General features: G+C 72.0%; 52 protein-coding genes, 1 tRNA gene and 1 riboswitch (1 of these 54 only partly in view). Of the genes, 30 read left to right on the top strand and 23 right to left on the bottom strand.

What is annotated here, in order from left to right:
* Positions 1 to 49: the 5' portion of an ABC-F family ATP-binding cassette domain-containing protein gene (locus ACWCP0_RS06210; protein ID WP_451077680.1), read on the bottom strand. It extends 1550 nt beyond the left edge of the window; 49 of the gene's 1599 nt are visible here — the first part of the coding sequence; its start codon is at positions 47 to 49; its stop codon lies off the left edge, out of view.
* 217 nt (positions 50 to 266) lie between these two features.
* On the opposite strand from ACWCP0_RS06210, the gene ypfJ reads away from it, so the two are divergent.
* Positions 267 to 1157 (top strand): KPN_02809 family neutral zinc metallopeptidase, encoded by an 891-nt coding sequence (ypfJ, locus tag ACWCP0_RS06205; RefSeq protein WP_451077753.1) that lies wholly within the window; start codon positions 267 to 269, stop codon positions 1155 to 1157.
* Positions 1158 to 1256: 99 nt separating this feature from the next.
* The gene (locus ACWCP0_RS06200; RefSeq protein ID WP_451077752.1) at positions 1257 to 1661 is read left to right on the top strand and encodes a VOC family protein; all 405 of its coding nucleotides are present in this window, start codon (positions 1257 to 1259) and stop codon (positions 1659 to 1661) included.
* Between the two features lie 55 nt (positions 1662 to 1716).
* On the opposite strand, the gene ACWCP0_RS06195 is transcribed toward ACWCP0_RS06200, so the two are convergent.
* The 3 genes from ACWCP0_RS06195 to ACWCP0_RS06185 all read right to left on the bottom strand — a co-directional run bounded on the left by ACWCP0_RS06195 (position 1717) and on the right by ACWCP0_RS06185 (position 5271).
* A complete protein-coding gene (locus tag ACWCP0_RS06195; protein WP_451077679.1) occupies positions 1717 to 3090 on the bottom strand; it encodes a hypothetical protein in 1374 nt (457 codons plus the stop codon).
* Positions 3091 to 3224: 134 nt separating this feature from the next.
* Entirely contained in the window at positions 3225 to 4352 is a 1128-nt protein-coding gene (locus tag ACWCP0_RS06190) for an alpha/beta hydrolase (protein WP_451077678.1), read from the bottom strand.
* Between the two features lie 184 nt (positions 4353 to 4536).
* Positions 4537 to 5271 carry a class II aldolase/adducin family protein gene (locus ACWCP0_RS06185; protein ID WP_451077677.1) on the bottom strand — a complete coding sequence of 245 codons (735 nt, stop codon included), beginning with the start codon at positions 5269 to 5271 and terminating at the stop codon, positions 4537 to 4539.
* A gap of 265 nt (positions 5272 to 5536) precedes the next feature.
* On the opposite strand from ACWCP0_RS06185, the gene ACWCP0_RS06180 reads away from it, so the two are divergent.
* The 7 genes from ACWCP0_RS06180 to ACWCP0_RS06150 all read left to right on the top strand — a co-directional run bounded on the left by ACWCP0_RS06180 (position 5537) and on the right by ACWCP0_RS06150 (position 14069).
* Positions 5537 to 6772, top strand: coding sequence for an anion permease (locus ACWCP0_RS06180; RefSeq protein ID WP_451077676.1), 1236 nt, complete (start codon positions 5537 to 5539; stop codon positions 6770 to 6772).
* Positions 6773 to 6788: 16 nt separating this feature from the next.
* The gene (locus ACWCP0_RS06175) at positions 6789 to 7019 is read left to right on the top strand and encodes a hypothetical protein (protein WP_451077675.1); all 231 of its coding nucleotides are present in this window, start codon (positions 6789 to 6791) and stop codon (positions 7017 to 7019) included.
* Between the two features lie 136 nt (positions 7020 to 7155).
* Positions 7156 to 7295, top strand: a riboswitch (cobalamin riboswitch).
* A gap of 31 nt (positions 7296 to 7326) precedes the next feature.
* Positions 7327 to 8286 carry a cobalamin biosynthesis protein gene (locus tag ACWCP0_RS06170; protein WP_451077674.1) on the top strand — a complete coding sequence of 320 codons (960 nt, stop codon included), beginning with the start codon at positions 7327 to 7329 and terminating at the stop codon, positions 8284 to 8286.
* The gene (locus ACWCP0_RS06165) at positions 8283 to 9815 is read left to right on the top strand and encodes a cobyric acid synthase (protein ID WP_451077673.1); all 1533 of its coding nucleotides are present in this window, start codon (positions 8283 to 8285) and stop codon (positions 9813 to 9815) included. Before ACWCP0_RS06170 ends, ACWCP0_RS06165 begins: the two co-directional genes overlap by 4 nt.
* 229 nt (positions 9816 to 10044) lie before the next feature.
* Complete coding sequence (locus ACWCP0_RS06160; protein WP_451077672.1) at positions 10045 to 12084, top strand: putative cobaltochelatase; 2040 nt, start codon at positions 10045 to 10047, stop codon at positions 12082 to 12084.
* The gene (gene cobO / locus ACWCP0_RS06155) at positions 12084 to 12692 is read left to right on the top strand and encodes a cob(I)yrinic acid a,c-diamide adenosyltransferase (RefSeq protein ID WP_451077671.1); all 609 of its coding nucleotides are present in this window, start codon (positions 12084 to 12086) and stop codon (positions 12690 to 12692) included. Before ACWCP0_RS06160 ends, cobO begins: the two co-directional genes overlap by 1 nt.
* A 21-nt stretch (positions 12693 to 12713) precedes the next feature.
* Positions 12714 to 14069 carry a cobyrinate a,c-diamide synthase gene (locus tag ACWCP0_RS06150; protein WP_451077670.1) on the top strand — a complete coding sequence of 452 codons (1356 nt, stop codon included), beginning with the start codon at positions 12714 to 12716 and terminating at the stop codon, positions 14067 to 14069.
* Between the two features lie 14 nt (positions 14070 to 14083).
* On the opposite strand, the gene ACWCP0_RS06145 is transcribed toward ACWCP0_RS06150, so the two are convergent.
* Positions 14084 to 14821 carry a ZIP family metal transporter gene (locus ACWCP0_RS06145; protein WP_451077669.1) on the bottom strand — a complete coding sequence of 246 codons (738 nt, stop codon included), beginning with the start codon at positions 14819 to 14821 and terminating at the stop codon, positions 14084 to 14086.
* Positions 14822 to 14868: 47 nt separating this feature from the next.
* On the opposite strand from ACWCP0_RS06145, the gene ACWCP0_RS06140 reads away from it, so the two are divergent.
* The 3 genes from ACWCP0_RS06140 to cobC all read left to right on the top strand — a co-directional run bounded on the left by ACWCP0_RS06140 (position 14869) and on the right by cobC (position 17301).
* On the top strand, positions 14869 to 15309 hold the full coding sequence (locus ACWCP0_RS06140) for a cobalamin biosynthesis protein (protein WP_451077668.1): 441 nt from the start codon (positions 14869 to 14871) through the stop codon (positions 15307 to 15309).
* A 113-nt stretch (positions 15310 to 15422) separates the two neighbouring features.
* Positions 15423 to 16259, top strand: a complete 837-nt coding sequence (locus tag ACWCP0_RS06135; RefSeq protein WP_451077667.1) for a sirohydrochlorin chelatase — start codon at positions 15423 to 15425, stop codon at positions 16257 to 16259.
* Positions 16243 to 17301, top strand: coding sequence for an Rv2231c family pyridoxal phosphate-dependent protein CobC (gene cobC, locus ACWCP0_RS06130; protein ID WP_451077666.1), 1059 nt, complete (start codon positions 16243 to 16245; stop codon positions 17299 to 17301). Before ACWCP0_RS06135 ends, cobC begins: the two co-directional genes overlap by 17 nt.
* 464 nt (positions 17302 to 17765) lie before the next feature.
* Here the strand turns inward: cobC and ACWCP0_RS06125 are convergent, their stop codons facing one another.
* Positions 17766 to 18701 (bottom strand): SCO1860 family LAETG-anchored protein, encoded by a 936-nt coding sequence (locus tag ACWCP0_RS06125; RefSeq protein ID WP_451077665.1) that lies wholly within the window; start codon positions 18699 to 18701, stop codon positions 17766 to 17768.
* A gap of 290 nt (positions 18702 to 18991) precedes the next feature.
* A complete protein-coding gene (locus tag ACWCP0_RS06120) occupies positions 18992 to 20083 on the bottom strand; it encodes an amidohydrolase family protein (protein WP_451077664.1) in 1092 nt (363 codons plus the stop codon).
* 86 nt (positions 20084 to 20169) lie between these two features.
* Between ACWCP0_RS06120 and ACWCP0_RS06115 the strand changes: the two genes are divergently transcribed.
* The 5 genes from ACWCP0_RS06115 to thpD all read left to right on the top strand — a co-directional run bounded on the left by ACWCP0_RS06115 (position 20170) and on the right by thpD (position 24831).
* A complete protein-coding gene (locus ACWCP0_RS06115; RefSeq protein WP_451077663.1) occupies positions 20170 to 21294 on the top strand; it encodes a pyridoxal-phosphate-dependent aminotransferase family protein in 1125 nt (374 codons plus the stop codon).
* A gap of 343 nt (positions 21295 to 21637) precedes the next feature.
* On the top strand, positions 21638 to 22150 hold the full coding sequence (gene ectA / locus ACWCP0_RS06110) for a diaminobutyrate acetyltransferase (protein ID WP_451077662.1): 513 nt from the start codon (positions 21638 to 21640) through the stop codon (positions 22148 to 22150).
* A gap of 98 nt (positions 22151 to 22248) precedes the next feature.
* Complete coding sequence (gene ectB, locus ACWCP0_RS06105) at positions 22249 to 23499, top strand: diaminobutyrate--2-oxoglutarate transaminase (protein WP_451077751.1); 1251 nt, start codon at positions 22249 to 22251, stop codon at positions 23497 to 23499.
* Positions 23500 to 23533: 34 nt separating this feature from the next.
* Positions 23534 to 23938 carry an ectoine synthase gene (locus ACWCP0_RS06100; RefSeq protein WP_451077661.1) on the top strand — a complete coding sequence of 135 codons (405 nt, stop codon included), beginning with the start codon at positions 23534 to 23536 and terminating at the stop codon, positions 23936 to 23938.
* A 2-nt stretch (positions 23939 to 23940) separates the two neighbouring features.
* Entirely contained in the window at positions 23941 to 24831 is an 891-nt protein-coding gene (gene thpD, locus ACWCP0_RS06095) for an ectoine hydroxylase (protein WP_451077660.1), read from the top strand.
* Between the two features lie 141 nt (positions 24832 to 24972).
* Here the strand turns inward: thpD and ACWCP0_RS06090 are convergent, their stop codons facing one another.
* The gene (locus tag ACWCP0_RS06090) at positions 24973 to 26049 is read right to left on the bottom strand and encodes an alkene reductase (protein WP_451077659.1); all 1077 of its coding nucleotides are present in this window, start codon (positions 26047 to 26049) and stop codon (positions 24973 to 24975) included.
* 153 nt (positions 26050 to 26202) lie between these two features.
* Between ACWCP0_RS06090 and ACWCP0_RS06085 the strand changes: the two genes are divergently transcribed.
* On the top strand, positions 26203 to 26730 hold the full coding sequence (locus ACWCP0_RS06085) for a MarR family winged helix-turn-helix transcriptional regulator (protein WP_451077658.1): 528 nt from the start codon (positions 26203 to 26205) through the stop codon (positions 26728 to 26730).
* Here ACWCP0_RS06085 and ACWCP0_RS06080 read toward each other — a convergent pair.
* From ACWCP0_RS06080 to ACWCP0_RS06065, 4 genes are all read right to left on the bottom strand, one after another.
* Entirely contained in the window at positions 26712 to 27758 is a 1047-nt protein-coding gene (locus tag ACWCP0_RS06080; RefSeq protein ID WP_451077657.1) for an aminotransferase class V-fold PLP-dependent enzyme, read from the bottom strand. The genes ACWCP0_RS06085 and ACWCP0_RS06080 overlap by 19 nt on opposite strands.
* A gap of 69 nt (positions 27759 to 27827) precedes the next feature.
* Positions 27828 to 28553: a DsbA family oxidoreductase gene (locus ACWCP0_RS06075; protein WP_451077656.1), complete on the bottom strand. Its 726-nt coding sequence runs from the start codon at positions 28551 to 28553 to the stop codon at positions 27828 to 27830.
* Between the two features lie 176 nt (positions 28554 to 28729).
* Positions 28730 to 29344 (bottom strand): DUF1349 domain-containing protein, encoded by a 615-nt coding sequence (locus ACWCP0_RS06070; RefSeq protein WP_451077655.1) that lies wholly within the window; start codon positions 29342 to 29344, stop codon positions 28730 to 28732.
* Positions 29345 to 29348: 4 nt separating this feature from the next.
* Positions 29349 to 30875, bottom strand: a complete 1527-nt coding sequence (locus tag ACWCP0_RS06065) for an aldehyde dehydrogenase (NADP(+)) (protein ID WP_451077654.1) — start codon at positions 30873 to 30875, stop codon at positions 29349 to 29351.
* Positions 30876 to 30984: 109 nt separating this feature from the next.
* Here ACWCP0_RS06065 and ACWCP0_RS06060 point away from each other — a divergent pair, with 109 nt between their 5' ends.
* The 4 genes from ACWCP0_RS06060 to ACWCP0_RS06045 all read left to right on the top strand — a co-directional run bounded on the left by ACWCP0_RS06060 (position 30985) and on the right by ACWCP0_RS06045 (position 34649).
* Entirely contained in the window at positions 30985 to 31755 is a 771-nt protein-coding gene (locus ACWCP0_RS06060; RefSeq protein WP_351225252.1) for an IclR family transcriptional regulator, read from the top strand.
* 137 nt (positions 31756 to 31892) lie between these two features.
* Entirely contained in the window at positions 31893 to 33353 is a 1461-nt protein-coding gene (locus ACWCP0_RS06055) for a peptidoglycan D,D-transpeptidase FtsI family protein (protein WP_451077653.1), read from the top strand.
* Between the two features lie 128 nt (positions 33354 to 33481).
* Complete coding sequence (locus tag ACWCP0_RS06050; RefSeq protein ID WP_451077750.1) at positions 33482 to 33868, top strand: hypothetical protein; 387 nt, start codon at positions 33482 to 33484, stop codon at positions 33866 to 33868.
* 34 nt (positions 33869 to 33902) lie between these two features.
* On the top strand, positions 33903 to 34649 hold the full coding sequence (locus ACWCP0_RS06045) for a hypothetical protein (RefSeq protein ID WP_451077652.1): 747 nt from the start codon (positions 33903 to 33905) through the stop codon (positions 34647 to 34649).
* A gap of 151 nt (positions 34650 to 34800) precedes the next feature.
* Here the strand turns inward: ACWCP0_RS06045 and ACWCP0_RS06040 are convergent, their stop codons facing one another.
* The gene (locus tag ACWCP0_RS06040) at positions 34801 to 36213 is read right to left on the bottom strand and encodes an NCS2 family permease (protein ID WP_451077651.1); all 1413 of its coding nucleotides are present in this window, start codon (positions 36211 to 36213) and stop codon (positions 34801 to 34803) included.
* 251 nt (positions 36214 to 36464) lie between these two features.
* On the opposite strand from ACWCP0_RS06040, the gene ACWCP0_RS06035 reads away from it, so the two are divergent.
* A complete protein-coding gene (locus ACWCP0_RS06035; RefSeq protein WP_451077650.1) occupies positions 36465 to 37655 on the top strand; it encodes an MFS transporter in 1191 nt (396 codons plus the stop codon).
* On the opposite strand, the gene ACWCP0_RS06030 is transcribed toward ACWCP0_RS06035, so the two are convergent.
* Together ACWCP0_RS06030 and ACWCP0_RS06025 are read right to left on the bottom strand one after the other, a co-directional pair.
* Complete coding sequence (locus ACWCP0_RS06030; RefSeq protein WP_451077649.1) at positions 37627 to 38790, bottom strand: hypothetical protein; 1164 nt, start codon at positions 38788 to 38790, stop codon at positions 37627 to 37629. The two genes, ACWCP0_RS06035 and ACWCP0_RS06030, sit on opposite strands and share 29 nt — an antisense overlap.
* Positions 38787 to 39752 (bottom strand): 5-dehydro-4-deoxyglucarate dehydratase, encoded by a 966-nt coding sequence (locus ACWCP0_RS06025; RefSeq protein WP_451077648.1) that lies wholly within the window; start codon positions 39750 to 39752, stop codon positions 38787 to 38789. Before ACWCP0_RS06025 ends, ACWCP0_RS06030 begins: the two co-directional genes overlap by 4 nt.
* Before the next feature lie 286 nt (positions 39753 to 40038).
* Between ACWCP0_RS06025 and ACWCP0_RS06020 the strand changes: the two genes are divergently transcribed.
* From ACWCP0_RS06020 to ACWCP0_RS06010, 3 genes are read left to right on the top strand one after another with little or no spacing between them, the layout of a single operon-like run.
* Positions 40039 to 40863 (top strand): NAD-dependent epimerase/dehydratase family protein, encoded by an 825-nt coding sequence (locus tag ACWCP0_RS06020; protein ID WP_451077647.1) that lies wholly within the window; start codon positions 40039 to 40041, stop codon positions 40861 to 40863.
* Positions 40864 to 40911: 48 nt separating this feature from the next.
* On the top strand, positions 40912 to 41148 hold the full coding sequence (locus ACWCP0_RS06015; RefSeq protein ID WP_451077646.1) for a hypothetical protein: 237 nt from the start codon (positions 40912 to 40914) through the stop codon (positions 41146 to 41148).
* A 36-nt stretch (positions 41149 to 41184) separates the two neighbouring features.
* Positions 41185 to 42342 (top strand): TerD family protein, encoded by a 1158-nt coding sequence (locus ACWCP0_RS06010; RefSeq protein ID WP_451077645.1) that lies wholly within the window; start codon positions 41185 to 41187, stop codon positions 42340 to 42342.
* 78 nt (positions 42343 to 42420) lie between these two features.
* Here ACWCP0_RS06010 and ACWCP0_RS06005 read toward each other — a convergent pair whose 3' ends face one another.
* From ACWCP0_RS06005 to ACWCP0_RS05985, 5 genes are all read right to left on the bottom strand, one after another.
* The gene (locus ACWCP0_RS06005) at positions 42421 to 42648 is read right to left on the bottom strand and encodes a hypothetical protein (protein ID WP_451077644.1); all 228 of its coding nucleotides are present in this window, start codon (positions 42646 to 42648) and stop codon (positions 42421 to 42423) included.
* 34 nt (positions 42649 to 42682) lie between these two features.
* Positions 42683 to 44266 (bottom strand): TROVE domain-containing protein, encoded by a 1584-nt coding sequence (locus ACWCP0_RS06000; protein ID WP_451077643.1) that lies wholly within the window; start codon positions 44264 to 44266, stop codon positions 42683 to 42685.
* A gap of 360 nt (positions 44267 to 44626) precedes the next feature.
* Positions 44627 to 44722 (bottom strand) — tRNA-Met (locus ACWCP0_RS05995).
* Positions 44723 to 44743: 21 nt separating this feature from the next.
* Positions 44744 to 46219: an alkaline phosphatase PhoX gene (locus ACWCP0_RS05990; RefSeq protein ID WP_451077749.1), complete on the bottom strand. Its 1476-nt coding sequence runs from the start codon at positions 46217 to 46219 to the stop codon at positions 44744 to 44746.
* A gap of 624 nt (positions 46220 to 46843) precedes the next feature.
* Complete coding sequence (locus tag ACWCP0_RS05985; RefSeq protein ID WP_451077642.1) at positions 46844 to 48337, bottom strand: hypothetical protein; 1494 nt, start codon at positions 48335 to 48337, stop codon at positions 46844 to 46846.
* A 196-nt stretch (positions 48338 to 48533) separates the two neighbouring features.
* Here ACWCP0_RS05985 and ACWCP0_RS05980 point away from each other — a divergent pair, with 196 nt between their 5' ends.
* The gene (locus ACWCP0_RS05980) at positions 48534 to 50384 is read left to right on the top strand and encodes an endonuclease/exonuclease/phosphatase family protein (RefSeq protein WP_451077641.1); all 1851 of its coding nucleotides are present in this window, start codon (positions 48534 to 48536) and stop codon (positions 50382 to 50384) included.
* A gap of 17 nt (positions 50385 to 50401) precedes the next feature.
* Here ACWCP0_RS05980 and ACWCP0_RS05975 read toward each other — a convergent pair whose 3' ends face one another.
* Together ACWCP0_RS05975 and ACWCP0_RS05970 are read right to left on the bottom strand one after the other, a co-directional pair.
* Positions 50402 to 51118 carry an antibiotic biosynthesis monooxygenase gene (locus tag ACWCP0_RS05975; RefSeq protein ID WP_451077640.1) on the bottom strand — a complete coding sequence of 239 codons (717 nt, stop codon included), beginning with the start codon at positions 51116 to 51118 and terminating at the stop codon, positions 50402 to 50404.
* Positions 51119 to 51206: 88 nt separating this feature from the next.
* Positions 51207 to 51878, bottom strand: coding sequence for a hypothetical protein (locus tag ACWCP0_RS05970; protein ID WP_451077639.1), 672 nt, complete (start codon positions 51876 to 51878; stop codon positions 51207 to 51209).
* A gap of 40 nt (positions 51879 to 51918) precedes the next feature.
* Here ACWCP0_RS05970 and ACWCP0_RS05965 point away from each other — a divergent pair, with 40 nt between their 5' ends.
* On the top strand, positions 51919 to 52410 hold the full coding sequence (locus tag ACWCP0_RS05965) for an N-acetyltransferase family protein (protein ID WP_451077638.1): 492 nt from the start codon (positions 51919 to 51921) through the stop codon (positions 52408 to 52410).
* Between the two features lie 92 nt (positions 52411 to 52502).
* Complete coding sequence (dapA, locus tag ACWCP0_RS05960) at positions 52503 to 53471, top strand: 4-hydroxy-tetrahydrodipicolinate synthase (RefSeq protein WP_451077637.1); 969 nt, start codon at positions 52503 to 52505, stop codon at positions 53469 to 53471.
* Here the strand turns inward: dapA and ACWCP0_RS05955 are convergent.
* Complete coding sequence (locus ACWCP0_RS05955) at positions 53374 to 53844, bottom strand: site-specific integrase (RefSeq protein ID WP_451077636.1); 471 nt, start codon at positions 53842 to 53844, stop codon at positions 53374 to 53376. The genes dapA and ACWCP0_RS05955 overlap by 98 nt on opposite strands.
* A 556-nt stretch (positions 53845 to 54400) precedes the next feature.
* On the opposite strand from ACWCP0_RS05955, the gene ACWCP0_RS05950 reads away from it, so the two are divergent.
* Positions 54401 to 55648: a zinc-dependent alcohol dehydrogenase family protein gene (locus tag ACWCP0_RS05950; RefSeq protein WP_451077635.1), complete on the top strand. Its 1248-nt coding sequence runs from the start codon at positions 54401 to 54403 to the stop codon at positions 55646 to 55648.
* Positions 55649 to 55767 lie beyond the last annotated feature (119 nt).

Raw genomic sequence — 55767 nt, 5'->3', positions numbered from 1 at the left:
TGAGGATGCGGGCGCCGGCACGCAGCTCGATGCCGGAAGCGGTGATCACGGTAAGACTCCAGAACGGGACGGACGGCGGAAGGACGACGGGGCGTGCGGCAGCTTCGACGCCGTCTAATCCACGAGGAGAATTGCCATACGGGTCAGTCTACCGGGCGCATGCAACCGGTTTCCTGTGGTTCTCCCCACGGTGGAGCGGCCTCCGCAGTGATGAATAAGTCATGACAAAACAGGCAGAACGCGTGGCGCTGATCGATACTCGGGGAATGCAGTTCGACGACAACGCCGACCTGGACACGTCGGAGGTCCAGGATGTGCGCGGTCGGCGCATCCCCGGCGGGAAGGCCACGGTCGGCGGCGGGATCGTCGGCTTCATCGCGCTGATCCTGGGCCTGCTCTTCGGGGTCGGCCCCGAACAGCTCGGGCTCACGGAGGGCGGAACGCAGCCGGACGTGAGCGCCTCCTCGGCGGCGGAGGTGGGCCAGACCTGCAGGAAGGGCGCGGACGCGAACATCCGGGAGGACTGCCGGACCGTCGCGGTGGTCAACAGCGTGCAGGACTTCTGGCGGTCGGAGTACACGAGGCGCGGAGGGCGCTACACGGATGCACCGACCGTGCTCTTCACGGGCCGGGTCGGCACGGCCTGCGGCTCGGCGACCTCGGCGGTCGGGCCGTTCTACTGCCCGGCGGACCGCAAGGTCTATCTGGACCTCGACTTCTTCCACGATCTGCGGACCACGTTCGGGGCGTCCGGCGGCCCCTTCGCCCAGGCGTACGTCGTCGCGCACGAGTACGGCCACCACATCCAGAACCAGATGGGCACGCTGGCCCGGGCGCAGGACCGGCAGGCCGGCCCTGCCAGCAACGCGGTGCGCGTGGAGCTGCAGGCCGACTGCTACGCGGGAGTGTGGGCGCGCCACGCCACGACCACCCCGGACGAGAGGACCGGCAGGCCGCTGCTGACCCGGCTGACGGATGCGGACATCCGGGACGGCCTGAACGCGGCCGCCGCGGTGGGCGACGACCGGATCCAGCAGAAGATCCAGGGCCGGGTGACCCCCGAGTCCTGGACGCACGGTTCGGCTGCGCAGCGCCAGGAGTGGTTCTACCAGGGCTTCCGCACAGGCGACATGGCCCAGTGCAACACCTTCCGGTGACCGGCTCCCGCTCGGGTGCCGGGCATTGTCAGTACCCCCTGCCAGACTGAGAGTCAGATCACATTCCTGTCGTCGAGCGAGGAGTTAGGGGTGATCGAGATGGCGGAGGGACCGAGCATCTGTCCGACGCTGCTGTATGCGGACGCCAAGGCCGCGATCAAGCAGCTCACCGAGGCCTTCGGCTTCGCGGAGAGCGCCGTGTACGAGGGCGAGGACGGCAAGGTCGTCCACGCCGAACTGTCGTACGGGAACGGAATGGTGATGCTCGGCAGCAAGGGCACGGGGAGCCAGTTCGACAAGCTGATGGAGGGCGCCGGCCCGGCCGGGGTCTTCGTCCATGTCGACGACGTGGACGCACACCACAGCAGGGCCGTGGAGCACGGGGCGGAGGTCGTGATGCCGCCCACCGACCAGGACTACGGCTCCCGGGACTACACGACGCGTGATCTCGAGGGCAACCTCTGGAGCTTCGGGACGTACCGGCCGGGGGCGGCGGAGGGCTAGGGGCATCCCTCCGGATCCGGAGGGCCGGCCCGCACGCCGTCCCTGCCCGACCGGTCTACACGCCTCCCGTGTGGACCTGGAAGGCCGCCCGGCGGACGGCTTTGGCGAGGGCGGGGTCGGGGTGGGCGGCCGCGAGGGCGACCAGGACCTGCACGGTGCGCGGGTGACCGACGGCCCTGACCTCGTCCAGCAGTGCGGGGACGGTGCCCTGGACCGCCGAGTCGAGGTGGCGGACGAGCAGCGCGGTGTCGCCGTGGTCGGCGACGGCGGCCGCGGTGTCGACCCAGAGCCAGGTCGCCTCCTCGCGGGTGAGCACGTCCGCGGTGTCCTCGGGGTCCGCTCCCTCGTACTCGGCGAGCCAGAGCAGGGCGTACGGCCGCAGGGAGGACTCTTCGGCCGCGGCGCGCACTCCGGCCTCGGCGGGGGCGCCGACCACCCGGAGCGCCTCGAAGGCGAGGCCGCGGAGCAGGGCGTCCTCGCCACGGGCGGCGGCGAGGAGTTCGCTGACGGCGCTGGAGACCGTACGGGCGGCGAGCCAGGCACGGTACTCGTCACGGGCGGGCCCGGGGGTGAGCCCGGCGCAGGCGCGGAGCATGTCCTCGGCGGAGTGCTCGATATGGCCTGCGGGGCTCTGGGCGGCGACACAGATCTGTTCGAGCTTGACCCAGACCGCCCAGTTCCCGAGCGGGGTGAGGGCGGCCTGGCCCGGGCCGAGCGTGAGCGCGCCCACGGCGGCGAGGCCCTCCAGGGCCCAGTCGAGCAGGGCGGAGAGGGGAACGTCGGACCGGACCGTCCCGGGCCCGGTCATGGCGGGGTCGGGCTGGGCCCCGTAGGGCACTTCGCAGCGCTCCTCGCGGAGTTCCACGACGCGCTGCTGCAGCAGGTCGAGCAGAGCCGGTACGAGCACGGGGCCGGCGGAGAGCTGGAGCAGGGAGAGCACCTGGGGGACGGCTTCGACGACCTCGGCGACCGCCGCGGGGGCGACGTCGGCGGGCGCGGGGTGGACGAGGGACCAGGCGTCGAAGAGCGCGACCCAGCCCCGCAGCACGGCGGTGTCGTCGCGGTCCCAGGCGTTCAGCCGCCAGCCGGGGCGTGCGGTGGCGCCGTGGAGCTCGACGAGTCCGGCGAGCCGGGCGCGGTCCCAGCCCGCGCTCACCTGGTCCGGCGTCAGCTCCAGCGCGTCCGCGGCACGTTCCAGCGCGGCCGGGCCGACGGCCGCGTCGCGCACGGCCGCGGCCCAGCGGGCGACACGGACCGCGTCGGCGAGGACCTCGCGCGCCTGGCGGGCCAGTTCCGCGGCGGGCGGGGTGCCCTCGGGCGGGCGCGGAGCGGGGCGCGTACGCCGGTTCGACACGGCGCGGCGGGCCGTGACGGTGGGACGAGGGCGGACAAGACGGAGTCTGGAGTCGCGCAGGTTACGGGACGTCACGGGAGCAGTCTTCCCGTTGACGGCCCGAAAGCCCAAACGGAATCCGTGATCTCGCGGAACGGGCTTGCCGCGGGGCGGCTCCGGAGTCGCTCCGCCGCTGCTCGGAAGGTGCCGCGGGGCTGCGGGAATGGTTGCTAGACAAGGGGGGTGAGGAAGCGGCGGAGGGCCTCCTCGTAGCGGGCCGGGTCCACGTTCCACATGGCGCCGTGCGGAGCGTCGGGCACGGTCTGGAGGCTGACCAGGTCCGGGCGGCGGGCAGCGAGCTCCCGGGAAGGACCCCAGGGCGCGAGCCTGTCGTCGGGGCCGTGGAAGATCAGCGTGGGGACGCGCAGGGCGTCCGGGTCGGCGGCCTCCCGCAGCCGGTCGCCGTGCAGCCCGGTGCGGCCCTGGGCCGCGCGCACGGCGAGCGGCAGCAGGAAGGACGGGGTGCGCCGGGCGGTGGCGAGAGCGCGCAGGGTGGCCTGCCAGTCGAGCACCGGGGAGTCGAGGACGAGCCCGGCGATACGGTCGCGGTAGGAGGAATTGGCGGCGGCGTGCAAAGCCATTGCGGCGCCGGTGGACCAGCCGTGCACGATCACGCGCTCGGCGCCGCTGCGCACGGCGTACCGGACGGCGGCGTCGAGGTCGCGCCACTCGGAGTCGCCGAGGTGGCCGAGGCCGTCCGGGGAGCCGGGCGCGCCGGGGTCCCCGCGGTAGGCGACGGCCAGCACGGGCAGCTGCCGGCCGACGAGGAAGGGCATGAGGTTCAGGGCGTGCTGCCGCGTGGCACCCAGACCGTGCACGGCGATGATCCACGTGCTGCGGGGGCCGCGGACGAACCAGGCGGGCAGCGAGCCCAGTTCACCGGGGATGTCCACGTCCTCGTGGTCGATGCCGAGGGCGCTGCTCGGGGTGCCGCTGTGCACCTGCGGGGTGAGCCGCACCTTGGTGCCGATGTCGAGGCTGCCGTGCCCGACGCTCTCCAGCCGGCGCACGACGGTGTCCGCGGCGTGCGGTACGTCCTCGAGGACGGGGCCGACGATCGCGTGCACATCGGTGCCGGTGAGTCCGTACGTACCGGGCCGAAGGGAGACGAGGCTGCGGGTGAGGGTGATACGGCCCGGCCCCGTGGCGTGGACGGTGAGCCGGGGCTCGCCTGGGAAGGGCCGTCCGGGCGGCACCTTGAGCGCGGCGTCGCTGGCGTAACGGCCGGCCGCGAAGGTGGCCGCACCGAGACCTATGAGAGTGGTGACGGCCGCTGCCGTCGCTGTAACCGGGCGCACTGCTCCAGTGTCGGCGCGTCACCGCAGTGCTGCCAGTGGACAGGGCACGGCGGGTGACGCCGCCGTGCGATCGGCGTGATCCACGCGCCCGGCCGGAGTGGTGTGCACAGCGCGGTCAGAGGCGCGGCGCGGCCAGAGGCGCAGTGCGGCCAGGCGTCCGGAGGGAGCGGCGTACGCGGCGCTGTCAGCGGGACTGGCCGTAGGTCCGGAGCTTGTCGCGCACCTCGTCGAGCTGGGCGGGCGAGAGCAGGGACGGCTCCCGGCCGGGGACGGAGCTCGCGGTGAGCCAGACCCGGCACATCCACTCCAGCTGGGCCGTCCGGTCGTATGCCTGGTCGAGCGAGGCTCCGTACGTGACGGTTCCGTGGTTCTGGAGGAGACAGCCCGTGCGGTCCGCGAGGGCCCGGAGCATGTTCGCGGCCAGCTCGTCCGTCCCGTAGAGGGCGTACGGGGCGACACGGACGGGGCCGCCGAGGGCCGCGGCCATGTAGTGGATCAACGGCAGCTCGGTGACCAGGGTGGAGACGGCGGTGGCGTGCACGGCATGGGTGTGCACGACGGCCGTCGCGTCCGTGGCGTGGTAGATCTCCAGATGCAGCGGCAGCTCGCTGGTGGGGGTGAGCGCGCCGAGCAGCTGCCGCCCGTCGAGGCCGACGGCGACGGGGGCCTGCGCGCCGAGCCGGTCGTAGGGCACTCCGCTCGGGGTGACCAGGACCAGCTCGCCGTCGTCCGTGGAGACCCGTACGGAGACATTGCCCGAGGTCCCGACGACGAGTCCGTCCACCGCGGTTCTGCGGGCGGTGGCCACGAGGTCCGCCCAGGCCCGGCCGACCACGTCCTCCCGCTGGTCCTGCCGCTGCTCGTGCCGCTGCTCGTTTGGCTGGTCCCGCCCCGGTGCCTGTCCCTGCTGCCTGGTCATGCGGTGATCCTTTCAGGGCATGCGACGCAACAGCGGCCGAAGCCTTCCGAGCGGCCGGGAGTGAGCAGGATCTCCTCGGCGGATCGACGACCCGGCTGCCCGCCCGCGAAACCCCGCATTAGCCCGGTTTCCGCCACTCTTCCCTTCGCAGGCGGAGTGGGTGCATCCACCTTGGGACACCACGCCGCCCGCCTCAGTTCACCTTCCGTTCATCCAGGTTGCCTACGGTCGGCGAGCCACTGACATCCAAAAGAAGCCTGGGTAAATGGAAAACATCACGCTTCTGCTCGGGATCGTGATCGTCACCGCGCTCGTGTTCGATTTCACGAACGGTTTCCACGACACAGCCAACGCGATGGCGACGACCATCTCGACCGGCGCACTCAAGCCCAAGACGGCGGTGGCCATGTCCGCCGTGCTGAATCTTGTCGGCGCATTCCTGTCCGTCGAGGTCGCCAAGACGATCTCCGGCGGGATCATCAACGAAGAAGGCATACGCACCGAAGTGATCTTCGCGGCGCTCGTCGGCGCCATTCTGTGGAACCTCTTCACCTGGCTGCTGGGCCTGCCGTCCAGCTCCTCGCACGCACTCTTCGGCGGTCTCATCGGCGCCGCCGTGATGTCCGCCGGTTTCTCCGCCGTCAACGGCGGGACCATCGTCACCAAGGTCCTGATCCCGGCCATCGCCGCGCCGGTCGTGGCGGGCCTCGCCGCGCTCTTCGCGACGAAGCTGACGTACAGGATCGGCGCCAAGGCCGACGACAAGGCCACGTCCAAGGGCTACCGCGCCGGCCAGATCGCCTCGGCCGGACTCGTCTCCCTCGCCCACGGCACCAACGACGCGCAGAAGACCATGGGTGTCATCACCCTGGCCCTGGTCACCGGCGGCGTCCTCGCCCCCGGCTCGAACCCCCCGATGTGGGTCATCGTCTCCGCCGGTCTGGCGATCGCGCTCGGTACGTACCTGGGCGGCTGGCGCATCATCCGCACCATGGGCAAGGGCCTGACCGACCTCCAGCCGCAGCAGGGCTTCGCCGCCCAGACCAGCGCCGCGACGGTGATCCTGGCCTCCTCGCACCTCGGCTTCTCGCTCTCCACCACCCAGTCCTGCTCAGGCGCCGTGATGGGCGCGGGCCTCGGCCGCAAGGGCGGCGTGGTCCGCTGGTCCACCGCCACCCGGATGTTCGTCGCCTGGGGTCTGACACTGCCGGCCGCCGCGGCCGTGGGCGCCGCCGCCGAGTTCCTGACCAGCCAGGGCGCCTGGGGCATCGCCGCCGTCGCGCTGCTGCTGATCGCGGGCTCGGGTGTGATCTGGTCGCTCTCGCGCCGCAAGCCGGTCGACCACACCAATGTCACCGACGACGAGATCGGCGCGAACGGCACCGACGCCGGGGCCGGTTCGCTGGACGGCCTCAAGGTCACCATCCCCGCGCCGGCCGCTCCCGCGGCCGCCGGTGAGCCCGCCCCCGCACCCGCACCCGCACCCGCCGCCACGGTGTAAGGAAGTAACGAACAGCATGAAGATCGACTGGGCAGCTCTCGGCTCCGTCTTCGGCGTGAGCCTCGTCGTCACCGTCGCGCTGGTGGGCCTGTTCACCCTGGGCATCGTGGGCCTCGCCAAGCAGCAAGCCGCCTCCGCGCAGGGTGGTTCGGGCGGTTCCGCGGCCCTCGCGCGCACGGGCGCCTACGCCTGCTTCGCGCTGTGCGCTGCGGCCGTGGCGTACGGGATCCACCTGATCGTCGTCTGACAGCCGGCGCATCCTCGTCACAGGGGCCGGACACACCTTCGGGTGCGTCCGGCCCCTGTCGTACGTCGGACTCGCAGCCGGACTCCGCTGTGGGACTGCGCACACTGTCCCGCCGCAGGTCAGGGGCGAGTTGACGGGTGTTCGCGGCCGTGGTGGACTTCCGGAGCCATTTACGGCGGCAGAAGAGGAAGCCGGTGCGAATCCGGCGCGGTCCCGCCACTGTCACGGGTGCACTCCACTCCCGGAGCCAGGAACTCTCACCGCCGGTCACGTCGAGCCAGGGCGCGGACCCTGAGTGAGGACGAACATGCGTGCAGAGCGGACCTTTGCATGCGGTGCAGCTGCCGGACTCGCCGGCGACCTGCTCTTCGGCGATCCGCGCCGAGGACATCCGGTCGCCGCGTTCGGCCGGGCCGCCGCTGCCGTCGAACGGGTGCTGTGGCGCGACCACCGCGGGTGGGGCGCCGTGCACACCGTCGTGTGCGCCGGGGGCGCGATCGCAGCGGGTGCGCTGGCCGCTGCTTCCGTACGCCGTTCCCGTACGGCGTCCATCGCGCTGACCGCCGCGGCCACCTGGGCCGTCGTCGGCGGTACGTCGCTGGGGCGGGAGGCCCGGGCGATCGGCGGGGCACTGGCGGCCGGTGACATCGAGGTCGCCCGGGAGCGGCTGCCGCATCTGTGCGGGCGCGACCCGCAGGCGCTGGACGGCCCCGGGATCGCCCGCGCGGTCGTCGAGTCCGTCGCCGAGAACACCTCCGACGCCGTCGTCGGCGCACTCGTGTGGGGTGCGCTCGGCGGAGTTCCCGGGCTGGTGGGCTTCCGTGCCGTGAACACGCTGGACGCGATGGTGGGTCACAAGTCGCCCCGCCACCGCCGGTACGGCTGGGCCTCGGCGCGGCTCGACGACGCCGCCGGCTGGCCGGGCGCCCGCCTCACCGCCGCACTCGCGGTGCTCGCCGGCGGCAACCCCCGCGGTGCCGTACGGGCCTGGCGCGCGGACGCCGCGAAGCACCCGAGCCCCAACGCGGGCCCGGTGGAGGCGTCGTTCGCGGGGGCTCTCGGCGTACGGCTCGGCGGGACGCTCTCGTACGCCGGACGAGTCGAGCACCGCCCCGTGCTCAACAGCGGCGGCCGGGCCGTCGAGGTCGCGGACATCGAGCGTGCGGTACGGCTGTCGAGGCGCGTGGGGGTGCTGGCACTCGTGGCGTGCGCGGGCGCGCGGGCGGCCGCCGGGGCCCTGAAGGGGATGAAGGGGAGGCCCGCATGAGCGGGGGCGGACTGCTGGTCGCCGGAACCACGTCGGACGCCGGCAAGAGCGTCGTCACGGCCGGGATCTGCCGGTGGCTGGTGCGCCAGGGCGTGAAGGTCGCGCCTTTCAAGGGACAGAACATGTCCCTCAACTCCTTTGTGACCCGGGAAGGTGCGGAGATCGGCCGGGCGCAGGCCATGCAGGCGCAGGCGGCGCGCGTGGAGCCGTCGGCGCTCATGAACCCGGTGCTGCTGAAACCGGGCAGCGACCGCTCCAGCCAGGTCGTCCTGATGGGCAAGCCGGTGGGCGAACTGAGCGCGCGCGGCTACCACGGGGGCAGGCAGCAGGCACTCTTCGAACCGGTCATGGAGTGCCTGGAGAAGTTGCGGAGCACGTACGACGCCGTCATCTGCGAGGGCGCGGGCAGCCCCGCCGAGATCAACCTGCGCCGCACCGACATCGTCAACATGGGCATCGCACGGGCCGCGCGTTTCCCGGTGCTGGTGGTCGGGGACATCGACCGGGGCGGGGTCTTCGCGCAGTTCTTCGGTACGACGGCGCTGCTCGCCCGGGAGGACCAGGAGCTGATCGCGGGCTACCTCGTCAACAAGTTCCGGGGCGATGTGACGCTGCTGGAACCGGGGTTGGACATGCTGCACGGGTTGACCGGCCGGCGGACGTACGGCGTCCTGCCGTACGCGCACGGCCTCGGCATCGACGAGGAGGACGGCCTGCGCGTGTCCCTGCGGGGCGCGGTCAGGGAGTCCGTGGTCGCCCCGCCGGCCGGGGAGGACGTGCTGCGGGTCGCGGTGTGCGCGGTGCCTCTGATGTCCAACTTCACCGATGTGGACGCGCTGGCGGCCGAACCCGGCGTGGTCGTGCGCTTCGTGGACCGCGCCGAGGAGTTGGTGGACGCCGACCTGGTGGTCGTGCCCGGCACGCGCGGTACCGTCCGCGCGCTGGAGTGGCTGCGCGAGCGGGGCCTCGCCGACGCGCTGGTGCGCCGTGCGGTGGACGGCCGCCCCGTGCTCGGCATCTGCGGCGGCTTCCAGCTGCTCGGGGAACACATCGACGACGAGGTCGAGTCGCGTGCCGGCTCCGTGGCGGGGCTCGGACTGCTGCCGGTGCGGGTGCGGTTCGCCCGCGAGAAGACCCTCGCCCGGCCGGTCGGTCAGGCGCTGGGCGAACGGGTCGAGGGGTACGAGATCCACCACGGCGTGGCCGAAGTGCTGGACGGTGAAGCGTTCATCTCTGATGACAATGGACACAGCTTGGACGGGTGCAGGGTCGGAGCGGTGTGGGGGACGCACTGGCACGGGTCGCTGGAGAGCGACGGCTTCCGGCGGGCGTTCCTGCGGGTCGTCGCGGCGGCGGCGGGACGACGCTTCGTCCCGGCGCCGGACACGAGCTTCGGGGCGCTGCGCGAGGAGCAACTGGACCGGCTGGGCGACCTGATCGCGGCACACGCGGACACGGACGCGCTCCTGCGCCTGATCGAGGGCGGTGCGCCCTCGGGCCTCCCCTTCATCGCGCCGGGCGCGCCGTGAGGCGGGGGACGGGCGCGACGCGGGTGCGCGTGGCGTTCCCGGACGCCTGCGACGGGCTTCTCTCCCCGCCCCGCCCCTTCCGCCTGACCGGATCCGAAGGAGCCCGTCCGGGCCTCGATGAGCGGGGTCGCGGCGACGGAGGCCCCGTGTACGCGCAAGGCAATCGCCCTCGGGAGGGCAACGGCGAGCAGCGCAGTCGGCGCGGCTTCATCGAAGGAGTGATCGGGCGATGACCACCCCCTATCCGTTCACCGCGGTCGTCGGGATGGACGACCTGCGGCTGGCCCTGCTGCTCAACGCGGTGAGTCCGGCGGTCGGCGGTGTGCTCGTGCGCGGTGAGAAGGGCACGGCCAAGTCGACTGCCGTGCGGGCACTCGCGGCGCTCATGCCGGATGTGGACGTGGTCGCCGGGTGCCGGTTCTCGTGTGCGCCGGGGGCGCCCGATCCCGGGTGTCCGGACGGGCCGCACGAGGCTGCGCCCGGTACGGCACGGCCGGCGCGGATGGTCGAGCTGCCCGTCGGGGCCTCGGAGGACCGGCTGGTCGGAGCGCTCGACATCGAACGGGCGCTCGCGGAGGGCGTGAAGGCGTTCGAGCCCGGCCTGCTCGCGGACGCGCACCGGGGCATTCTGTACGTCGACGAGGTCAACCTGCTCCACGACCACCTGGTGGATCTCCTGCTGGACGCCGCTGCCATGGGTGCCTCGTACGTGGAGCGGGAGGGCGTGTCCGTACGGCATGCCGCCCGCTTCCTGCTCGTCGGGACGATGAATCCCGAAGAGGGCGAACTGCGGCCGCAGTTGCTGGACCGGTTCGGTCTGACGGTCGAGGTGGCGGCGTCACGGGAGCCGGAGCAGCGGGTCGAGGTCGTGCGGCGGCGGCTGGCGTACGACGACGACGCGGACGGCTTCGCGGCGCGCTGGGCGGACGAGGAGTCGTCGCTGCGCGAACGGATCGCCGCGGCCCGGGCGCTGCTGCCCCGGGTGGAGCTGGGTGACGCGGCGCTGCGGCAGATCGCGGCGACGTGCGCGGCGTTCGAGGTGGACGGCATGCGCGCCGACATCGTGATGGCCAGGACCGCGACGGCGCTGGCCGCATGGGCGGGGCGTACGGACGTGCTGGAGGAGGACGTACGGCAGGCCGCGCTGCTGGCGCTCCCCCACCGGCGGCGGCGCAACCCGTTCGACGCGCCGGGCCTCGACGAGGACAAGCTCGACCAGACGCTGGAGCAGTTCGGCGCGGACGACGAGCCGGACCCCGACCCGGACCCCGACCCGGACCCGGGTCCCGGCGGCCCGGACGGCGGGCCCGGCGGCGGCCCGGACGGCGGTGGCGGCATTCCGCCGCAGGGGCAGGGTCCCGACGCGGATGAGGCGCCGCCCACCGGGCAGCCGGAGTCGCAGCCCGCCCCGGCCCCCGGCGCGGGCGAGCAGTCCGCCGTACGGTCCGCCGAGCCGTTCCGTACGAAGATGCTGAGCGTCCCCGGGCTCGGCGAGGGCGCGGCCGGGCGCCGCTCCCGCGCCCGCACCGAACACGGCAGGACGACCGGCGCCCGGCGGCCCCGAGGCGCGCTCACCAAACTCCACCTGGCGGCGACGGTGCAGGCCGCGGCCCCGCACCAGCGGGCGCGCGGGCGGTCGGGCGCGGGCCTCGTGGTCCGGCGCGACGACCTGCGCCAGGCCACGCGCGAGGGCCGGGAGGGCAATCTCGTGCTGTTCGTCGTGGACGCGTCCGGGTCGATGGCGGCCCGGCAGCGGATGGGCGCGGTCAAGGGCGCGGTGCTGTCGCTGCTGCTGGACGCGTACCAGCGGCGAGACAAGGTCGGTCTCGTCACCTTCCGCGGTGCGGCCGCCGAGGTGGCGCTGCCGCCGACGTCGTCCGTGGACGCGGCCGCCGCGCGCCTGGAGCAGCTGCCGACCGGCGGGCGTACGCCGCTGTCCGCCGGCCTGCTCAAGGCGCACGACGTGCTGCGCGTGGAGCGGCTGCGCGATCCGTCGCGCCGACCGCTGCTCGTGGTCGTGACGGACGGCCGGGCGACCGGCGGCCCGGACCCGGTGGCCCTGGCCGGGCGCGCGGCGCGGCTGCACGCCGCCGACGGCACCGCCTCGGTGGTCGTCGACTGCGAGACCGGTCCGGTCCGGCTCGGTCTCGCCGGACGGCTCGCCGCCGACCTGAGCGGCACCGCCATCACCTTGGACGAACTGCGCGCGGACAGCATCGCCGGGCTGGTCAGGGACGTACAGGCAACGACAACGAGGAGGGCCGCGTAGTGCCGCAGGGACAGCCGAGCGTCGTACCGGACGACGGACTCACCACCCGCCAGCGCCGGAATCGCCCGCTGGTGATGGTGCACACGGGCGTCGGCAAGGGGAAGTCGACCGCCGCCTTCGGGATGGCGCTGCGCGCCTGGAACCAGGGCTGGCCGGTCGGAGTGTTCCAGTTCGTCAAGTCGGCGAAGTGGAAGGTCGGCGAGGAGAACGCGCTGAGGGTCCTCGGGGCCTCCGGCGAGGGCGGCGCCGTGGACTGGCACAAGATGGGCGAGGGCTGGTCCTGGATCCAGCGGGCCCCCGCGGACGGAGCACTGTCCAACGAGGAGAAGGCGCGCGAGGGCTGGGAGCAGGTCAAGCGCGACCTCGCCGCCGAGACGTACGGGTTCTATGTGCTCGACGAGTTCGCGTACCCGCTCCACTGGGGGTGGGTGGACACGGACGAGGTGATCCAGGTGCTGCGCGACCGCCCCGGCACCCAGCATGTCGTCATCACGGGCCGCAACGCCCCGCAGGCGCTGCTCGACTTCGCCGATCTCGTCACCGACATGTCCAAGGTCAAGCACCCGATGGACGCGGGTCAGAAGGGCCAGCGGGGCATCGAATGGTAGACGGCGAATGGTAGGCACCGAGTGGTAGCACGACTCGTCATCGCGGCCCCTGCGTCGGGCAGCGGCAAGACCACCGTCGCGACGGGCCTGATGGCCGCCTTCGCGGCGAGCGGTCTCGCCGTCTCCCCGCACAAGGTCGGCCCCGACTACATCGACCCGGGCTACCACGCGCTCGCCACCGGCCGCCCCGGCCGCAACCTCGATGCGTACATGTGCGGCACGGAGCTGATCGCGCCGCTCTTCGCGCACGGCGCGCGCGGCTGCGACGTGGCGGTGGTCGAGGGCGTGATGGGGCTGTTCGACGGCGCGGCGGGCGCCGGTGAACTGGCATCGACGGCCCACGTCGCGAAACTGCTGCGGGCACCTGTCGTGCTGGTCGTGGATGCGTCGTCGCAGTCCCGGTCGGTGGCGGCGCTGGTGCACGGCTTCGCGTCCTGGGACCCGGAGGTACGGCTCGGCGGGGTGATCCTCAACAAGGTCGCCACCGACCGGCACGAGGCGCTGCTGCGCGAGGCCCTGGAGGAGTCCGGGGTGCCGGTGCTGGGCGTGCTGCGGCGGGCGCCCGCCGTGGCGACGCCGTCACGGCATCTGGGTCTGGTGCCGGTCGCGGAGCGGCACGCGGAGGCGCTGGACGCGGTCAAGGCGCAGGCGGAGCAGGTGCGTCTGGGGTGCGACCTGGAGGCGCTGCTGGCGTTGGCGCGGAGTGCGCCGGCTCTCCCCACCGAGGCATGGGACCCGCACGAGTGGTGCCCGACCGCCCACCGGCCCGTGATCGCGGTGGCGGGAGGCGCCGCGTTCACGTTCTCGTACGCCGAGCACGCGGAGCTGCTCACCGCCGCCGGCGCGGAGGTCGTCCCCTTCGACCCCCTCCGCGACGAGGAGCTCCCCGACGGCACAAAGGGCATCGTCGTCGGCGGCGGTTTCCCCGAGGTGTACGCCCCCGAGCTGTCCGCCAACTCACGGCTGCGCAAGGCGGTCGCCGAGCTGGCCCGGGCCGGGGCGCCCGTGGTGGCCGAGTGCGCCGGGCTGCTCTACCTCGCGCGCTCGCTGGACGGGAAGCCCATGTGCGGCGTCCTTGACGCCGATGCGCGGATGTCCGAGCGGCTGACCCTCGGCTACCGGGACGCGGTCGCCGTGAGCGACAGCGTTCTGGCCGCGGCGGGGACGCGGATGCGCGGGCACGAGTTCCATCGCACGGTCCTGGAGCCGGGCGCCGGGCCGCAGGCGGCCTGGGGGCTGCGGCAGCCCGAGCCTCGGGTCGAGGGCTTCGTTCAGCAAGGTGTGCACGCCAGTTACGTGCACACTCACTGGGCCGGGGTGCCGGACACGGCCCGCCGCCTCGTCGAGTGGTGTGCGGAGAGGCCGGGGCAGCCATGAGGCACCGCACGGCATCACTCGGCCACGCCCGTCACCAGCCAGATGAACGCCACGCCCGCCACGGTGCACAGCAGTGTGGAACGGGCCGGATGCTCGTGGTGCGCCTCGGGCAGGATCTCCGCGGCTGCGAGGTAGAGCAACGCTCCACCGAAGAAACCGAGATAGCTGCCGAGCAGCTCTTCCGGCATGGTGAACAGCAGGGTCGATGCGGCGCCCGCCACGGGGGCGAGCGCGGCGGCGAAGAGCATGGCGAGGGCCTTGCGGCGCTCGTTCCCGTACAGGCTGGTGATCGTGTACGTGTTGAAGCCGTCGGCGAAGTCGTGCGTGATCACGGCGAGCGCGACGGTCGCACCCATGCCTCCGCCGGCCTGGAAGGCGGCGCCGATCGCGATGCCGTCCATGAGGCTGTGGCCGACCATGGCCGCGGCCGCGGTCATGCCGACCTGAGGTACGCGGTGGTCGTGGCGACCGCCGTCGTACGCGCCGTGCGACGCCTGACGGACTGCCAGCAGCCGCTCCACGAGGTGGGCGAACAGGAATCCGCCGACGAACAGCAGCATGGCCTGCGGCACCCCGAAGATCTCGTGGCCTGCTGCCGCCACCGCCTCCGGCAGCAGATCGAGCCCGGCCGCGCCGAGCATGAGCCCGCCCGCGAGGCCCAGCACGAGATGGCGCCGGTCGGTCACACGCTGCGCCGCCCACCCGCCCAACAGCGTCATCAGGAACGCGCCGAGCGCGACGAACACCGCCATGCGTTCTTGCTAGCGGATGCACCGCCGCCTGCGCCGGGTGCCACGCCATGAGCGCCCTCGTCGTCGGCATCGGCGCGCGCCGCGGCACGCCCGTCGACGAGGTGCTCGGGCTGGTCCGCCGCGTGCTGCGGGAGGCCGGAGAGACGGCGGGAGCGGTCGTCGCCCTGGCGACGGTGGAGGCGAAGGCGGCCGAGGCGGGGATCGTCGAGGCCGCGGCCGCGCTCGGCGTCCCTCTTCGGACGCACTCGGCCGGGGAACTGGCCCTGGTGCCGGTGCCGCACCCGTCCGGGACGGCGCGGGACGCGGTGGGTACCCCGTCGGTGGCGGAGGCCGCGGCGCTCGCGGGCGGCGGAGAACTTCTCGTACCCAAACGGAAGTCGGGGACGCAGGGGCGACCTGGCAGAGTGACCTGTGCGATCGTACGGCTTCCGGAACCGGCCGCGCGCCCCGGCGGCGGGCTCCGGCGCGATGTCGTCGCCGGCGCGTGAGCAACCGACGGCACCCGTCCGGCGTGGATCCCGCGGCGTTGGACATGATCGAAGCGGCAGCACCCGCACCACCCGTAGCACCGGCACCACAGCCCCGTCTCCGAGGAGAACGCGTGACTTCCCCGCCCGCACTGCTCATCGCCGCGCCCGGCGCCCGGCACGACGCCGCCGCCGTGGCGTTCCAGGACCTCGTGGCGCTGCTGGGCCGACGCCACCCCGGGATTCCCGTCGCGGGTGGGCTCGTCGGCGCCGACCGGTGGCCGGTCGCCGAGGCCGTGGACGAGCTCGTCACGGCGGGCGCGAACCGGATCGCCGCGGTCTCGCTGGCGCTCGTGCCCGAGGCGCGTACGACGGACGGTATCGCCGACGCGCTCGCGGGCGTGGGCGAGGTGCACCCGGAGCTGTCCCTCACCCGAGCCCGGGCGCTCGGCCCGGATCCTGCGCTGCTCGCCGTGCTGGAGCAGCGGCTGGACGAGGCACTGGGCGCGGGCCCGGCGGGCCGTTCGCCGCGGGACCGTGCCGAGGTGACGGTCCTTCTGGTGGCCGCCGGCTCGACCGAACCCGGGGCCAACGCCGAGGTGCATCGGGCGGCGCGGCTGCTCTGGGAGGGGCGGGGGTACGCGGGGGTCGAGACGGCGTTCGTGTCGTCGGCCGCGCCCGACGTGCCGGCCGGGCTCGACCGCTGCGTACGGCTCGGGGCGCGGCGGATCGTCGTCCTGCCCTACGTCCTGTTCGACGGCGGTCCGGTGGAGCGGGCGCGGCTCCACACGGAGGGCTGGGCCGCGGCGCATCCGGAGACGGACGTACGGTTCGCGGAAGTGATCGGCGCCGTCGGGGAGTTGGCCGACCTGGTCGTGGAGCGCTTCCGGGAGGCCGTGTCCGCTCCCGTGCTCCCCGAGCACCGGCCTCCGTCCGTACACCGGCAGGACGCTCATGCCGGCGCACACTGACAGCCACGACCTGCACCACCACGGCGACGCGGAGGTACGGGACGGACGGCTGACCGATCTCGCGGTCAACGTCCGGACCGGCACTCCCCCGGCGTGGTTGCGCGAGCACATCGCCGATTCGCTGCTGTCGCTCGCCGCCTATCCGGACGGGCGCGCGGCGCGGGAGGCGGTCGCGGCGCGGCACGGGCTGCCGGTGGAGCGGGTGCTGCTGACGGCAGGAGCGGCGGAGGCGTTCGTGCTGCTCGCGCGGGCCCTGCGGGTGCGCAGGCCGGTGGTCGTGCACCCGCAGTTCACCGAGCCCGAGGCGGCCCTGCGGGACGCGGGGCACACGGTGGAGCGGGTTCTGCTGCGTGCGGAGGACGGCTTCCGGCTGGACCCGGGGGCCGTGCCCGATTCGGCGGACCTCGTCGTGATCGGCAACCCGACGAACCCGACGTCGGTCCTCCACGCGGCCTCGGCGATCGCCGGGCTGGCCCGGCCCGGTCGGATCGTGGTGGTCGACGAGGCGTTCATGGACGCGGTGCCGGGCGAGCCGGAGGAACTCGCGTCGCGGAGCGACGTCCCCGGGCTCGTGGTGCTGCGCAGCCTCACGAAGACCTGGGGCCTCGCGGGTCTGCGGATCGGGTACGCACTCGCCCCGCCGGAGACGATCGCCGCGCTGGAACGGGCTCAGCCGCTGTGGCCGGTGTCGACTCCGGCGCTGGTGGCGGCCGAGGCGTGCATGTCTCCCCGGGCGCTGACGGAGGCCGCCGAGGCGGCCGAAGTCGTCGCCAAGGACCGGGCGCATCTCATGGCCGGGCTGGCGGAGTTCGACGAAGTGCGGGCGGTGGCAGGGGCGGAGGCGCCGTTCGTGCTGCTCCGCATGGCGCGTGCGGACGAGGTGCGGGAACGCCTGCGCGGTCTGGGCTTCGCGGCGCGGCGAGGCGACACGTTCCCTGGTCTGGACCGCCACTGGATCCGCGTGGCGGTCCGCGACCGTACGACGACGAACCGCTTCCTCCAGGCCCTGGACCAGGCGCTGACGGCGGTGGGCGGTACCTGACGCTCGAGGCGCGTCGGGCGGTACGGGGTGCGCCCGGCGGTGCGGCGTGCGGTGGTGCCGGTGCCGTGACGGTGGCCGTCCGGTACGGCGCGCGCCACACCTCACGCTTGACTGACCCCGATGGGTTCGTACCACCCACCGGGCCGCAGTCGGGGGACAACCGGGGCGGGGCCGTGCAGGGTCGCCCCCGCACGAGTCGGCAGCTTGCACCGGATCACGCCGTACCCAACCGACTCCGAGGAGGCGAGCCCGGAGGGGCCCCGACCCCCACCCACCGACAGCAGCCGCACCAAGCCCGTCTGGGGTCCCCCCACACCGCAGGGTGTAGGGGGCACTTGAGGACGGACACATCGGACGCCCCTCACGGCACCGGGCACACCGAACCCCGCCGGAGGCACCCCGCACGCCGCCGGAGGCACCCCGCACCCGCACCCGCACCCGCACCCGCACCCGGCCCGAGGACGCTAGTCCCGGGCCCGGCGTCGGGCCAGCACAACCGCCCCCGCGCCCGCGGCCAGGAGGGCGAACGCGCCGGCCGCGATGTACGGGGTCGTCGCGCTGCCGCCGGTCGCCGCGAGGTTGTCCCCGGAGTCGGAGGACGCCGCCTCCGACTCCGCCGCAGCCGGTTCCGCCGGCTCAACCCCCGTCTGCGGCTTCACATCCGCGGCACCGGCCGGCGCCGGCGCCTCGCACGTCGCCTCCGCCAGCGTCACGACCCCCTCCACCTCCGCGACGTTCAGCTTCAGCGGGTTGACGGACACCTTCAGTTCGAGCGCGGTCGCCGCGGCCGTACGCGACGTGGTCTCCGTACGGGAGAGGTCGAGCGTGACATCGCCGATGCCGGGCAGCGCGACCCGCGTCGTTCCGCCCGTCGTCAGCGTGACCCTCTTCCCCAGCACCCGGACCGTGCCGAGCAGGTTCGCCTGGGCCACGGGCTTCTCGCCCGCCTCGCAGACCGCGCTGGCGGTGACCTTCTCGACCTCGATCAGGGAGAGCAGCGGCAGTCCGGGAACGTGCACCTTCGCATGGGCGAGGGTCGTGGACCCCTCGGCCTTGTCCCTGTCGGCGGTCGCCTTCGCGCTCGCCACGTCCGCACGCAGCACGCTGAACGGCCGTCCCTGGTCGACGCCCTCCAACTGGACGGTGAGCGCGGTCTTCTCCGCGCTCGCGGGGGCCTGCACCTCGTTGAGGGAAGCTTTCAGCGGCACGTTGACGGTCTTGTTCAGCAGGGAGACGTCGAGGCCGGTACGGAGCACGACCGCGCTCGCCCGTCCGTTGCCGCCGCCCGTCGCGTGGGCGGCGGGGGCGGCGGCGAGCGCCAGCGGCCCGGCGGCGAGCGCGACGGCGGCCGCCGCGGCTGCGGAGCGGCGTACGGGCATGCTGAAGGTGTTGCTGTTCAAGGTGGTGGAACCCCCACAGGAGACATGACGTCGCCAGGCCCGCCCGCCACGGGGACTCGTGCGCGACGGCAGCGACTGAGAACACCGGAATCTTTACGCACTGAGAGTGAACTGGCAGATACCTGTAGTGAGTTCACTCCAAAGTGGCGTTTCCGTGCCCGTATTCGATTAAGTCGGCACGGACGTTCCCGTGATTCGCCCCTGAGGCGGACGTGCGGGGCGCACGCCGGGTATGCCAACGAGCCCGGCGTCCGGCCGACGCGCTCCTGTCAACCGCCGACACGCTCCCGTCAACCGAGGACGCGCCCTCGCAGGATCACCCTCCGCGGTGCCCCCAGCACCCGTACGTCCGCCCGCGGATCCGCCTCGTACACGACGAGGTCCGCCGCCGCGCCCTCCTCGAGCCCCGGCCTGCCCAGCCAGCTGCGGGCACCCCAGGTCGTCGCCGAGAGCGCCTCCACCGCCGGGATGCCGGCCTTCACCAGCTCGGCGACCTCGGCCGCGACGAGCCCGTGCGGCAGGGAGCCGCCCGCGTCGGTGCCGACGTAGACGGGAATGCCCGCGTCGTACGCCGAGCGCACGGTGTCGTAGCGGCGCTCGTACAGTCGCCGCATATGGTCCGACCAGCGCGGGAACTTCTTCTCGCCGCCCACCGCGAGCTGCGGGAACGTCGCGATGTTGACGAGGGTCGGGACGATTGCGACGCTCCGCTCGGCGAAGAGCGGGATGGTCTCGTCCGTCAGTCCGGTCGCGTGCTCGATGCAGTCGATGCCCGCCTCGACGAGATCCCGCAGGGAGTCCTCGGCGAAGCAGTGCGCGGTGACGCGCGCGCCCAGCCGGTGCGCCTCGGCGATGGCCGCCTCGACCGCGCCGCGCGGCCAGCAGGCGCCCAGATCGCCCGACTCCCGGTCGAGCCAGTCGCCGACGAGCTTGACCCAGCCGTCGCCGCGCACCGCCTCCTCGGCCACGTACGCGACGAGGTCGTCGGGCTCGATCTCGTGGGCGTAGTTGCGGATGTAGCGGCGGGTGCGGGCGATGTGCCGGCCGGCCCTGATGATCTTCGGCAGGTCCTCGCGGTCGTCGATCCAGCGGGTGTCGGAGGGCGAGCCGGCGTCCCGGACGAGGAGCGTGCCCGCGTCCCGGTCGGTCAGCGCCTGCTTCTCGCTGGTCGCCTCGTCCACCGCGCCGTGCTGGTCGAGCCCGACATGGCAGTGGGCGTCGACGAGTCCCGGCAGGGCCCAGCCCTCGGCGGTCCGCACCTCACGGGTGTCCGCCGGGCGCCGGTACGTGATCCGGCCGCCGACCACCCACAGCTCGTCCCGGACCTCCTCGGGCCCGACCAGCACCCGGCCCTTGACATGCAGCACCACGCGATCGCTCATGACCAGCACTCTACGAGCCTGCTCTACCCTCGACCGAGGGCAGCCGAGAACCCCGTTTGAACCTCCGCTTCGAAGAGAGCACCGCCGTGACGCACCCGTTTCTGAACCTGGCCCCGCTGACCGCCTCGCACTTCGCGGGGATCGAGCGGCGCGTGGCCGCCCTGCTCTCCACCGGGCAGGACGTCGTGATCACACAGGGCGAGGCGCTACTCCCGCTGGAGGGCTGCATCCGCAGCGGCGCCCGGCCCGGTTCGGCCGCGCTGAACGTGGTGACGGGGCCGTACGGCCAGACCTTCGGGAACTGGCTGCGGGACTGCGGGGCGGCCGTCGTCGACCTGGAGGTCCCCTTCCACACCGCCGTGACCGCCGAGCAGATCGCCCGGGCCCTGGAGCAGCACCCGGAGATCGACTTCGTGTCACTCGTCCACGCGGAGGCGGCCACCGGCAACACCAACCCGGTCGCGGAGATCGGCGAGGTCGTACGGGCCCACGGCGCCCTGTTCATGCTGGACGCCGTCGCCTCGGTGGGCGCCGAGCCGCTGTTGCCGGATGAGTGGGGCGTGGACCTGTGCGTGATCGGCGCGCAGAAGGCCATGGGAGGACCGGCCGGGGTGTCGGCCGTCTCGGTGAGCGAGCGCGCCTGGGAGCGGTTCGCGGCGAACCCGGCCGCGCCCCGCCGCTCGTACCTCTCGCTCCTCGACTGGAAGGAGCGCTGGATCGACGGCGGCCGCAGGGCGCTGCTGCACGCGCCGGCGCAGCTGGAGATGCTGGCGCTGGAGGCGTGTCTGGAGCGGATCGAGGCGGAGGGCCTGGACGCGCTGACGGCCCGGCACGCCGCAGCTGCGGCGGCGACGCGCGCCGGTGCGATCGCGCTGGGCGGCGGGCTGACCCCGTACGTCCACGAGGCGCGGTACGCGGCGCCCGTGGCGACCACGCTGCGTGCCCCGGCCGGGGTCGACGCCTCCGACCTGGTGGCGAAGGCGCTGGCCGCCGACCCGTCACTGCCGCTGATCGCGGGCGGAGGGGCGCTGTCCGCGGAGATGATCCGGGTGAACCACTACGGCGTGGACGCGGCACCGGCAGCCGTCGAGTCCTCGCTGGCGACCCTCGGCGCGGCGCTGCGCGGGTACGGCCGCGAGGTGGACCCGGAGGGCGCCCGGCGCGCCGCGGCCGAGGCTTGGAGGACCACGGCCCACGCGTCGCGGAAGTAATGTCGGGAAACTCATCGAAAAATAAATAGCGCATGAATAACAGAATGCGGGGAGCTGATTTATCGAGAGCAGCTCCCCGCATTCTTCTGCCCGGTTTCCCCGACCCTAAACGCAAAAGTTTCGACAGGACGGACTGCCCATTCCGGACGGATTCCACCGGCGTTTCCAGCATGTGACAGACCCCACACGAGGGATCTCTTTGACCCAGTAACTCCCGGTCAAACAGGGAGAGTTCGCCACGACCTCGCGCGCTGCGCGCGCCCGCGCGATAACACATGGCCGCCTCCCGCCCAACCCCGTCGCTCCATGCAATTTCCGATTTCGCTCGGTAAATTCAATCCGCATGACCACCGCACTGAGCATCGACAGCCCACGCGTGGAGGACGGAGCCGCAATCTGGCGAATCGCCCGCGACTCCGAGGTCCTGGACCTCAACTCCTCGTACAGCTATTTGCTGTGGTGCCGCGACTTCGCCGCGACCTCCGTGGTGGCCCGCGGCACGGACGGTGAACCGGTCGCGTTCGTCACCGGCTACATCAGGCCGGAGCGCCCGCAGACGCTGGTCGTCTGGCAGGTCGCCGTCGACGCGGCGCACCGCGGCCGAGGACTGGCCGGGACGCTCCTCGACGCGCTGACCCACCGCGTCACCTCCGAGCGCGGCGTCCGCGCGGTCGAGACCACCGTCACCCCGGACAACACCGCCTCCGACCGGCTGTTCACGTCGTACGCCTCCCGTCGCGGCGCATCCCTGGAGCGCGAAGTCCTCTTCGACGGCGGGCTGTTCCCCGACGGGGCCCATCAGCCCGAAGTGCTGTACCGCATCGGCCCGATCACCCCGCTCACCGTCACCGTCTGACCCCCACAACAGGAGAGACCGCTGTGACCATCACCCCGCCCTCCCGCCCGTCTCCCGCCACCACCCTCAGCGGAGCGACCTACGGCCCCGCAGCTGGAATTCATGGCGTCTTCGAGACCCTGGAGTCGGAGGTGCGCAGCTACTGCCGTGGGTGGCCCGCCGTGTTCGACCGCGCGCAGGGCGCCCGCCTGACCGACGAGGACGGCCACACCTATCTCGACTTCTTCGCCGGCGCGGGATCGCTCAACTACGGCCACAACAACCCGGTGCTCAAACGCGCGCTGCTGGACTACCTGGAGCGCGACGGCATCACGCACGGCCTGGACATGGCGACGACCGCGAAGCGCGCCTTCCTGGAGTCCTTCCAGAACATCGTCCTGCGGCCGCGCGATCTGCCGTACAAGGTGATGTTCCCCGGCCCGACCGGCACCAACGCCGTCGAGGCGGCGCTGAAGCTGGCCCGCAAGGTGAAGGGCCGCGAGTCGATCGTGTCCTTCACCAACGCCTTCCACGGCATGTCGCTGGGCTCGCTCGCCGTCACCGGCAACGCCTTCAAGCGGGCCGGAGCCGGCATCCCCCTGGTGCACGGCACGCCGATGCCGTTCGACAACTACCTCGACGGGCAGGTCCAGGACTTCCTCTGGTTCGAGCGGCTGCTCGACGACCAGGGCTCCGGCCTCAACAAGCCCGCCGCGGTCATCGTCGAGACCGTGCAGGGCGAGGGAGGCATCAACGTGGCCCGCGCGGAATGGCTGCGGGGGCTGGCCGACCTGTGCCACCGCCAGGACATGCTGCTCATCGTCGACGACATCCAGATGGGCTGCGGCCGCACCGGCGCGTTCTTCTCGTTCGAGGAGGCGGGCATCACCCCGGACATCGTCACCCTGTCGAAGTCCATCAGCGGCTACGGACTTCCCATGTCCCTCTGCCTGTTCGCCCCGGAGCTCGACATCTGGGAGCCGGGCGAGCACAACGGCACGTTCCGCGGCAACAACCCGGCTTTCGTCACCGCGGCCGCCGCGCTGGACGCGTACTGGTCCGACGGCCAGATGGAGAAGCAGACCCTCACCCGCGGCGAGCAGGTCGAGCAGGCGCTGCTCGCGATCGCCGACGAGAACTCCGCGCACGGGGCCCATTTCCGGGGCCGGGGCCTGGTCTGGGGCCTGGAGTTCACCGACAGGCACCGGGCGGCCGCCGTCTGCGCCCGCGCCTTCGAGCTCGGTCTGCTGCTGGAGACGTCGGGCCCGCAGAGCGAGGTCGTGAAGCTGCTGCCGCCGCTCACCGTGACGCCCGACGAGCTGGACGAGGGGCTGCGTACGCTCGCCCGCGCCGTCCGCGAGACCGCCTGACCCATCCCGTACGTACGAAAGGAAGCGCACCACCGTGATCGTCCGATCGTTCAAGGACATCGAGAACACCGACCGGCACGTCAGGTCGACGTCGGGCACCTGGGAGAGCAAGCGCATCGTGCTCGCCAAGGAGAGGGCCGGATTCTCCCTGCACGAGACCGTGCTGTACGCGGGTACGGAGACGTCGATGTGGTACGCGAACCACATCGAGGCCGTGCTCTGCGTGGAGGGCGAGGCCGAGCTGACGAACGACGAGACCGGCGAGGCGCACCGGATCGAGCCCGGCACGATGTATCTGCTGGACGGCCATGAGCGTCACACCCTGCGCCCGAAGACCGATTTCCGCTGTGTGTGCGTCTTCAACCCGCCGGTCACCGGGCGGGAGGACCACGACGAGAACGGCGTCTACCCGCTCCTGACCGAGGCCGAGGAGGGCTGATCATGACCACCGCACTCACCGATCTCTACCCGACCCGCGGCGCCGCGGAGGTGACCGTCCCCCGCCAGGACCCGGTGGTGTGGTCCCCGCCCGGGGCGCCGGGCCCGCTCGCCCCGTCCGCGCTCCAGTCGTACGAGCGCGACGGCTTCCTGGCCGTGGAGGAGCTGATCACCCCGGCCGAGGTGGAGGTCTACCGCGCCGAGCTCGACCGGCTCGTCAACGACCCCTTGATCCGGGCCGACGAGCGCTCGATCGTCGAGCCGAAGTCCCAGGACGTGCGCTCGGTGTTCGAGGTGCACCGGATCAGCGAGGTCTTCGAGGCTCTGGTGCGCGACGAGCGGGTCGTGGGCCGGGCGCGCCAGATCCTCGGCTCGGACGTGTACGTCCACCAGTCACGGATCAACGTCAAGCCGGGCTTCGGCGCCTCGGGCTTCTACTGGCACTCGGACTTCGAGACCTGGCACGCGGAGGACGGGCTGCCGCGGATGCGGACGGTGTCGGTGTCCATCGCGCTGACGGAGAACCTCGACACCAACGGCGGGCTGATGATCATGCCCGGGTCGCACCGGACGTTCCTGGGATGCGCGGGTGAGACGCCCGAGGACAACTACAAGAAGTCGCTGCAGATGCAGGACGCCGGTACGCCCTCGGACGAGGCGCTGACCGCGCTCGCGGACCGGCACGGCATCCGGCTCTTCACGGGCAAGGCCGGGTCCGCGACCTGGTTCGACTGCAACGCGATGCACGGCTCCGGGGACAACATCACGCCGTACCCGCGCAGCAACGTCTTCATCGTCTTCAACAGCGTGGAGAACGCGGCGCAGGAACCGTTCGCCGCGCCGGTTCCGCGGCCGTCGTTCATCGGGGCGCGGGACTTCACGCCGGTACGGTGACCCGACTCCTGCCGGGGACCCGGGAGTCGTCCCCCGGAAAACACACCACCGGAGCGCGGGACTTCACGCCGGTGCGGTGACGAGAGCCAGGGGCCGGTCGCGGGGTGCGCGGCCGGCCCCTGTTCGTCCGCTTCCGGTGCGTCAGCCGGCGAGCGTCGGGTAGTCGGTGTACCCCTTGTCGTCGCCGCCGAAGAAGGTCGCGGTGTCCGGGGCGTTGTACGGGCCCGCGGTCTTCAGCCGGGCGGGCAGGTCGGGGTTGGCCAGGAACAGCGCGCCGAAGGCGAGGATGTCCGCCGTGCCGTCCTCGATCAGCGGCAGCGCGCCGTGGTCGGTGAAGCCCTCGGTCGACGGGTTGAGCACGAACGTGCCGCTGAACTGCTTGCGCAGCGCCAGCGTCACGTCCCGGAGGCCGGGGGCGTTCTCGGTGATGTGCAGATAGCCCAGGCCCAGCGGCTCCAGCTCCTTGACCAGCGCCAGGTACGTGGTCTCGGTGTCGGTCTCGGCCATGTCGTTGTACTGGTTCCCGGGCGAGAGGCGCAGACCTGTGCGGGAGGCGCCGATCTCCGCCGCGACGGCCTTGGTGACCTCGGCGGCGAAGCGGATGCGGTTCTCGACGGGGCCGCCCCACTCGTCGGTGCGCCGGTTGGTGCCGGCGGTGAGGAACTGGTGGATGAGGTAGCCGTTGGCGCCGTGCAGCTCGACGCCGTCGAAACCGGCCTCGATGGCGTTCCGGGCGGCCGAGACGAAGTCGCCGACGGTGGCGCGCACCTCGGCGCCGGTCAGCTCGCGCGGCGTGAGGAAGTCCTTGGGACCTTCATGGGTGTACAGCTGACCCTGGGCGGCCACAGCGGACGGCGCGACGCTGAGCAGTTCCTGGTCCGGCCAGAGCACCGGGTGGCCGATCCGGCCGGCGTGCATGATCTGGGCGAAGATCCTGCCGCCGTTGGCGTGCACGGCATCGGTGACCCTGCGCCAGGCGGCGACCTGCTCGGCGCTGTGCAGGCCCGGGGTGTCGGGGTAGCCCTGGCCGATCACCGAGGGCTGGATGCCCTCGGTGACGATCAGGCCGGCCGAGGCGCGCTGGGCGTAGTACTCCACGGTGGAGTCGGTCGGGGTCAGGCCCGGGCCGAAGGCGCGGCTGCGGGTCATGGGCGCCATGGCGATGCGGTTGGCGAGCCGCGTGCCGGACAGGTCGATCGGGTCGAAGGCGATGGTCATGAAGGCTCCTGGAACACATAAGATTGGTCGGCCAAGTAAAGCGCGGGGCCACTCTAACTCATTCCTTGGCCGGCCAAGGTAATCTCGCTTCACGGAGATGTGGGAGCGTCGGAGTTGTCCGCGAACCCGCCGGAGGATTCCCGAGGAGGCCCCATGAGACCCGAGGCCGATCCCGTCTGTACCGACGACCGCCTGCCTGCCGCGACCCGGGGCGGCCCGGTCAGCCATGCCGTCTCCCGGGTCGCCAGGCTCCACCGCACCGCGGCGGCGAGGCTGCTCAAGCAGGCGGGGCTCTACCCGGGCCAGGAGTTGGTGATGATGTACCTCTGGGAGGCCGGGCCGGTCCGGCAGTCGGAGCTGATCAAGACCTGTGAGCTCGACCCGTCGACCGTCACCAAGATGCTCCAGCGCCTCGAGCAGTCCGGGCACGTCCGGCGCTGCCCCGACCCGGCGGACCGGCGAGCCGTCCTCGTCGAGGCGACGGAGGGCAGCTGCGCGCTGCTCACCGAGGTGAGCAGCGCCTGGAGCGCGCTGGAGGAGCACACGCTCGCCGGGCTCGACCCGGCCGAGCGCGCCGAGCTGGCCCGGCTCCTGACCAAGGTCGAGCGGAACCTCTGCGCGGAGATGACGGCCTGCCCCGGGCGGCCCCCGGCGCGGGGGGCTCAGCCCGAGAGCGCGTAGAGCGCCCTGTCGACGTCCGCCTCGTCGTTGTAGAGGTGGAACGAGGCCCGCAGATTGCCCGCGCGGGCCGAGACCACGATCCCGGCACGCGCCAGTTCCGGCTGCCGGCCGCCGAGACCGGGAATGGCGACGATGCCGGAGTCCCCGGGAACGGGGGCGTGGCCGAGCTCCGTCAGTCCCGACCTGAAGCGGGCCGCGAGGGCCGTGTTGTGGGCGTGGATCGCCTCGACGCCGATCTCCTCCAGCAGGGCCAGGGACTGCTCGGCCCCGTGGTACGCGAGGAAGGACGGCGGCTCGTCGTAGCGCCGCGCGGACGTGGCGAACTCCTCGACCGGCCCGTAGGTGCTCCCCCAGCGGTCCGCTGCCGCGAACCAGCCCGCATGCGCCGGAGCCAGCGATTCCTGCGCCTCCTCGGTGACGGTGAGGAATGACGTGCCGCGCGGGCAGAGCAGGTACTTGAAAGCGCCGGTCACGGTGTAGTCGTACGCTCCCGCGTCCAGCGGGAGCCAGCCCGCCGACTGGCTGGCGTCGAGGAGGACGCGGGCGCCGTGCGCCGCCGCCGCGGCCCGGACCGCCGCCAGATCCGCGATGCGGCCGTCGGCCGACTGGACGGCGGACAGCCCGATCAGCGTGGTGCCCGGACGCACGGCGCGGGCGAGCGCGTCGAGCGGCACGTACCGCACCTTCAGATCACCGCGGACCGTGAAGGGAGTGATGACGGAGCTGAACTCGCCTTCGGGGAAGAGGACTTCCGCGCCCGGCGGCAGCGAGCCGGCGATCAGCGCGACATGCACGGCGACCGAGCTGCCGACGGCGACGCGCTCCGCCGGCACACCGGCCAGACGGGCGAAGGAGGCGCGGGCGGCCTCGATGGTCTCGAAGTCGCCCGCGCCGTCCGGCCGCCCGTCGCCGTTCTCCTCGGCGAGTTTCTTGATCGCCTCGACCGTGCGGCGGGGCAGCACGCCGCAGCTGGAGGTGTTCAGATACGTCGACTTCGGCGCGAACTCGGCGCCTCCCGGAGTGTCCATACGACCACCCTGGAACCTCGCGAACTATCAGTCAATTGCGAGATTCTGCCGAATATCTCCAAGCATTTCTTATGAATGGGCTCCGGCCTGCGGAACCTCGCAGGCACCGTCGGGGCCGCACGCCGCGGCATCCGCGTCCGTGCCGAGCGGGACGATGGCCCGGCCCTGCCAGGCCTGCTCCAGCGCCTGGGTGAAGACCTCGGCGGGCTGTCCGCCGGAGACCCCGTAGCGGCGGTCGATGACGAAGAACGGCACGGCGCCGGCACCGAGTTCGGCCGCCTCGCGCTCGTCCGCCCGCACCTCGTCGGCGTACGCGTCGGCGTCCGCGAGGACCGCGCGGGCCTCGTCGGCGTCCAGGCCGGCCTCCACGGCGAGCTCGACCAGCACCTCGAGGTCGAAGACGGACCGCTCGTCGCCGAAGTTCGCCCGGTAGGCGAGGTCGAGCAGCTCGTCCTGGCGGCCGCGGGCCCTGGCCAGGTGCAGGAGGCGGTGGATGTCGAAGGTGTTGCCGTTGTCCCGGCCCTCGGTGCGGTACGGAAGACCCTCGGCGCGGGCGGTGGAGGCGACGTGCTCCTCCATGGCGCGGGCCTCGTCGAGGGTGCGGCGGTACTTGCGCGCGATCATGTCGATCACGGGCGCGGTGTCGCCCTTGGCGAGGTGGGGATCGAGCTCGAAGGAGCGGTGCACCACCTCGATCGCGTCGCGGTGGGCGAAGGCCGCGAGGCCCTTCTCGAAGCGGGCCTTGCCGATGTAGCACCAGGGGCAGGCGATGTCGCTCCAGATCTCGACGCGCATGTCTCCGCTCTCTCCAGTCGGTCCGGACGGCCTGTCCGGACGGCGTAAGGGCGCGGAGGGTCCCTCCGCTCACGCCCTCAAACGCGCGCGGAAGCCTCACCATTCCGCGGGCACGCGGATCCGGCCACCATCGTCGTGCCGCTCGGCGCGGCGCCGGCACCATGAGCCGCTCGTGATCAGGAGCCGTCCCGCAGGCCCTCCGGCCAGGACTTCCGGTACTCGATCCGGTCGAAGCCGACGACGCACCCCTCGCCCACCGGGGACTGTGCCATGAAGCCGACGAGCGCCGCCCCGGCCTGCTCCTTCGTACCGAGGGTGAAGATGCGGACGAAGGTCCACTGCTCGCCGTCCAGCGATGCGTGGAAGGCGAACGCGGCCCCCGTGCGGCTGATCCGCAGCCAGGCGCTGTCGCCGTCGACGACGAAGGAGTTGGCGTCGTCGGAGTGCCCCCGGGTGACGACCGTGCAGACGGTCGGCCTGTCCGGGGACTGCTCCAGGCAGAGCTTGGCCCATTCGCGCTCGGCGACGTGGAGATAGAGCGCGCCCGCGTCGAAGGCGGCACCGAAGCCCACCTTCACTCGGGCGATCAGCTGGAAGTCCCCCTCCGGCGCGCCGAGGAGTCGGGGCGCGTCGGAGGCCGGGTCGAGGGCGTCACCGGTGGGCGGGACGAAGCGGTCCTGACGTGCGCCCGCCCAGCCGGTGAGCACGCCGTTCTCGTACGACCAGTCGGCGTCCGGTCCGTACGGACGTAGCGGGAAGGGGAGTTCGGGCAGAGTGATCTCGTCGGTCACCCGGTCAGCTTTCCAGACCCTCCGGGCGCCCGTCGACCCGGCGCGGGAGGCCGAGCGGGTTGTCGTCGCGGAGCTCGGGAGGGAGCAGCGCGGGCGGCGCCGACTGGTAGGTGACCGGCCGCAGCCAGCGCTCGATCGCCGTGGCACCGACCGATGTGGACGTGGAGGTGGTGGCCGGGTACGGGCCGCCGTGGTGCTGGGCGGGGGCGACGGCGACTCCGGTCGGCCAGCCGTTGACGAGGACGCGGCCCGCTAGGGGGGTGAGCGCCGCGAGGAGCCCGGCGGCCTCGGGGTCGTCCTCGACGGCGTGCAGGGTGGCGGTGAGATTGCCGGACAGCCGCGACAGCACGCCGGCGATCTCGTCCTGTGCCGCGTAGCGGGCGACGACGGTGACCGGCCCGAAGCACTCCTCCAGCAGGAGGTCGTGCGGGCCGTCGGCGGTGAGCCGCTGCGCCGGTACGGTCAGGAAGCCCGCGCTCACGGTGTGCTCTCCCCCGGCACCGGGCGTGACGGGCGCCTCGACGCCGTCCAGCGCGGTGCGCTCGGCGACGCCCGCGACGAAGGCGTCGCGCATGCGGTGGTCGAGCATGATCCCGGGCTCGGTCTCGCTCACGGCGGCACCGAGGGCCTTGAGCAGCCGGTCGCCCGCGTCGCCCGCCGGGGCCAGGACGAAGCCGGGCTTGGTGCAGAACTGGCCCTCGCCCAGGGTCACCGACCCGGCCAGCCCGCTGCCGATCGCCTCCGCGCGCTCGGCGGCGGCGGCCTCGGTGATCACGACCGGGTTGAGGGAGCCGAGCTCGCCGTGGAACGGGATGGGCGCGGGGCGGGCGGCCGCCGCGTCGAAGAGGGCGCGCCCGCCGCGTACGGAGCCGGTGAAACCGGCGGCGGCGACCAGCGGGTGGCGTACGAGTTCCACGCCCGCGTCGAAGCCGTGCACCAGGACCACGACGTCCTCCGGGAGCCCGACCTGGCGGGCTGCCCTGCGCAGCAGCGCCGCGCACAGCTCGGAGGTGGCCGGGTGGTCCGGGTGGGCCTTGACGACGACGGGGCAGCCGGCGGCGAGGGCGCTCGCGGTGTCGCCGCCCGGCACGGAGAAGGCGAGCGGGAAGTTGCTCGCGGAGTAGACGGCCACGACCCCGAGGGGGATCTTCCAGCGGCGCAGATCGGGCCACGGCGGCGTGCGGTCCGCGTCCGCGTGGTCGATCCGGATGTCGAGGAAGGCACCCTCGTCAACGACGTCGGCGAACGCCCGCAACTGGGCGGTGGTCCTCGCCAGTTCACCGGTCAGCCGTGCGGGGCCCAGTGCGGTCTCGGCGTCGGCGGCCTCGATGACGTGCTCGCCCGCCTGGTCGAGGAGGCCGGCCGCGGTGCGCAGGAGGGCGGCCCGTACAGTGCGGTCGGCGAGCGCGGGGCATGCGGCGTCCGCGGCCCGTACCGCACGGTCGACCTCCTCGGCCGTGGCCTCCACCGCAACCTGCTCACGCGGCTTCCCGGTTCGGGGGTCCACGCTCCAGACTGGTGCTGCTTCCACCACGGCTTCCTTCCCGGGATCGTTCGGTATTCTGAACGGAGTTCCTGATACTGAATGTACGGGGACTCTATTTCCGGGCGTTCCGCACGGTCAAGGAGGACGAAGGGCCATGGCAGCTGTCGAGCAGGGTGGGGCACAGGTCAAGTCCGCGGTGCGGACCGTGGAATTGCTCGAATACTTCGCGGGTCGTCCCGGTATGCACTCACTCGCCGCCGTCCAGGAGGCCGTCGGCTATCCCAAGTCCAGCCTCTACATGCTGCTGCGCACCCTCGTGGAGCTGGGCTGGGTCGAGACCGACGCCACGGGCACGCGGTACGGCATCGGCGTACGCGCCCTGCTCGTCGGCACGTCGTACATCGACGGCGACGAGGTCGTCGCGGCCGCCCGGCCCACCCTGGACCGGCTGTCGGACGACACCACCGAGACGATCCACCTGGCGCGCCTCGACGGCACGAACGTCGTCTACCTCGCCACCCGCCAGTCCCAGCACTATCTGCGCCCCTTCACCCGCGTCGGCCGCCGGCTGCCCGCCCACTCGACCTCGCTCGGCAAGGCGCTGCTCGCCACCCACAGCGACGAGCAGGTCCGCAAGATGCTCCCGGAGACGCTGCCGGCGCTCACCGAGCACACCATCACGGACCGGGAGCAGCTCATCGAGGAGCTGCGGCAGATCCGCGAGCAGGGCTACGCCGTGGACCGCGAGGAGAACACGCTGGGCCTGCGCTGCTTCGGCGTCGCGATTCCCTACCGCACCCCGGCGCGCGACGCCATCAGCTGCTCGGTGCCGGTGGCCCGGCTGACCCCGGCGCACGAGCAGATGATCAAGGATGCGCTGTTCGACGCCCGGGACCGGCTCACGCTGGCGACGCGGCGGCTGTGACCGCCCTCCGCCGCCGTACGGCGGCGGAGCTTCATCACCGGGCAGGAGGCGCACCGGGCCGCGGCCCCGGATGAGGATTTCCTGAGAAACCCGACAGACCGGAACGGAACCGTCCAGGCCGCTCGTCCCTCCGTGGGATGAACAGGACAATCAGGCGCGCCGCGGTCTTCAGTCTGCTCCTGGTGCTCGCCCTGCTGGTGCGGGCCACCTGGCTGCAGGCGTACCGGGCCGAGGCCCTCGCGGACGACAAGCACAACCGGCGGAACACCGTCGCACAGTACGCGCAGCCGCTCGGCGACATCGTCGTGGCCGGGTCGCCGGTCACCGGCTCGAAGAGAACGGAGGGCAGCGATCTCGCGTACAAGCGGACGTACACGAACGGCGAGCTGTACGCACCCGTCACCGGCTACAGCTCGCAGGCCTACGGCGCCACCCAGCTCGAGGGCATCTACGGCGACGTGCTCGACGGCACCGACAACCGTCTGAAGAGCCCGCTCGACGTGCTCACCGACAAGCAGGCTCAGCCCGGTGACGTCCTCACCACGATCGACCCGGCCGTGCAGAAGGCCGGTTTCGAGGCGCTCGGCGACAAGAAGGGTGCTGCGGTCGCGATCGACCCGAAGACCGGGCGGATCCTGGGGCTGGTGAGCACGCCGTCGTACGACCCCTCGACGATCAGCGGCACGACGGACGGTGACGCCTGGCAGGAGCTCACCGGCGACAAGGACCAGCCGATGCTGAACCGGGCGCTGCGGCAGCCGCTGCCGCCGGGCTCGACGTTCAAGCTGGTGGTCGCGGCGGCGGCGCTTGAGGACGGGCTCCACTCCTCGGTGGACGAGCGGACGGACAGCCCGTCCCCGTACACGCTGCCGAACACCCGGACCGTGCTGGAGAACGAGAACAAGTCCGCGCCGTGCGAGAACGCGACGATCCGCACGGCGCTGCAGTACTCCTGCAACAACGTCTTCGGGAAGATGGCCGCCGACCTCGGGCAGGACAAGGTCCGGGCGATGGCGGAGAAGTTCGGCTTCAACGACAGCGAGCAGGACGTACCGGTGCGCGCCACGAAGAGCGTGTATCCGTCGGACATGGACAGCGCGCAGACCGCGCTGACCGGTATCGGCCAGTTCGATGTGACGGCGACTCCGCTGCAGATGGCGATGGTGTCCGCCACCCTGGCCAACGACGGTCTGCTGGTGTCGCCCCATATGGTCTCGAACGTGGTCGACGCGGACGGCGACACTCTGCAGAGCTACGAGGACGCCGACTCCGAGCGGATCGTGTCCTCCGCCACGGCGGAGCAGCTGCGCAGCGCCATGGTCACGGTCGTGGAGGACGGCACGGGCAGCAACGCGCGGATCGACGGCGCCGAGGTGGGCGGCAAGACGGGCACGGCCCAGCACGGCGAGAACAACAGCAAGACGCCGTACGCCTGGTTCACGTCGTACGCCAAGGCCGCGGGCCAGGAGGGAGCGACGGGCAAGGAGGTGGCGGTCGCGGTGATCGTCGAGGACTCGGGCGCGGCGCGCTCGGAGGTCAGCGGCAACGGGCTGGCGGCGCCGATCGCGGAGCGGATGATGAGGGCGGCGCTCAAGTAGCCCCCGGTCGCGGGCCGGGGCGGGGCACACGGTATGCAGGGGTCCTTCACGGGTGACCACCCGTCAACCCCCTTTGCCTGCGGAGGACTTCTGTGCGCGCCCTGCCCCGATCCCTGTCCGGCTGGACCATGGCGGTGTTCGGTATCCTCGCCGCCGCCCTCGGTGTGGTGGGACTGATCGCCCCCGACGCCCTGCTCAGCCTCATGGGATTCGAGCCCATACCCGACTCGGGCCGCGCGGATGGCGACCACACCCTGGTCTTTCTCACCGCGTCCTCGATGGCCGCGGTCAATATGGGCGTCTACTACATCCTGGCGTCCCTTGCCGACTGGAAGCCCTTCTTCCGCTGGACGGTCCCCTTCCGCCTGCTGACCTGCACGGTCTTCACCCTCGCCGTGATCGGCGGACGCGCCCCGTCCGGCTTCCTGGGCGTGGGCCTGTGGGAGGGCGTGGGCGCGCTGGTGACGGGCGCAGCGCTCCGATATGAGGGCAGGGGCGCCCGGCAGCCCGCGTGACGCCTGCGGCCAGGGCGCCTGCCAGAATGCGCCCATGACAGCCCGGGCGACCGACTGGTCGCAGCTCTCGCACGCGTACGGCTCCGCCGAGGACATACCCGGCCTCTTCGCCCGGCTGGGCGGCGACAAGGACGGCCAGGTCTGGCAGGACCTGTGGTCGGCGCTCTGTCATCAGGGGTCCGCCTACGAGGCGAGCTACGCGGCGCTGCCCGTGCTCGCCGACATCGCGGCGGGGCGCGCCCCCGGCGAGCGCGAGCAGGCGGTGCTCCTCGCCGGCGCGATCATGGCGAGCGAGGACGGGCCGTCCGGCGCGGGGGACGAGCACGAGCGATACGCGGACGAGATCGCCGAGTTGCTGCGTATCGCGGAGGAACTGCTCGCCGCTGCCACCGACCCGGACGCCGCTGCCGACTTCGTCCACTACCTGGAGTCCGTGCTCGCCTTCGAGGACGTGCCCGTCTGGTCGTCGCGGCTCGAGGGTCTCTTCGAGGGCGAGTACGAGGTCGACTGCCCCGTCTGCTGGTCGGACCTGTTCGTCGCCTTCGCGGAGTACGGGACGTTCGCCTCGGCCGGGGACTACGTCACCGCCGACCCGCCCAAGGCGGCCCTGCACCCGGCCGAACCGGCGGAGCTCGACGGCATCGCGGCACGGCTGCACGGCCTGGCACGCGATGCGGGCCAGACGGGCATCGCCCGGGGGTTGACGTATCTCTTCGGGCGGGCGACCTGCCCGGACTGCGAGACGGTGTTCCCGGTGTCCCCGCAGGTCGCGGCGCGCTGACCGGCCGGCGAGACGATCGACCACACCGATCAGGCACGCGACGCCGTGGACCGCGTGGTGCGGTCCGTGCCGGGGCACCTGCGGAGCTGAGGCGGCCCCGGCCCCGCGGATGCTCCCCGGCCGATGGCCAGGGCCTGTCTTCCGGATCCCGCTAGCCGATACCCAGAAGCTGCTCGATCGGGCCGATCGCGAAGTACACGACGAACAGCGCCGCCGTGCCCCACAGCAGCCAGTGCACCTCGCGCGCCCTGCCCAGCACCGTCTTGAGGACGACGTAGGCGAGGAACCCTGCGCCGATTCCGTTGGTGATCGAGTACGTGAACGGCATCACGACGATCGTCAGGAACGCCGGAATGGCGATCTCGTACCGCTCCCATTCGATGTGCCGGACCTGTGTCATCAGCAGGAAGCCGACCACGACCAGCGCGGGGGCCGCGGCCTGGGCGGGAACGACCGTGGCGAGGGGGGTGAGGAACAGGGCGAGGCCGAAGAGCGCGCCGGTGACCAGGTTGGCGACGCCCGTGCGGGCGCCCTCGCCGACGCCGGCGGCCGACTCGATGTAGGACGTGGCCGAGGAGGCGGAGGCCGCGCCGCCCACGGCCGCGGCCGCGCCGTCGATGAGCAGCACCCTGCCCAGGTTCGGGACATCGCCGTTCTCGTCGAGCAGCCCGGCCTCGTTGGAGACGCCGACGACCGTGCCCATGGTGTCGAAGAAGTCGCTGAGGACGAGGGTGAAGACGAGCAGGACGATCGTGATGACGCCGACCTGCTCGAAGGCGCCGAAGAGGCTGAAGGAGCCGACGAGACCGAAGTCCGGTGCGGCCACGATGTCGTCGGGGACGCTGGGAACGGTCAGTCCCCAGGCGAGCGGGGCGATGTCGGCGATCGCGTCGATGACGATCGCGACGACCGTCATCGTGACGATCGAGATGAGGATCGCGCCGCGCACCTTGCGCACCATCAGCGAGATGGTGAGCAGGACGCCCAGGCAGAAGACGAGCACCGGCCAGCCGGACAGGTGCCCCTCGGCGCCGAGTTGCACGGGCACGGTCCCGGTGTCGCCGGGGATACGGGTCACGAAGCCCGCGTCGATGAAGCCGATGAAGGCGATGAAGAGTCCGATGCCGACGCTGATCGCCTGCTTCAGCTGCTGCGGGATGGCGTGCATGATGGCCTCGCGCAGCCCGGTGACCACCAGGACACAGATGACGATGCCCTCGATGACCACCAGGCCCATCGCGTCGGGCCAGCTCATCAGCGGCGCGATCTGGTAGGCGACGACGGCGTTGAGGCCGAGCCCGGCCGCGATGGCGATCGGGAGGTTGCCACCGAGACCCATGATCGCGGTCATCACGGCGGCCACGAGCGCGGTGACCGTCACGAGCTGGTGGGTGGAGAGTTGTGCGCCGAACTTGTCCTGGGCGCCGCCCAGGATGATCGGGTTGAGCACGAGAATGTAGGCCATCGTGAAGAACGTGGCGAAGCCGCCTCGTACCTCACGAGCGAGGGTCGACCCGCGTGCGCTGATCTTGAAGTAGCGGTCGACGGCAGGGGGCAGCGGCATGGGCTCTCCTCGCGGGTGACGGTCCTGCGGGTGCTGGTGGTGGCTGGATTGTTCCCACCGATGAGGCCCTTCAGGTTTTCTCCGGGTTACGTCGGCTGTGCTACGTCAGCCGTGTTGCGTCAGCCGTGTTACGTCAGCTGTGCTACGTCAACCGTGTTACGTCAGATCGTCCGCCGCTAAGGATCCGGCGCGCCGGAAAGTAGGTCACCTGCCCCACCCGGCCGGACCGCACCCGCTGCCACGATGCCCGGATGGGCAAGGTCATGGTCATCAGGGACCGCACCGCGGGGCTCTGTCTCGCCGGCATCGTCGCGTCCGGCTTCGGGACGACCGCCATGTGGCTGGTCTCCGGCATCTGGGTCAAGTCCCTGACCGGCTCGGACAGTCTCGCGGCGCTGACAGTCTTCGCCATGTGGGCGCCCTCGCTCGCCGGGCCGCTGCTCGGAGCGGTCGCCGACCGGGTCCGCAGGCGGCCGCTGCTGGTCGCGGTGAACACCGCCCTGGCGCTGTTGCTCCCGTCGCTGCTGCTGCTCGACTCCGCGGACCGGGTGTGGCTGCTGTTCTGCGTCCTCGCGGTCTACGGGACGTGCGGCGTCGTCCAGGACGCGGCGGAGGCCGCCCTGCTCGCGGGCGCGGTCGACCGGCGGCTGCTCGGGGACTTCAACGGGCTGCGGATGACGGCGAACGAGAGCATGAAGCTCATCGCGCCGCCGGTCGCGGCCGGGCTCTTCGCCCGTTACGGCGGGGCGTCGGTGGCGTTGCTCGACGCGGCGACATTCGCGCTGGCAGCCGGGATCTTCGCGCTGCTGCGGGTACGGGAGGAGAAGCCGGCCCGGCCAGGGCGCGGGTGGGCGGGCACGGCGGAGGGGGCGCGTTTCCTGTGGCGCTCGCCCGTGCTGCGCCCGTTGGTGCTGGCGGGCGGCGCCACCATGCTGCTCGCCGGGCTGAACGGCGCGCTGCTGTTCGCGGTCGTCGACGAGGTGCTGGGGCATGCGCCCACGTTCGTGGGGGTGCTGTACGGCGTGCAGGGCGCCGGGTCCGTACTGGCCGGGCTGCTCTCCGGGCCCCTGCTGCGGCGGCTTCCGGAACGGGTGTACGCGGCGGCCGGCATCGCGCTGTTCGCCGTGGCGGTGGCGGGGCGTTCGATGCCGTACGACGCGGTGGCGATGGTGTGCAGCGGGGCGGTCGGGTTCGGGCTGCCGTGTGTGCTGGTCGCGGCGATGACGGCGGTGCAGCGGGAGACACCGGACACGGTGCTCGGACGTACCGCCGCGACCGCCCAGACGCTCGTGTTCGTCCCGAACGCGGTCGCGCTGGCACTGGGCGCGGGGCTGGTCGCGGTGGTGGACGTCCGGGTCATGCTGACGGTCGTCGGGGCGCTGGGCGTGGCGGCGGCCGTGGCGCTTGTGACGGTCAGGCGAGCTGTGCCAGCGCGTCCTTGACGGCCGCCAGGTCCTGGTCACCGGCCAGCCCCGCATGGTACAGCCGCAGTTCGGTCGCCCCGAGGGATGCGGCGCGGGCGGCGTCGGCGGCGAGCGTGCCCGGGCTGCCGCCCATGCCGCCGACCACCGTGAAGTTGGCGGCGACGACGGACGTCTCCGAGGCGTGCCGGGCGAAGGGCGGCACCAGCTGCGCCCCGCCCGTGCACGGTACGACCACGCCGTCGGCGAGGCCGAGGATGTGCGTGGGGTCGACCCCGGCGTTCGCCCCGCAGTGGTACGCCACCGGGTCCGCGTGCAGCAGCACCTGGAAGCCCTCGGGCGCGGCGGCCCGTACCGCCGCGACAACGGCCTCCTGGAGGGTGCGCGCGGTCCGCGTACGGAACTCCATGGTGACGGCGGCCGGTTCGGCGCCCAGCAGCTTCTCGAGGGGGATGTCGGCGGGCGCGCTCCCCCGCCACACCGGTTCCAGCGCCTCGCGCACGCCCGCGCTCAACTCGTCCGGGTCCACGCCCTGCGCGGCGTACCCGTCCCGGCAGACGGGGCAGAAGCACAGCGACATGGCGTACTGGGCGGCTTCGCCGAGCCCGACTCCGGCTGTCTTGTCGTGGGCGTGCAGATGGGCGAGCCCGTACCAGCCGCAGGACTCGAGCTCGGTGCCGCGCGCCCCCGGCCGTACCGCCGCCTCGGCCGCGAGGCCGAGCAGATACGCGCGGACGGCGGGCTGGGCGATGCAGGGCGCCCAGGGGTAGCGGTCGCCGTAGGCGTTGACGACGCAGATGCCTGGATGCTCGGCGCCCAGGCGGGAGTTGTGGGCGAGGACGACCCAGGTGTGCACGTCGAGCCCGGCGGCCGCGAGGACCTCGGCGGCCTGCCCGTACGCGTCGCCCGGCGCCCAGGCGCCCGCCGCGTACGGACGCAGCGGGCGCCCCGCCCAGCGCTCCTCGTCCGGCGGGTAGAGCACCGAGGCGTGCTCGGCGGTGACGACGCGGTGGCGGGGGTGGCGCGGGGTCAGGGCGCGCGTGGAGTGGTAGGCGGAGGCGAGGGTGACCTGCCGGACGCCGAGGCCGGCGATCCGGGCGGGGGCGTCGGGGTCGCCGACGATGTCCCAGGGGTAGACGAAGGCGCCCGCTCTCACTCGGCCGCTCCGTCCGCGAGGAGGGCGTAGCCGCGTTCGACGATGTCGGCGAGCTCCTTGATGTGGTCGGCGGTCGGCTCGCTGAGCGGGGGCCGCACCTCTCCGACGTCCTGTCCGCGCAGCCGCACCGCGGCCTTGACGAGCGAGACGGCGTATCCGTTGCGCCGGGCACGGAGTTCGACGAGCGGGCGGTAGAAGCCGTCGAGGAGGCGTTCGACCGTCGCGTCGTCGCCGGTGGTCAGGGCGCGGTGGAAGGCGAGCGCGATCTCGGGGGCGAAGCAGAAGACGGCGGAGGAGTAGAGGGTGATGCCGATGCCGCGGTAGGCGAGGCCGGTGAGTTCGGCGGTGGGCAGCCCGTTGAAGTAGAGGAAGTCGCGCCCGGGGGCTTCGGACCCGGCTGCCGCGGTGCGGACGGCGCTGACGATGCGCTGCATCAGATCGAGATCGCCGTACCCGTCCTTGAGGCCGATGATGCCGTCGACGGCGGCGAGCTCGACGACGGTCTCGGGCGTGAACACGGCGTTGTCGCGCTGGTAGACGATGACGTCGAGCGCCGTGGCGGCGGCGAGCGCGGTGTAGTGGCGCAGCAGCCCTTCCTGGTCGGCGACGACGAGGTAGGGCGGCATCGCGAGGATCCCGTCGGCGCCCGCGTCCTCGGCGAGCTTCGCGTACCGGATCGCGAGGGCCGTGCCGTATCCGGCGCCCGCGACGACGGGGACCCGGCCGGCGGTCTCCTCGACGGCCGCGGCGACACAGTCGCGGAACTCCTCCGGGGTGAGCGCATGGAACTCGCCGGTGCCGCAGCAGGCGAAGACGGCGGCGGCGCCGGCCTCGACGCCGGATCGCACATGGGCGCGGAAGGCGTCGAGGTCGAGGCCGCCGTCGGGTCCGTACGCGGTGACCGGGAAGAACAGCGGCCCGTTGGCACGGGTCAGTCGGGCGGCGAGCGGGGCTGAGGACACGGGCGCTCCCTGGGCCGTGCACCGAGCGATCAGGGCTCGTGCATCAATCTGATTGATGTCTATATTTCTGAACGCCGCCACGCTATGGCAGCCGCAAGGGGGAGGTCAAGCCGGGCGACCGCAACTCGAATGACGGAAAAACGCAACTGAGAGACGGAGTCCCGTCCCGGACGGAACACTTGACGGTGCGTGGAGCACGTCCCTAGCTTGTCCACGCATGTGAATGCCGTCTACGGATCAGACCATGTCGCACGCCAGACCCGCATCGCGTCGAGGGGAACCACCCATGCCCGCACCCCGCACCGTCCTGCTCACCGGCGCAGCCGGCGGCCTCGGCACCCTGATGCGGGGTCTGCTGCCCGCGTACGGCTACGAGCTCCGGCTCTTCGACATGACCCCCATCGAGGGGGAACGGGACGCGGTCACCGCCGACCTTGCCGACCGGGACGCGCTGCGCGAGGCCGTACGGGGCGTCGACGCGATCGTCCATCTGGCAGCCATCTCGCTGGAGGCCTCCTTCGAGGAGATCCTCCGCGCCAACGTCGAAGGCACGTACCACCTGTACGAGGCGGCCCGCGAGGCGGGCGTCAGGCGCGTGGTCTTCGCCTCCAGCAACCACGCGGTCGGCTTCACTCCGCGCCCGCGCGGAGGCACACCCCTTGATACGGGCGCGCTGATCCCGGTCGACACCCCCCACCGCCCGGACACGTACTACGGCCTGTCCAAGTGCTTCGGCGAGGACCTCGCCCAGCTCTACTGGGACCAGCACGGCATCGAGACCGTCTCGGTCCGGATCGGCTCCTGCTTCCTCGAGCCCAGCAGTGTGCGGATGCTGTCCGTCTGGCTGAGCCCGGGCGACGGCGCCCGCCTCTTCCACGCGGCGCTCACGGCGGAGGACGTCGGTCACACGGTGGTCTACGGCTCCTCCGCCAACACGCGGCTGTGGTGGGACCTCTCGACGGCGCGTGCGCTCGGGTACGAGCCGCAGGACGACTCCGAGCAGTTCGCGGAGAAGCTCGTCGCCGAACAGGGTGAGCTCGATCCGGACAACCCGGACCACACATACCTGGGCGGGCACTTCGTGACGAACCCGCCTCGCTGGCCGCACTGAGGCGATATTCGCGTGCCGCGTACCGGCAGCCGGGGCAGTATGCGGGCCATGCCCAGACCTTCAGGTTTCCGCTACGTCCGCCACGGCGACGGCAGCGTCGTCCTCACCCACCACGGCCGGGCCGCGGGCACCCTGCGCGCCGCCCGTGCGGAGAAGTTCCTGGCGGAGGTGGAGTCGGGGGACGAGCAGCTGGTGATGGCCCGCTGGACCGGTGCCTACCGCTTCGGGAACGAGCGGACGGCCCGTCGGCACCCGAGGAACCAGGACCGATTCGGCCGAAGGTAAGGGAACGGCAAAGCGGTGTCGCTCGTTACCCCAGGCATGACAGCTATGACCCCCGGCTCGAACATCCCCCTGACCACCGCACGCGTGGCGGTGGACGTCGCCGCTCCGGTGCGGCTCGACGTATCGGGCCTGCTGCTCACGGCCGACGGCAAAGTGCGCTCCGACGACGATTTCATCTTCTACAACCAGCCGGCGGGCCCCGGCGTGACCCACCGCTCCGGCGGCGGCGCGGCGCCCGACGCGATCATCGTGGACACCGCGTCCGTCCCGCCCGGAATCGAGAAGATCGTGGTCACGGCGAGCCCGGATGCCGCAGGCCAGACCTTCCAGGGCATCGAGCCCACGGCCACGATCCGCAACGCCGACGACAGCTCGGTGCTGGCGACCTTCACCCCGCCCCGGCTGGGCGCGGAGACTGCGCTGGTGATCGTGGAGATCTATCTGCGCAACGGCGCGTGGAAGGCCCGCGCGGTCGGCCAGGGGTATGCGAACGGGCTGGCGGGCATCGCCACCGACTTCGGCGTCTCGGTCGAGGAGGAGCCGGCCGCGGCTCCCGCCCCCGCGCCGGCGGCCGCACCGGCAGCCGCACCGGCACCCGCCCCCGCGCCCGGCGCCGGAAAGATCAACCTGGACAAGGGTCGCGTCAGCCTCCAGAAGAACCAGACCGTCTCCCTGGTCAAGGGCGGCCGCCCGCTGCTCTCCCAGGTCAAGATGGGTCTCGGCTGGGAGCCCGCGTTCCGTGGCAAGGACATCGACCTGGACGCGTCCGTGATCGCGTACGGTCCGCAGCGCAACCACCTGGACAGCTGCTACTTCGGCAAGCTGTCCATCCTGAACGGTGCGATCAAGCACTCCGGCGACAACCTCACCGGCGAGGGCGCGGGCGACGACGAGGTGATCGTCGTGGACCTGGGCCGTATCCCGGCCGAGGCGACGGGCCTGGTCTTCACGGTCAACTCCTTCTCCGGCCAGAAGTTCACCGAGGTCGCGAAGGCGTACTGCCGGCTGATGGACGCCGCGACGGGCGAGGAGCTGGTGCGCTTCGACCTGACCGGCGCGGAGCCGCAGACCGGCGTCATGATGGCCAAGCTCATCCGCCAGTTCTCCGGCGAGTGGGAGATGACCGCGATGGGCGAGTTCGTGAAGTCCCGCACGGTCCGCGGCATGGTCAAGCCCGCCGCCCAGGCGCTCTGAGGCGCCCACGCGGCGGTACAGGCACGCAGACCGGGTCCTGGGGTCGCCGCGGGTGCGGCGGCCCCAGAACCGGCCTGGTCAGAGTTTGGCCAGTTTGGTGAACGGGCTCAGGATTCTTCCCTGTCGTCCCGCGAAGTCGATGAGGACGGCGTCGCCGCCCTCGACTGCGATGACTCTTCCGAGGCCGAACTGATCATGCGAAACCCGGTCTCCGACCTCGAACTGCTCGATCGGAGGGCTGACCGGGGTGGGGCGGTTGAAGGGACTGGAGGGCAGGTGGCGCCGGGATCCGGCTGACTTTGTCATTACCCGAAGTATGCGCCCTCGGGCCACTGTCGGTTCAAGCCCCCACCCACGGCCACTTTGCGTCACGACCGGCCTCCAGCAGCGGCACCATCCGAAATGCCGCGTCCGTCAGACCCCCGAAAGTATGCCTGTTACCCGTGCCGGAGGGGCCGTGACCTGCGCGGTAGCCCGCCAGATTCCAGGTGTAGACGGGAATGCCCGCCGGCACCTGCCCCGTCGGATCGCCGTGGTGGCTGTACATCGCCTGCTCGTCGGTGACAATCAGCACCCGGTCGTGCCTGCGGTAGTGCTTGCGCACCGCCTCGGTGGTGTCGGTGCCGCCGAGGTCCCCGAAGCGCTCCAGCACCTTGAGCACCGACTCGCCCCGCCGGTACTCCACGGGCCGGCTGCTCGTCCCGAACTCGACCAGATCCGCATCGGCCGCCCGCATCGCCAGCGCCGTACCGAAGATCGCCGCCGCGTCCGCCCGGTTCAGATCCGAGCGGTCGGACAGCCGCGACCACATCGAGCCGGAGCGGTCGACCAGGATCAGGGTCCGCCCGGGCAGCTCCGGCACGCGTCCGAGCGAGTGTCCGAGCGCCTTCTCCAGCGGGTACGACCAGCGCAGCGACGGGGCATGCCGGTACGCGGCCAGGTAGCGGAACGGAAACTGCCGCGAGGCCGCGACCACTTCCGGGTCCGAGATCTTCGCGGCGACGCGCGCCGCGGCCTCGTCCGAGACCCCGGCCTCGTCGAAGTTGCGCAGGTTCCGTACGAGCGCCATCGCACCCATGGACGGAATCACGGCCTCCCAGGCCGCCGCGTCCATCGGCCCCTGCAGCCATCCGGCCAGCGCCTCCCACGTCATCCCGGCCTCGGCCAGCCGCTCGGCACCGTCCGGCCCGGTGACCGCGGCACGCCGCTCCGTCACCGGCAGCGCCATCAGCGCCCGGTGGGCGGTGAGCGTACGGTTCGAGGCGGGCGGGACGGCCGTGTCCGGGTGGTACCGGCGGTCCAGGGCGTACTGGAACAGCTCGCCCTGCCACGGCTTGTCGGGGTCGGGCGAGGCGTGCACGAGGTTCAGGATGTCGCCGAAGCGGTAGCCCTTGGCGGCGGTGTCGTACTTCAACAGCGACGTGCCGTTGTAGAGGCGGCGTACGGCATCGGCGACACCGCGCTTGACGGGCTTCGGCACGGCGCGCCCGTACTGCGAGGTCCAGTAGCCGAGCAGCTCACCGGGCTCGTCCGCGCGCCGCAGCACGGACGCGACGACCTGCCGGTTCGCGGGGCCCTCGGTGACGCCCGCGTCCAGCCGGGCCTTCACGTACTCGGCGGCGCCGACGAGCGAGGCCGTGCGCATGTTGGCGTCGCCCCGCAGCCAGCCGAGCAGGCCCGCGGTCCACGCGGGGTCCTCGACGGCGAGCGTGCGGACGAGGGCGGCGAAGCGGCCGTCCCGGGTGTCGCCGGTCTCGTAGAAGGTCTGCTGCGAGACGAAGTTCGCGAGGGCAAGCAGAAAAAGCTCGGACCTGGCGTCGCGAAGGTGTCCCAGGCCGCCCTGGTGGGTGACGGTGGTGCGCCCGGTCGTCCTCACGGGCGAGGCCGCGCGGGGCCGGGTCGTACGGGTGTTGAAGCGTGCCATGTGAATTCCCCCGAATTCATGGATTCCAGAGGAAGCGCAGCACGTAGAGGGGCGCCCGAGATCAGGAGTCGGCGACGGTGCCTATGTCCGGTGCTCTGTCCGATTGAGCTACACGCCTCCTGAAGACGTGACGGGACTCGAACCCGCAACCTCCAGATCCCGAAGTATCCGTTGCCTGCGCACCGGGCACCCTCATCGCATGCTGAGCCTCCCGAGATCAGGACGGCTGCGGTACGGATTCGATGCAAACGAAGTAACCGCGGCCTGCGCACCGGGAGGTGCATGAAGTTGTGGCGTCCAGAGGACAGTTCGGCGGAACCGACGTGTGGTGCTCCGACCCCTGAGCTACACCGGCACGAGTACCGGCGACGGGACTCGAACCCGTGACCTCCCCGTTATGAGCGGAAGCAGGTCCTGCCTGCGCACCTGGACATGGATCACTCTAGGGACGCAGGCAGGGCTCGTGCCAAGGGTTTTTCAGCGGGCCCGCTTCCACGGGCCCGTGATGGCGAGCATGATCCCCGGAGTCTGGATGCTGGCGAACAGCGTCCGGCCGTCGGGCGAGAAGACGACGCCGGCGAACTCGCTGTACTCCCGCTCCTCCTCGGTGCCGATGTTCAGCTCGTTGCGGGCGATCGGGTACGTACGCCCGCGCTCGGTCGCGCCGAAGAGGTGCTGGACGCCCTCCCCGTCCTCGGCGATGATCAGGCCGCCGTAGGGCGAGACGGTGATGTTGTCGGGGCCGTCGTACGCGCCGTCCTGCGACGGGTCCGCGTTCACACCGAGCAGCAGCTTGAGGGTCAGGGTCCGGCGCCGCGGGTCGTAGAACCAGACCTGGCCGTCGTGCGCCTGTCCCGGGCTCTCGTCGCGGGCGTACGAGGAGACGATGTACGCGCCGCCGTCCGCCCACCACATGCCTTCGAGCTTGCGGGCCCGGGTGACCCCGGCATCGCCGAACTGCTTGCGCACCGGCACGGTCTTCGCGTCACGGTCCGGGACGTCGACCCAGTCCACGCCGTACACCGTGCCGGTCTTCGTGGCGCGGGACAGATCGTCCACGAAACGGCCGCCCGCGTCGTAGCACTTGGGCGCCTGGAGCCTGCCGGCGTCCTCGGGAATGTGGCGCAGCCGGCCGCGGCCGTGCTGGAAGCCTGTCGGCGGGACCCAGCGGTAGAAGAGGCCGTTGGGCCCGGAGGCGTCCTCGGTGAGGTAGGCATGGCCGCGCTTGGTGTCGATGACGACGGCCTCGTGCTCGTAGCGGCCGAAGGCCTTGATCGGCAGGGGGTGGCGGTTGGCACGGCGGTCGTAGGGGTCGACCTCGAAGACGTAGCCGTGGTCCTTGGTCATGCCGTTCTCGCCGGCCCGGTCGGCGGTCTCCTCGCAGGTGAGCCAGGTGCCCCACGGAGTGCGGCCGCCCGCGCAGTTCTGCGAGGTGCCGGAGATGCCGACCCACTCGGCCGTGCGGCCGTCGCGGTGGACCTCGACGACGGTGCAGCCGCCGGCCGCGGTCGGGTCGTAGACGAGGCCGTCGGCGAGCGGGACGGGGTACTCGTAGTTCGTGCGCGGGCCCTTGAGCTCGTGGTTGTTGACGAGGAGGGTGACGCCGCGGGGGCCCTCGAAGGTGGCCGTGCCGTCGTGCTTGGCGGGGGTGAACTCGCCCGACTCCAGCTTGGTGACACCGCTGTGGGTGACGATGCGGTACGAGAACCCGGCGGGGAGGGCGAGGATGCCCTTCGGGTCGGAAATCAGGGGGCCGTAGCCCGGGCCGTGGGTGTCGCCGTGGCCGTGGCCGTGGCCGTCGCCGCGGGTCGCCTCCGCGGCCGTCCCCTCGGCGTTGTCCTCGGCGGCGAGCGCGCCGGGTGCAGTGGCGAGTGCGCCGACGGCACCGGTGAGGGCGACTCCCGCGCCGGTGAGCGCGGACTGTCGGGTGAACTCCCTGCGGCTGAGCGGCATCGCGGTCTCCTGCGGGAAGGTGGTGGCATGGTGCCTGGAGGTCGGGCGGTGCGGCGGTGCGGGTCCTGCGGTCTGCGGTCTGCGGTCTGCGGTCTGCGGGGCAACGCTCCCGCTCACGCATAAACGCCAGTTGAACACCGCGCGACATCACACGGCACCGACAGACCCGCTTCCGTGAACCCGCCCACCCGGGCGCCTTCGGTGCCCGTCCGGCCTTGGAGGACGGGCACCCGGGTCAACCGGACGGTACCGGTGAGCGACCGGGTGTCCAGGGGGCCTTGCCCTCGTTCCGGGAGCAGGCGACCACATGTGCCGGCCGCTCCAGGCGCCGCGAGAAGCACGAACCGGGGAGGAGCCCTCGCAGCAGGGTCGGGGGAGAGTCCCGGAAGACACAGAGCCGCTCTGGCGGGCCCCGCGCCGCAGGGCACAGGAAGTCTCCACGCGGCCGGGGCGGCGCGCCGCAGGGCCTCGGGCAGTCCCGCAACGGGGGTTCGGGGCCGAGACCCGGACCGGGGGCCGAGAGCTTGCCCCGCGCGCGGCGGAGCCGCGCATCGACACAGCCGCGCATCGACACAGCCGGGAAGGGGCAGGGAGGGCAAAGGCTCCGCGCAGCAGTGCCCGGCGCTACGCCTCCGGCCGCGAGCGCGCCTTGAAGGCCGCCTTGCGCGCGTCCTTCGCCGTCGTCCTGTCGCGGTGCAGCCGCCCCATCGCCTCCAGCACGTCCGCCGTCGCCGGATGCTCCACCCGCCACGCGGCCTCGAAGAACCCGCTGTGCCGTCCGACGAGCCCTTCCACGAGGTCCTGCAGCTCCTCCAGGTCGCCCTCGACGTCGAGCTGCGCCGCGATCGTGTCGATGGCGAGCCAGAAAATCATGGATTCCGGCGGCGCCGGCACGTTCTTCGCGCCCCGCTCCGCGAGCCACACACGCGCGAGTCCGCCGAGTTCCCGGTCGTCGAGGACGTCGCGCACCGCGGGCTCGGCGTCCGCGCCGAGGAGCGACAGCGCCTGCTGGCAGTGCAGCCGCCGCAGCGGAGCGCCGCGGTCCGCGCCGCGGGCGGCGCTGAGCAGGTCCCTGGCCGCGTCAGCGGGTTCGCGCCTGGCGAGCCACGCCACGGTCTCCGCGCGCGCCGCCGCCTCCGGGTAGTGGGCCACCCCGTCGAGCAGCGCGTCGGCGGCCCTGCCGACGAGGTCACCCACCGCCGGCGCGACCGCTCCGGCCTCCAGCATCCGGGCCCGTACCCCGTACAGCCCGAGCGGCGTCAGCTTCACGAGCCCGTACCGCGAGACGTCCTCGTCGTCCCCCTGCGGCGCGCCTTCCGCGCCCTCCGCGCGCTCCTCCACCATCAGCGCCTCGTCGACCGGCCGGTACTCCACCAGCCCGATCGGCTCCAGCAGCCGGAACTGGTCGTCCAGCCGCATCATCGCGTCGGACACCTGCTCGAGGACGTCGTCGGTGGGCTCCCCCATGCCGTCCGGCACGACCACCGATGCGGCAAGGACAGGCAGCGGCACCGGGCCTTCCCCGGCCCCGCCCTCCGTGGCGGTGAGCAGGTAGAGGTTGGCGAGCACGCTCTCGAGGGACTCGGCCTCCGCGTCGGGGTTCCAGCCGAGGGCCTCGAAGTCGATCCCGCCGTCCTCGTCGACGAGTTCGGACAGGTCGTCGAGGGCGGGTGCGATCGCGTCGGCGAAGACCACGTCGAAGGCGTCCTGCCAGAGCGCGAGCACGTCCTGCGGGCTGCCGCCGGTGATCAGCGACAGATTGCCGCCCGTGGTGACGGTGCCCAGCCCGGCGTCCTTGTCCCCGTCCCTGCCCTCTCCCTCCTCGTCGGGGTCGATGACCTCGACGAGGCCCGTGTCCACGGCGACCCGCCACGCCTCGCTGGCGTCCGCCGCTCCGTCCTCGTCCGCCCGGAGCCCCAACGCCTCCGCAGCCGCGGGAAGTTGCTCGTCCACGAGTTCCCCGCCCGCACCGACCCTCGTCTCCTGCCCGGCCCAGCGCGCGAGGCGTACGGCCCGGGACAACAGCGGCGTGCCCAGCGCGTCGCGCGCCAACTCCGTCTCCGAGTGCAGTCGCACCGGCGGCAGGGCGGGGCGTCCGGAGGGGCGGTCTCCTGGCATCTGGTGGCTCTCCTCGGCTTGCGCGTACCGGCTCGGGGCGGCACCCAGCGTAGACGCATTTCACCCGAAGCCTTCCGGTTCATGAACGCGTCAACCCCCGTATACCTGACAGGTCTTGACAAGTGGCGTGCCGTGCCAAGAGATTGACGCGCGTAGACATTCGAACCACCCCTCACCCTCACTCCGGAGTTCTCCGATGCCTTCGATACCGAGATCTGCCGCCGTCGCATCCGTCGTGGCCATCGCCCTGGCCACCGGCCTGCTCGCCGGTTCCTCCTCGGCCGCCGCCGACGCCGACGTCTCCACTGCCACGGCCGGCGTACGCATTCACGACATCCAGGGCACCACCCGCGTCAGCCCGCTCGTCGGGCAGCAGGTCACGGACGTCGAGGGCATCGTCATCGGTGTCCGTACGTACGGCTCCTCGCGCGGCTTCTGGATCCAGGACACCCAGGCGGACGCGAACCCGGCCACCAGCGAGGGCATCTTCGTCTTCACCGGCTCGACCCCGACCGTCGCCGCCGGCGACGCGGTGAAGGTCTCGGGCACCGTCGGCGAGTTCGTCCCGGGCGGTCTGAGCTCCGGCAACCAGTCGCTGACCCAGATCTCCAAGCCGACCGTCACCGTGGTGTCCTCCGGCAACGCCCTGCCCGAGGCCGTGACCGTCTCCGGCTGGACCGTCCCGCCGGCGTACGCGCCCGCCGGCGACCCGGCCGCCGCGAACAGCATCAACGCGCTGCCGCTCGCGCCCCGTTCGTACGCCCTGGACTACTACGAGTCGCTCGAGGGCAGCAACGTGCGCATCGGCACCTCACGCGTCGTCGGCGCCACGGACCCGTTCGCCGAGCTGTGGGTGACGGTGAAGCCCTGGGAGAACCCGACCTGGCGCGGCGGCACGCGCTACGGCTCGTACGACTCCCAGAACACCGGCCGGCTGCAGATCCAGTCGCTGGTCCCGCTCGCCCAGCAGCCGTTCCCGAAGGCGAACGTCGGAGACGTGCTGTCCGGGACGACCGAAGGACCGCTGGACTTCAACCAGTTCGGCGGCTACACGATCACCGCCCGCACCCTCGGCACGGTCGTGGACCGCGAGCTGGAGCGCGAGTCGACGCGCCCGCAGCACCGTGGCGAGCTGGCGATCGCCACGTACAACGTGGAGAACCTGGACCCGTCCGACCCGCAGGAGAAGTTCGATACGCTGGCGAAGGCGGTCGTCGACAATCTCGCCTCGCCGGACATCCTCGCCCTGGAGGAGATCCAGGACAACAACGGCGCCACCAACGACGGGACGGTCGCCGCCGACGAGACGGTCAAGAAGTTCACGGACGCGATCGCGGCCGCCGGCGGCCCGGCGTACGAGTGGCGCACGGTCGACCCGGAGAACAACAAGGACGGCGGCGAGCCCGGCGGCAACATCCGCCAGGTGTTCCTCTTCAACCCCGAGCGGGTCTCCTTCACCGACCGCACGGGCGGGACCGCGACGGCCGCGACCCGTGTCGTCCAGGAGCGGGGCCGCGCAGCCCTGACCCTCTCCCCCGGCCGGATCGACCCGGCGAACACCGCCTGGGAGAGCAGCCGCAAGCCGCTCGCCGGCGAGTTCGTCTTCCGCGGCCGCACGGTCTTCGTCATCGCCAACCACTTCGGCTCGAAGGGCGGCGACGAGGGGCTGACCTCGCACCACCAGCCGCCGGTCCGCTCCTCCGAGGCCAAGCGCCTCCAGCAGGCGCAGGCCGTCAACACCTTCGTCAAGGACATCCTGAAGGTGCAGCAGAGTGCCGATGTCGTGGTCCTCGGCGACATCAACGACTTCGAGTTCTCGGAGACGACGAAGGCGCTCACCGACGGCGGGGTGCTGTACCCGGCGATCAAGTCGCTGCCGCGCGGGGAGCGTTACTCCTACGTCTACCAGGGCAACAGCCAGGTCCTCGACCAGATCCTGACGAGCCCGTCGATCGACGACTTCAGCTACGACAGCGTGCACATCAACGCGGAGTTCGCTGACCAGAACAGCGACCACGACCCGCAGGTGCTGCGCTTCCGCCCGTAGGCGTCGTGCACCGTGCGCTACACGCCCGCGCTCATGCCGAGTGCGGGCGTGTAGCGCGTCACGCGGCTGCCCGTGAGCCCCGGATAGTGCTGTACGCGCTCCCACTGCTCGGTGCGCGAACCGATGCCGTCGCCGGGGGCCTCGAGCGCCTCCTGGTGCGCCCGGGCACTCTCCCACTCGGCGTAGTTGACGACCCGGGTGCCGTCCGTACGGATGTGGAAGTGCGCCGCCATGCCGCCGGGGTGCGTGTACGGATCGCTCTCCAGGGCGGCGAACACGGCGTCGACCCAGGCGCGCAGGCGCGCCGTGTCCGGGCCGTCGAAGTCGACCTCGACGATGACGACACAGCCCGGGACCCGCTGGTCGCCCGGGGCGCGCCGGCCGCTGCGGTAGAGCTCGTGGGCGTGCAGCCCGAACCGCTCGATGCCGGGCACGGCGGCGTCGACCTCGGCGTTCCACTCCACCTCGAAGGCGCTTCGGGTGCGCTGGAACTCGTGGAAGGCGTCGTCGCCCGCCCACTGCGTGTAGTGCAGCAGGGCCTCTCCGTCGTCACTCGCGTACACGCTGTAGGACAGCAGCCCCGGATCCGGCCAGCCGCGGCGCTGCCAGGCGGCGGCCGTCGCCTCGACGGCGGCCTTCTGCCGTTCGGGCGAGCCGACGCGCCAGCTGCTGATCCCGATCGCGCCGACACCGGGGCGGGTGAGGTCGGGAACGGGGGAAAACTGCACGCTCATGAGGGTCCTCCTCGGCCGTCGCACCCGTGCGGCGCGTCGCTTCGACGACCATCGTGAAACCTCGACCAAGGTTGACGTCAATGCCGGGTCAGCCTCCGGCCCCCACGTCGTTGTTCGGGGCGCCGTCGCCGACGGGCGGGAGATCGCCACGTTCCACCGGCGATGCGGGGGCCGCCGGCTCCGCGGGCAGGACCGCGTCCAGCTCGGTGTCGTCGGCGCGGTGGGCGGACTCGACGGCGCGGCGAAGGGTCGCGCGGTCCACGGAGCGGTCGGCGGCGACCTGGACGACGTGGCCGCCCTCGTCACGGGCGTACTCGTGCCGCTCCGGTGTGCTGCGGTACCAGGCCGGGCCGTCCTGCTCGCAGGTCACCGGGGCACCTGACGCCGAATCCACCGGGCGGGAGGGGCAGTTGGCACCGGTGAGGGAGCCCCGGTCCACGACGAGACGGATCTGCGCGGAGTCGGACGGCGAGACGTACGTGCTCTGGAAGCCGTCGTGGCCGGCGGGACCGACGGACTGCTTCGCCGGCTCGAACCCGTCCACGTCGGTCACGTAGATCAGCTCCATCGCGGACCCGATCGCACGGGCGCGGGCCTCCAGGGCGGAGCGGTCGCCGGTAGGCGCCGGGGCGCCTACCGTGGCGGAAGGCGCCGCGCCGTCGGCGGCGGGCGGTCCGCCCACCCGTTCCGTACCGCAGGCGGCCAGAGCGAGCAGCACGGGGAGCGCGGCGAGCGCGGCGAGGCGCGCGGCACGGATCATGCACCTATCCTGCCCCGGCGACGAACACCAGTGCGCCCTCATGGCACACTCCGCCATGATCTTCCGCCCCGCCACCCGCCGGGAACTCCCGGCGGTCCTCGCGCTCCTCGCCGACGAGGACACGGTCGTCGACCCGGCCTCGGTCGTCGTCGACGAGGGGTACGAGCGGGCGTTCGCCGCCATCGAGCGGGACGACCGCAACGAGATGCCGGTCCTGGTGGACAGGGGCACGGTCGTGGGCTGTCTGCAGGCGACGTACATCCCGGGCCTCGGCAGACACGGCGCCGAGCGGGCCCTGATCGAGGCCGTGCGGATCCGGTCCGACCGGCGCGGCGCCGGTCTCGGCCGGGAGCTGTTGTCCCGTGCCGTGGAGCGGGCCCGCGAACGCGGCTGCGCGCCGGTCCAGTTGACGAGCAACAAGCGGCGCGCGGAGGCGCACCGCTTCTACGCGTCCCTCGGCTTCGCGCGCAGCCACGACGGGTTCAAGCTGTCGCTCCGAGCATCAGGAGCGCCGGATCGGCTCGGGGGGTGACCGGGCCGCCGGCCCACTCTTCAGCATTTCTTGCCCTTCACCCCGAGCAGAACTAAGTGGAACTTCACGGCCGGGCGGCCGACACTGCGACCATGACCACACAACGCCCTCAATCCACCCGGCGCCCACGTCCCTTCGGCCGTGCCCTGTGCGCGATGATCACGCCCTTCACGGCCACGGGCGACGTGGACCTGGCCGGAGCGCAGAAGCTCGCCGCTCATCTCGTCGCCGAGGGCTGCGACGGGCTCGTGCTGAACGGCACGACGGGCGAGTCCCCGACGACCACCGACGCGGAGAAGACCACGCTCGTCAGGGCGGTACGGGAGGCGGTGGGCGACCGGGCGAGCGTCGTGGCCGGGGTCGGCAGTGCGAGCACCCGGCACACCGCCGCGCTGGCCCGGGCCGCGGAGGCCGCGGGCGCCGACGGGCTGCTCGTCGTCACGCCCTACTACAGCCGGCCGCCGCAGGCCGCCGTCGAGGCGCACTTCCTCAGCGTCGCGGACGCGGTGGGCGTTCCGCTGATGCTGTACGACATCCCGGGGCGCACCGGCACCCGCATCGAACCGGAGACGATGCTGCGCCTCGCCGGGCACCCGCGGATCGTGGCCGTGAAGGACTGCGCGTACGACCTGCTCGGCAGCACGAAGGTGATCGCCGGGACCTCGCTCGCGTACTACTCGGGCTGCGAGGAGCTGAACCTGCCGCTGTACGCGGTCGGCGGCGCCGGCTTCGTCAGCACGGTCGCCAACGTCGCGCCGCGCCCGCTGCGTGCCGTGCTCGATGCGTTCGACGCGGGCGGTACGGCGGAGGCCGCCCGGCTCAACGGCGTGACGCTCCCGCTCGCCGAGCTGATGATGGCGTCCGGGCTGCCGGGGACGGTGACGACGAAGGCGCTGCTCGAGGCGCTGGGTCTGCCCGCCGGTCCGGTCCGGGAACCGCTGCAGCCCGCCGACCCGGAGAGGGTCAGCGGGCTGCTGGCGGCGTACGAGGCGGTGCGGGCGGGCGGTAGCACCACCCCGGACCCTGGTCAGGGCCCGCCCGGGGATCCGAGCCCCGGATGAGCTTGACCTGCCGGACGACGCGCACCGTACCGCCGAGGAAGTCGATGTCCTCAAGAGCCAGACCGAAGATCTCGCCTTGCCGAAGGCCGCAGCCCGCCCCCAGCGACACCATCTCCTGGTAGGCGTCCGGCAGTGCCTCGTGCATGGCCATGACGCGGTCGACGGACCACGGCTTGACCTTGCGCCCGTCGAGGGACGGCGCCCGAACCGAGCGGGCGCGGCATGGGTTCTCGGCGATGATCCGGTCTTCCACAGCAGCCGTGAACACGGCCGACACGTTGGCGAAGATGGACCGCCGGTAGGAGGCCGCGCGTCCGGTCTCCTCCAACTGCCGCATCCAGGCGCGCAGATGTGAGGGCCGGAACGCCGCCATGGGGCGGTCACCAAGGTACGGAAGCGCGTGGACACCCTCTGTGGCTGGGGCGGTCGGCTCCACGACTTTAGCCGGCCACTTTGGCGCGAGCCTCGAAGATCATGGCCCCAACGTCGTGCTTTACCGGGCAGCTCAACAGACTGCCCGACGCGCCGGAAGCTTACGGGGCCATGATCACTCGCGCCAAAGCAGCTCCCGGCCAAAGTCGCTACGCCGACCTCGCTCCTTCGCCTGCAGCAATACGGACCGGCGACCAGGTGGAGCCGTCGGAGGCTGGATTGCAGAGCCTGTCAGGGGCGCCTAGCGTGATGTCGGGGACTCCAGGGGCTCTCGGGTGCGGTGCGTGCGGCGGACTTGGCAGGGCATGCGCCCGGGGTCCAGTCCATCGAGGTGATCAATGATGACTGACAGCACACTGACGCTCGTCAAGAATCTCGCCGACACCTTCAGGCATCCGATCCGTTCGCCGATCCTCCACCCCGACCTCAGATCAGTTCGCTGCGGCAAGCGGTCGTGATCACGGACCTCATGGACCGCACGAACCCAGCTCGCTCACATGATCATGCTGGGCGAGTCGGTAAAGGCCTCGAGGGGACCTGACGCCGATGACGCACTGCGCACGGGCCTGCTCCGTCGAGAAAGAAACGTCCGAAGCCTGGGCGCCGACGAGGATGCCGCCATCGGCATTGTTCCTGTCCAGAACGCCCGCCGAGTTCGTCGGGCGCTGAGAGGCGAAAGGTCACTCATGCCTCAATCGATGCGCGCGCTCGTAGCCGGAAGGGTTGGCGAGCCGGCCGATGTCCTGCGGCTGGAATCCCGGCCTGTTCCCACGCCAGAAGCCGGTCAGGCGTTGATCCGCGTGAAGGCGACTCCGATTCACGCCAGTGATCTGCACGTGCTGCGTGGCCGCTACGGTTTCTCCCCCGAGTTTCCCACTGTCGGTGGTCACATGGAATGCGTGGGCCGTATCGAGGCCCTGGGCCCGGATACCGAGGGACTGAAGATCGGCGAGCGCGTGGTGGCCGTTGCTGTCCCGGCGATACCCGGGCCCCATGTGGCCGGCACTTGGCAGGAATACCTTGTTGCCGATACACGAAGGCTCCTGCCGGTCCCCGACCATCTGAGCGACTCCAGCGCCTGTCAGCTCGCCGTCAACCCGTTGACCGCGCTGCTACTGGTGACTCGCGAACTCGACGTACGGCCGGGTGAATGGTTGTTGCAGACGGCTGCGGGCTCCACCGTCGGCCGGCTCGTCATTCAGCTGGCCAGGCATCTGGGTATTCGCACGATCAATGTCGTGCGGCGGCGCGATGCCGTCGAGGAGATCAAGGCGCTTGGTGGTGACGAGGTCATTTGCACCGAGGACGAGGACCTGTTGCAGCGTGTGGCCGAGATTGCAGGATCGGCCGGCGTGCGCAAGGCCATCGACTGTGTCGCGGGCCAGGTGGGTGCCCAGGTATCCCAGGCATTGGCTCCGGGAGGAGAGGTCGTGGTCTACGGCGCGCTCTCCACCCATCGGCAGACTGACCCGGCAGCGCTGACGATCCCGCTGCAGGCACGCTCGGTCATCTACGAGACCAAAGCAGTCCGTGGCTTCTGGCTGAACCGCTGGTTCGGCACTGCCTCGCCTGCGGATGCGCTGCGCGCGCTGTCCGAGGTTCGCAGTCTCGTCGCTGATGAAGTGCTGAGCATCCCCCAAGGCGAGCCGTTCCCGCTCGAACGCTTCACAGAAGCCATCGCGTTCGCCGAAGCACCCGCACATGGCGCAAAACCGCTCTTCGTCTTCGAGGACGGCCGGGACTAGGACGACAGGTAGGACGCGGCCCGGCCGGTGCGGCTGCGGTGCGGCTGCGGCGGGGCGAGGCCGACGACGCCCGCGGCGCCGCCCAGCTCGGGCAGACCGCACCGCTCGGTCCGCCGGAC

Source organism: Streptomyces sp. NPDC001970, from assembly GCF_053594115.1.
Note: the sequence above shows the minus strand (reverse complement) of the source record. Positions and strands in the feature narration are given on the sequence as shown.

Bases quoted from the DNA above. Each gene is read 5' to 3' on its own strand.
- ypfJ (WP_451077753.1), top strand. From the start codon at position 267: ATGCAGTTCGACGACAACGCCGACCTGGACACGTCGGAGGTCCAGGAT.
- ACWCP0_RS06200 (WP_451077752.1), top strand. From the start codon at position 1,257: ATGGCGGAGGGACCGAGCATCTGTCCGACGCTGCTGTATGCGGACGCC.
- ACWCP0_RS06185 (WP_451077677.1), bottom strand. From the start codon at position 5,271: ATGACCAGGCAGCAGGGACAGGCACCGGGGCGGGACCAGCCAAACGAG.
- ACWCP0_RS06180 (WP_451077676.1), top strand. From the start codon at position 5,537: ATGGAAAACATCACGCTTCTGCTCGGGATCGTGATCGTCACCGCGCTC.
- ACWCP0_RS06175 (WP_451077675.1), top strand. From the start codon at position 6,789: ATGAAGATCGACTGGGCAGCTCTCGGCTCCGTCTTCGGCGTGAGCCTC.
- ACWCP0_RS06170 (WP_451077674.1), top strand. From the start codon at position 7,327: ATGCGTGCAGAGCGGACCTTTGCATGCGGTGCAGCTGCCGGACTCGCC.
- ACWCP0_RS06165 (WP_451077673.1), top strand. From the start codon at position 8,283: ATGAGCGGGGGCGGACTGCTGGTCGCCGGAACCACGTCGGACGCCGGC.
- ACWCP0_RS06160 (WP_451077672.1), top strand. From the start codon at position 10,045: ATGACCACCCCCTATCCGTTCACCGCGGTCGTCGGGATGGACGACCTG.
- ACWCP0_RS06145 (WP_451077669.1), bottom strand. From the start codon at position 14,821: ATGGCGGTGTTCGTCGCGCTCGGCGCGTTCCTGATGACGCTGTTGGGC.
- ACWCP0_RS06140 (WP_451077668.1), top strand. From the start codon at position 14,869: ATGAGCGCCCTCGTCGTCGGCATCGGCGCGCGCCGCGGCACGCCCGTC.
- cobC (WP_451077666.1), top strand. From the start codon at position 16,243: ATGCCGGCGCACACTGACAGCCACGACCTGCACCACCACGGCGACGCG.
- ACWCP0_RS06120 (WP_451077664.1), bottom strand. From the start codon at position 20,083: ATGAGCGATCGCGTGGTGCTGCATGTCAAGGGCCGGGTGCTGGTCGGG.
- ectA (WP_451077662.1), top strand. From the start codon at position 21,638: ATGACCACCGCACTGAGCATCGACAGCCCACGCGTGGAGGACGGAGCC.
- thpD (WP_451077660.1), top strand. From the start codon at position 23,941: ATGACCACCGCACTCACCGATCTCTACCCGACCCGCGGCGCCGCGGAG.
- ACWCP0_RS06090 (WP_451077659.1), bottom strand. From the start codon at position 26,049: ATGACCATCGCCTTCGACCCGATCGACCTGTCCGGCACGCGGCTCGCC.
- ACWCP0_RS06085 (WP_451077658.1), top strand. From the start codon at position 26,203: ATGAGACCCGAGGCCGATCCCGTCTGTACCGACGACCGCCTGCCTGCC.
- ACWCP0_RS06080 (WP_451077657.1), bottom strand. From the start codon at position 27,758: ATGGACACTCCGGGAGGCGCCGAGTTCGCGCCGAAGTCGACGTATCTG.
- ACWCP0_RS06075 (WP_451077656.1), bottom strand. From the start codon at position 28,553: ATGCGCGTCGAGATCTGGAGCGACATCGCCTGCCCCTGGTGCTACATC.
- ACWCP0_RS06060 (WP_351225252.1), top strand. From the start codon at position 30,985: ATGGCAGCTGTCGAGCAGGGTGGGGCACAGGTCAAGTCCGCGGTGCGG.
- ACWCP0_RS06055 (WP_451077653.1), top strand. From the start codon at position 31,893: ATGAACAGGACAATCAGGCGCGCCGCGGTCTTCAGTCTGCTCCTGGTG.
- ACWCP0_RS06050 (WP_451077750.1), top strand. From the start codon at position 33,482: ATGGCGGTGTTCGGTATCCTCGCCGCCGCCCTCGGTGTGGTGGGACTG.
- ACWCP0_RS06045 (WP_451077652.1), top strand. From the start codon at position 33,903: ATGACAGCCCGGGCGACCGACTGGTCGCAGCTCTCGCACGCGTACGGC.
- ACWCP0_RS06040 (WP_451077651.1), bottom strand. From the start codon at position 36,213: ATGCCGCTGCCCCCTGCCGTCGACCGCTACTTCAAGATCAGCGCACGC.
- ACWCP0_RS06035 (WP_451077650.1), top strand. From the start codon at position 36,465: ATGGGCAAGGTCATGGTCATCAGGGACCGCACCGCGGGGCTCTGTCTC.
- ACWCP0_RS06020 (WP_451077647.1), top strand. From the start codon at position 40,039: ATGCCCGCACCCCGCACCGTCCTGCTCACCGGCGCAGCCGGCGGCCTC.
- ACWCP0_RS06015 (WP_451077646.1), top strand. From the start codon at position 40,912: ATGCCCAGACCTTCAGGTTTCCGCTACGTCCGCCACGGCGACGGCAGC.
- ACWCP0_RS06010 (WP_451077645.1), top strand. From the start codon at position 41,185: ATGACAGCTATGACCCCCGGCTCGAACATCCCCCTGACCACCGCACGC.
- ACWCP0_RS06005 (WP_451077644.1), bottom strand. From the start codon at position 42,648: ATGACAAAGTCAGCCGGATCCCGGCGCCACCTGCCCTCCAGTCCCTTC.
- ACWCP0_RS06000 (WP_451077643.1), bottom strand. From the start codon at position 44,266: ATGGCACGCTTCAACACCCGTACGACCCGGCCCCGCGCGGCCTCGCCC.
- ACWCP0_RS05990 (WP_451077749.1), bottom strand. From the start codon at position 46,219: ATGCCGCTCAGCCGCAGGGAGTTCACCCGACAGTCCGCGCTCACCGGC.
- ACWCP0_RS05985 (WP_451077642.1), bottom strand. From the start codon at position 48,337: ATGCCAGGAGACCGCCCCTCCGGACGCCCCGCCCTGCCGCCGGTGCGA.
- ACWCP0_RS05980 (WP_451077641.1), top strand. From the start codon at position 48,534: ATGCCTTCGATACCGAGATCTGCCGCCGTCGCATCCGTCGTGGCCATC.
- ACWCP0_RS05975 (WP_451077640.1), bottom strand. From the start codon at position 51,118: ATGAGCGTGCAGTTTTCCCCCGTTCCCGACCTCACCCGCCCCGGTGTC.
- ACWCP0_RS05970 (WP_451077639.1), bottom strand. From the start codon at position 51,878: ATGATCCGTGCCGCGCGCCTCGCCGCGCTCGCCGCGCTCCCCGTGCTG.
- ACWCP0_RS05965 (WP_451077638.1), top strand. From the start codon at position 51,919: ATGGCACACTCCGCCATGATCTTCCGCCCCGCCACCCGCCGGGAACTC.
- dapA (WP_451077637.1), top strand. From the start codon at position 52,503: ATGACCACACAACGCCCTCAATCCACCCGGCGCCCACGTCCCTTCGGC.
- ACWCP0_RS05955 (WP_451077636.1), bottom strand. From the start codon at position 53,844: ATGGCGGCGTTCCGGCCCTCACATCTGCGCGCCTGGATGCGGCAGTTG.
- ACWCP0_RS05950 (WP_451077635.1), top strand. From the start codon at position 54,401: ATGATCATGCTGGGCGAGTCGGTAAAGGCCTCGAGGGGACCTGACGCC.